Below are 54,047 nucleotides of genomic sequence, written 5' to 3' on the forward strand. Positions count from 1 at the left end.
CCTGACCCTAATTCACTTCTGAAATTATTACCCCCCCCCGCTTCACCAAGATGTCAACAATTGCGTCGACCCCTTTTTTGTGGCGAAGGGACGAGAACAAAAATGGCCGTCCTTTGCGCATTCTGGCTGCATCTCGTTCCATTATCTCCAGTGAAGCGCCAACATGCGGCGCCAGATCGGTTTTGTTTATGACCAGGATGTCGGATTTTGTTATTGCCGGTCCGCCTTTTCGTGGGATTTCCTCTCCAGCGGCGACGTCGATCACATAGATTGTAAGGTCTGCGAGTTCCGGACTGAAAGTAGCCGACAGGTTGTCGCCGCCGCTTTCGATCAGAACGACATCAAGATCGGGATGGCGTTCCTGCATTTCAGCAACCGCTGCAAGGTTTATCGATGCATCCTCGCGGATTGCTGTGTGTGGGCAACCGCCCGTTTCGACGCCGATAATCCTATCTTGGGGAAGGACCTGCATGCGCACCAGCGCTTCGGCATCCTCCTGCGTATAAATGTCATTGGTGATGACGCCCACTGAACAAACATCGCGCAGGGCTTCAGACAAGGCAGCGGTCAAAGTGGTCTTTCCGGCCCCAACCGGGCCACCAATGCCAACGCGAAGAGGGCCGTTCATACTGCTCATGTTCGGAATATCCTTGAATACTGTGTTTCGTGTCTCATCGACGCGATGTCCGTTAGGAACGCAGTCGAACTCAATTCTTCCAAGCCTGCCACTTGCGTACTTTCGGCGATATGAGCACATAGCGGTGTCAAATTACGGATTAGTTTCTGAGCGTCGGTTTGCCCCAGCGGCACAAGACGCGTTGCGCAAGCGACCAAGTTGCTTGCGAATGCTTGTAGATACATCTTCGTCGTCAGCAGTAGCGGGAGGTTCTGCAGACGCGCGGCGTGGCCTACTGAAACTGGGTAGGAAAGCTGTTGGATGTCTAAATCCCAGACATCTCCTGTGACAGTCCCGAACGCCTGTCCCAGCAGTTCGGTTTCCATTTTCCTTTCGGATGACGCGCAGATAGCCCGTGCTTTGGCATCGATGCTGTCAAGTTCATCTTTGTCCCGCGCGTTGTATGCGGACACTACGAGCAGAGCATCATTCCACCCAGATCCGTGTTCCAGCGCATCTGAAATCCAGGCTTCGGCGTCTTGGGAACTGGCGACCGCTCCTTCGTCAATTGCAGTTTCCAACCCATGAGAATAAACAAAGCCCCCCACAGGGTATGCTGGAGACAACCACTGGGTCAGCGTCAGGATATCGGCGTCAGTGGGCGTGGCCATGTGTCCTGCCATGGCCATAGGCTCCGCCTTCGGGGTTGAACGGTTCGTGCACCTCGCGCACTGTGGCTCCGATTTTCAATAGCATATCTCGGATCACATGATCGACCTGGATCAGCAGACGATCCTTTTCGATCTGGCAGGGCGTGTGGCGATTGCCGATATGCCACGCGATGCGTGTCAGGTCCGGAGCGGAAACCTCTAGCAGTGCTTCGGGCGCAGCCTGTATTTCCACTTCGCGACCGTCGTCCAGAACCAACGTGCCACCGTGGTTCAACGAGGTGGTTTGCGCCAGATCGACGAGGATTTGTTCGCCACTTTCACAGGTCAGAACCTTGCGACGCAAAAACCGATCGTCATAAGTCAGCGACAGGCAATCTGCCGGATCACTGTGCGCGTGATCCGAGTACCGGCGCGCGGTACAGAGCAGGGCGGTCATGCGATCACCCCCTCTGCAGCAGGAACGGTCAGAGCCAGATTGAATCCGCAAACACCCGGTGCACGATCCGTTCGCGTGATAGGCCGCGTTTTTTCAACTCTTCGTCGCTGAGCGATCGCAGGAATTCGACTTGCCGAACGCGGGATTGAGCTTCGGCCACACTGATCAGAGCCCCGTAGACTGATGCTGCGATGGACGCGATCAGACCGGGCAGCGAAAAGCGTGCGTGAGATTGTGTTGCTGCGTGTGCCATTTGGACCCTCGTAAACGTTGGTCCTCCCTTGGGCATTAATATCTGTCATATCGGCCTCACATTGAAGTGGGTGTTTGGTCATTTCTGCGTTGCGCGCGGTGCAATGCAGCATAATTTTTAATCAGAACATAAAGTATCGCTGTGCCATTGGCAGCACTTCGGCGGGTTGGCAGGTCAGCAATTCGCCATCTGCCCGGACTTCGTAGGTTTCTGGATCAACTTCGACATGAGGTGTCGCGTTGTTGAGCAGAAGATCCTGTTTGCCAATCTCTCGCGTGTTTTGGACAGCGACGGTCTGCTTTGCCAATCCTAGTGTATCACCGATCCCGTCCGCCAGCGCGGCTTGCGACACAAAGGTGATTGCTGAGTTTTCAACGGATCGACCATAGGCACCGAACATTGGCCGACTATAAACCGGCTGCGGGGTGGGTATCGAAGCATTGGGATCACCCATCTGTGCACAAACGATGGTGCCGCCTAGCAAAACCATCTCAGGCTTAACTCCAAAAAAGGCAGGGTCCCATAGGACAAGGTCGGCGCGTTTTCCTTCCTCGATACTGCCAATCTCGTGGCTGAGGCCATGGGCAACGGCAGGGTTAATCGTGTACTTGGCGATGTAACGGCGAACGCGCAGGTTGTCGTTGTCACCGGATTCCTCCGGCAGGCGGCCTCGCTGTTTCTTCATTTTATCAGCCGTTTGCCACGTACGGATCAACACCTCGCCAACGCGGCCCATAGCCTGACTGTCGGACGCGATGATGCTGAAGGCACCCATGTCGTGCAGGATATCTTCAGCCGCGATGGTTTCACGCCGGATGCGGCTTTCAGCAAAGGCCACGTCCTCGGGGATGGATTTGTCGAGGTGATGACAGACCATCAGCATGTCGAGATGTTCCTCTACCGTGTTAACCGTAAAGGGCCGCGTCGGGTTGGTAGAGGAGGGTAGGACATGGTCCTCACCGCAGATCTTGATGATGTCGGGGGCGTGGCCGCCGCCCGCGCCTTCGGTATGGAAAGCGTGGATAGTACGGCCCTTTATCGCGGCCACTGTATTTTCAACAAACCCGGATTCGTTGAGCGTGTCGGTGTGGATCATCACCTGAACGTCCATCGCATCAGCGACCGAAAGGCAGCAGTCGATGGCCGCAGGGGTCGTGCCCCAGTCCTCATGCAGTTTCAGGGCACAAGCTCCGGCTCTGACCTGTTCCTCCAGTGCAGCTGGAAGCGAAGCATTTCCCTTGCCCGCAAAAGCAAGATTCATGGGAAAAGCATCCGCCGCCTGCAACATCCGGCCGATATGCCATGGACCCGGGGTGCATGTGGTCGCCAGAGTGCCATGTGCCGGGCCGGTGCCACCACCAAGCATGGTCGTCAGGCCAGAATGCAGCGCGTCCTCTATCTGTTGAGGGCAGATGAAGTGAATATGGCTGTCGAATCCGCCAGCCGTCAGGATGCGACCCTCGCCCGCGATGGCCTCTGTGCCGGGGCCGATGATGATGTCTACGCCGGGCTGCGTATCCGGATTTCCGGCTTTACCAATCTTGGCGATGCGCCCGTCTTTTAGGCCGACATCCGCCTTGTAGATACCCAAGTGATCCACGATCAGAGCATTGGTGATCACTGTGTCCACGGCGCCTTCGGCACGCGTGGCCTGAGACTGCCCCATCCCATCGCGAATGACTTTGCCACCACCGAATTTAACCTCTTCACCATAGACATCTTCGCGGTGACCGGTCTCGCTGAAACGCGCAGTCGTTGCGCGCTCCACGATCAGGTCTTTTTCTACTTCGATGATCAGATCGGTATCTGCCAATCGTACTTTGTCGCCGACCGTGGGGCCGAACATGGAGGCATAGTCACTCCGGCTGATCTTGCCCGGCATCTTTCAAAGCCCCCATGATGTGCATATTGAAACCGTAGATGTGGCGGCGCCCCTCAAATGGCACCAGCATAACTTCGCGAGTTTGGCCTGGCTCAAATCGCACCGCAGTGCCCGCTGGGATGTCCAGCCGCATACCCAAAGCTGCATACCGATCCAAATCCAGAGCCGGGTTTGCTTCGGAAAAATGGTAGTGACTGCCGACCTGTATTGGTCGGTCGCCGGTATTGGCGACGATAACAAGACGGCTGCTGCGTCCTGCGTTCAGCGTCAGTGAGCCTTCGGCCGGAATAATCTCACCCGGGATCATTTCGGCTGCTTCAAAATCACGGTTATGGCGATGACCGCGATCAAAGCCAACCCAGCTGCGAGCGCGGCGTAATCACTGCCATGGGCGTGAACTTGGGTATCCGAATGGGCCATGGCCGGACCAGCCAGAATGAGAGCGGGAAACAGCATACGGTTCATGGGTGACTCCTTTGGAAATTAGCGAATGGGGTTGTGGACAGTCACAAGTTTTGTGCCATCCGGGAAAGTGGCTTCGACCTGCACCTCGTGGATCATCTCGGGCACGCCTTCCATGCATTGGTCCCGGGAGATCACTTCAGCCCCGGCTTGCATCATGTCGGCGACCGAACGGCCATCACGCGCGCCTTCGACCACGGCGTCGGTGATCAAGGCGATAGCCTCGGGGTGGTTCAGCCTAACGCCGCGGGCCAGCCGTTTGCGAGCAACCTCAGCGGCCATAGCGACCAGCAGTTTGTCTTTTTCACGAGGGGTCAGGTTCATGTCAGAGCATCCAGCATCGGGGCAATGTGTCTTTGTTCAGTCGGCGCAGAACTGGTATCAGCGTTCGGCGCAGAGCAAAGCTGTTGCTGGCCAGAATGCGAATGACCAATAGGTCTTTCCGGATCACGGTTGCCCCTGCGGTGTCCGGTAGCATTGCCCGGACAGGTTTCAGATGACCTTCGGCAGAACTCGACGCTAAGACGATTAGCGCCATCGCCCCTGCGCCATTTGTAATATGCGGCTTGGATACGTGCGTATGCCAATCACCAGAGAACCTAATCGCATCGAGAAACACTGGCGTCTCTTCGCGCCGAATCTCGATCCGATCGCGCAAGCGAATGTCCGTCAGCGTCTCGCCCATGGCAACGCGCCCAAAGACCAGCGGCTCGACCATCAGCATTTCAGCATCGAGCGCCAAGTCGATCCTAAGGCGTCGGTCCAAAGCGCTGCCGTTGTACAGGATGGTCTCCTGCGGCAGCCAGTTCAGCCGGGCGCCATCCTCAACCGTCAAATGGTTTGTAATCTGGCCCCATTCTTTGGGCTGGGCTTTGTAGGCGCGCTCGCAGGCTTGTGTCGTCAAGGTCAGCGCCGTGCATTTTGCTGCCTTGCAAGAAAACCGGAATGAATCGCCTCCGGTCACGCCGCCCGCCGTGTTCAGAAGAACCGCATCAAGATCAGGTGTGATCGTTCTGGGGAACAGGCATTTAAAGGACCCAGACTGGCGAAATCTGTCCAGCACAGTCCTGTTGCCCAATTGCTTGGTGCTTAAGCTTACGGTGCCTGCAGCACGTGGCGGTACCGCGCTGAGCGTGGGTAATATGGCTGCAACTTGTGTAATAGGGCACCTTTAGCGCGTCGTTTGGTGCCACCTGTTTCTCTGTTGAAGTGTCCGAACACTAATCTGCAGTGTCGGAATCTGCTTATTTCCACATCGTGTGTCTAAATTTTAGACAGCAACGCCCGACTTAGATGAAAAAATATGCGCTTCTCGCCGATTTCCCAAATTGGGCTAAAGGTAAGTTGCCAACCTTGCTGCAATGCAGAAACCGTATGGGTGCCACCGTGGAAATGACCCGGGGTGTGTGACGGCTGCGCGAAATGGACCTCGAACACAACCGCCACACGGAACGCAACAACAGTTGCGGGGATCAGGTAGAAGAAGAGTGTGCCTTTGCGCAAGCCCTCTCTCCCAGCCCCGCCAGGAGGATTACATGAAATCGCTCAAATCCACGCTCGCCGGATCGGTTGTCTTTGCTGCCATAGCCACCGCTGCCTTGTCTGCCGAAGACACGATCAAGGTCGGAGTGCTGCATTCGCTGTCGGGCACGATGGCAATCTCGGAGACTACTCTGAAAGACACCATGCTGATGCTGATCGACCAGCAAAACGCTAAAGGTGGTCTTTTGGGCAAGCAGCTTGAGGCCGTTGTTGTGGATCCTGCATCGGATTGGCCGCTGTTCGCGGAAAAAGCGCGTGAGCTGCTGACCGTCCACGAGGTGGATGTGATCTTTGGCAACTGGACTTCGGTCAGCCGCAAATCAGTACTGCCGGTGATCGAAGAGCTGAACGGTCTGCTGTTCTATCCGGTTCAGTATGAGGGTGAAGAAAGCTCTAAAAATGTCTTTTACACAGGTGCGTCCCCGAACCAGCAGGCGATCCCTGCGACCGATTATTTCCTGGAGGAACTGGGGGTCGAGAAATTCGCTCTGCTCGGCACGGACTATGTCTATCCCAGGACCACCAACAATATTTTGGAAAGCTACCTTAAGCAAAAGGGTATTGCGGACGCGGATATCTTCGTCAACTACACCCCCTTTGGCCATTCTGACTGGTCCAAGATCGTATCTGACGTTGTTGCACTGGGCGAAGATGGCAAAAAGGTTGGTGTGATCTCGACCATCAACGGAGACGCCAATATTGGTTTCTATAAAGAACTGGCCGCTGCTGGCGTTTCGGCAGATGACATTCCTGTCGTGGCCTTTTCGGTTGGTGAGGAAGAACTGTCCGGCCTGGATACCGCGAACCTCGTCGGCCATTTGGCGGCTTGGAACTATTTCCAGTCGGCGGATACTGATGTGAATGCCGAGTTTGTCGAAACTTGGAAAGCCACCATGGGTGACGAACGGGTGACCAACGATCCTATGGAGGCGCATTACATCGGCTTCAACATGTGGGTGAATGCCGCGACCGAAGCCGGCTCGACCGAAGTAGACGCTGTGCGCGCCGCCATGTACGGGCAGGAATTCCCGAACCTGACCGGCGGTACTGCTGTGATGTTGCCGAACCACCATCTGGCTAAGCCGGTTCTGATTGGTGAGATTCAGGAAGACGGCCAGTTCGACATCATCAGTGAAACGGACGTTGTGCCGGGCGATGCATGGACCGACTTCCTGCCTGAATCCGCAGTGCTGAAATCGGATTGGAAAGATCTCGGCTGCGGTATGTACAACACCGAGACCGAGAGCTGCGTTCAGACTTTGTCGAACTACTAAATCGTACGCAAGGCGGGTGTGATCGCCCGCCTTGCCCAAAGACACGCGGGTTTCACCACATGTTAAGACTATTCCTTGCGGGCCTGGCAATTCTCTTCGCCTGCCTGAACGCCAACGCGCAAGAGGGCGGCCTGCAGCCGATATTGCAGGATCATCAGGAGATCATTGTCAAAAGCTCGCGCAAGACGATCAAACCGGCGATAGATGCGCTTGCCGCCAGTGGGCTGCCGCAAGCGCAGGTGATGCTTGAGACATGGGCCGCCAAAGACATGTGGATGCGCAAGTCTGACGGTCTGTTCTTTGCCGGAACAAAGGCCGAAGGGCGGTTGTACGAACTGACCGATTTCGACACGGGCGAAGTGGTCGGTACCTTTGAGAAATCCGACCTGAAGCAATTGAAACCCAACAGCGGTGTCCGCGCTATGATCGGGACAGCACTGGTGCAGTTCCAGTTGACCGACCCGGACCGAAAGAAGCGCCTGGCCGCACTAAAATCCATTCAACGTGATCCCGAGGGCGCGCTGCTCGAACCTCTTCGTGCTTCGATTGAGGACGAGCCAGATGTGGATTTGAAGGTCCAGAAGCAACGGCTCGAACGGCTGCTGACTATTGGATACGACGAAGACGTTGTGGCCCGCGTGGCTGCAATTGAAGAAATGTCGAACGATCTGGGTGTCGACGTCCGCGCGGCGTTGAACCCGTTACTCGTGACCGCACGAAAGACCGCTGCGGACCTGCCATCGGATGTTAACGTCGCCATCGTTCTGGAACCCGGATCAGACGCCTTGTCCCGGGACGACGCATACCACCTGTTGGTCGCGAGTGACCTGGCTGCGTCCCTTGTGTTGCCTGACGACATTCGCTTGGCTTTGGCTGCGAACATTGATGGTGGCCGCGTAGGGGGCATCCCGGTCGCGCAACTGAACAACAATACTGCGCGCGCGCAAGCCTACAGCACTCTGGCCGAAGCCGGAATTGTGCCTGCGTTCGTAACTGAGGCCGATATCGACACGGCGCTGGGTGCACATGTGTTCTTTGAGACTTATGCCGAACCGTCCATCGAAGTAACCGCCGCTGCCGAAAAAGCGCTAAAGAAGATCGAACTGAAAGTTGGCCTGAACCAAACGCTCGACCTGACGTTGGACGCGGTCTCTCTGGCCTCGATTTATTTCCTAGCCGCAATTGGTTTGGCCATCACTTTCGGAGTGATGGGTGTAATCAACATGGCCCATGGCGAATTCATCATGATGGGCGCCTATACGGGCTATGTCGTTCAGCAGTACGTCCCCGACCATACGGTATCGATCATCGTTGCCATCCCAATGGCCTTTGCCGTCACGTTTGCCATGGGCGTCGCCATGGAGCGCCTGGTGATCCGTTGGCTTTATGCCCGCCCGTTGGAAACACTGCTGGCGACCTTTGGTATCTCGATTGCCTTGCAGCAACTGGCAAAGAACATCTTTGGTACACAGGCACGCCCTCTGACAGCTCCGGGTTGGCTGGACGGGGCCTGGGTGATGAACGATGTGGTCTCGATCAGCTATATCCGCATTGCGATCTTCGTTCTGGCGCTGATCTTTCTGGGGCTGTTCCTTTACATCATGAAACGGACAAGGCTGGGGCTTGAGATGCGTGCGGTTACGCAGAACCCGCGCATGGCAGGATCGATGGGGATCAATCCGGGGAGGGTGAACATGCTGACATTCGGTCTGGGTTCCGGCATTGCCGGGATTGCCGGGGTCGCCATTGGCCTGTTCGCCAAAGTCACATCGGATCTGGGCAACGACTACATTGTGCAAAGTTTCATGACCGTGGTTGTCGGTGGTGTTGGCAACATCTGGGGCGCGCTGGCAGGCGCGGGGATGATCGGGTTCCTGCAAAAGGGGATCGAGTGGATGAACCCTTCAAACACGCTCGCGGCGCAAACCTACATGATCATCTTCATCATCATTTTCATCCAATTCCGGCCACGAGGCATTATTGCCCTCAAAGGTCGCGCGGCGGGGGATTGAGCCATGGAACGTAGTTTTGTTGCTAAGAACCCATCTGTACTGGTCTTTCTGGCCATCCTGTCGCTGTTCACGCTGGGTGTAACTGTCCTGTCCGAAGGGTTCGGGATCGGTGTGATTTCAACCAGTTTCGTCAAAACGCTGGGCAAGACCCTGTGCCTTTGTTTGATCGCGGTCGCGATGGATCTTGTTTGGGGTTTCACCGGCATTCTATCACTAGGCCATTTCGCTTTCTTCGGGCTCGGTGGCTATATGATTGGCATGTGGCTGATGTACGAACGCACTCGGCTGATCGTGGTCGAGTCATTGTCACAAGCCGAAATCCCGCCAACGCCTGCCGAAGTTGTGGACGCCATTGGCACTCAGATTTTCGGCGTAGTCGGATCATCCGAATTCCCGCTGATCTGGGCGTTTTCGCACAGCTTGACGCTGCAGTTGATACTGGTCGTTGTGGTGCCTGGCCTGCTTGCACTGATCTTTGGCTGGCTTGCCTTCCGCAGTCGAGTAACGGGCGTCTATCTGTCGATCCTGACGCAAGCAATGACGCTGGCTCTGGCTTTGTATCTGTTTCAGAACGACAGCGGTTTGCGCGGCAACAATGGCTTGTCCGGCTTGCAGAACCTGCCCGGTGTCACTGTTTCTCAAGACGTTGTTTCGCTCTGGTTCTTATGGGCTTCGGCTTTGGCGTTGGGACTGGGTTACATGCTGGCGGCATGGATCGTGTCAGGCAAGTTCGGCTCAGTCCTGCGTGGCATTCGAGACAACGAGGCGCGGGTGCGGTTCCTCGGCTATTCGGTCGAGGTTTACAAGTTGGCTGTCTTCACCCTGACGGCTTGCATCGCCGCAATCGCGGGCGCGCTCTATTACCCCCAAGCGGGCATTATCAACCCCGAGGAAATGGCCCCCATCGCCTCAATATATCTGGCCGTCTGGGTCGCTATCGGCGGCCGGGGCCGCCTGTATGGTGCGGTCATCGGCGCGGCTTTTGTCAGCCTGCTGAGCACCTGGTTCACCGGCGGGCAGGCCCCGGATATCCCGCTTGGTTTTTACACGATCAAATGGGTCGACTGGTGGCAAGTGCTGCTGGGTGTGTCCTTTGTGCTGGTTACGCTGTTTGCTCCGCAAGGTATCGGAGGTTTGTTCGACTTGTATACCAACCAGCGTCATCCCGATCGGCATGGTGCCAATCTGGGACCGGATGAAGGCGCTTTGCGTGAGAAAGAGGCTAGCCTATGAGCACCTTGTTAGAGGTAAGTGGCGTATCGGTTACCTTCGACGGGTTCCGCGCCATCAACAACCTGTCCTTCCAGATTGGTGACGCGGAGCTACGTTCCGTGATTGGCCCGAATGGTGCCGGCAAGACTACGTTTATGGACATCATCACCGGCAAGACCCGACCAGATGAGGGGCGGGTCATATGGGGCGAAAAGTCAGTATCTTTATTGGATATGACCGAGGCAAAAATCGCGCAGGCGGGAATAGGGCGGAAGTTTCAGAAGCCTACGGTTTTTGAGGATCAGTCCGTGCGCGATAATCTACTAATGGCGCTAAAGAAAAATCGTGGCTGGGTTGGTGTGCTGCTTTACCGTCCGTCCACAAGTGATTTGCAGAAGGTCGAGGACCTGGCCACCGAAATTGGGCTGTATCAGGAACTGAGCCGGAAGTCAGGTGAACTGAGCCACGGGCAAAAGCAATGGTTGGAAATTGGCATGCTGCTTGCGCAGGACCCACGTCTGCTATTGGTTGATGAACCCGCCGCTGGCATGACCCTGCAAGAACGCGAACATACCACAGACTTGCTAGTTCAAGCTGCAAGGACCCGCGCGGTTGTGGTCGTTGAACATGACATGGAATTTGTCAGGCGCCTGAACTGCAAAGTCACGGTTTTGCATGAAGGATCCGTGTTAGCCGAGGGCAGTCTTGATCACGTGACATCAAATCAGGACGTCATCGACGTCTATCTGGGGCGCTAGAAAATGTTGAAGCTGACCGATCTGACTTTGTACTATGGGCACTCGCAAATCCTCAACGGGATTTCCATGGAAGCTTTACAGGGTGAAGTAACGTGCGTCATGGGGACCAACGGTGTCGGAAAAACCAGTCTGATGAAGGCAATCTCAGGGGCGCGTCCCCGTTCCGGTGGTGAACTGGAGCTTGACGGAAAGCCAATGGGTATCTTACCTGCTCATCAGATGGCCTGGAAAGGTGTGGCATATGTCCCCCAAGGCCGCGAAATTTTCCCATTGCTCACAGTTCGAGAAAATCTGGAAACAGGCTTCTCCTGTCTGCCTGCCAGCGAACATTTCGTCCCAGATGATATTTTTGATATGTTCCCGGTCCTCAAAAAAATGCAGAACCGGCGCGGGGGCGACCTTTCCGGCGGGCAGCAGCAACAGTTGGCCATCGCGCGTGCACTGATCACAAAACCGCGCCTGCTGCTGCTGGATGAGCCAACCGAAGGTATTCAGCCGAACATAATCCAACAGATTGGCGAAGTGATCCGGCACCTCAGAAAGACGAGCGGAATGGCAATTGTCTTAGTCGAGCAGTATTTCGACTTCGCATATGATCTTGCCGACAGGTTTGTTGTATTGCGACGTGGCGAAGTCATGGTCAAAGGCACACGAGATGACCTGACGCGTGATCAAGTGTTGCAGGCCGTAACAGTTTAGCACTGCTCGATGTAGTTGGCTTCGGTATGAGTGCATCAAACCCAAATCATGTCCTGCATTAAGGCTCGAGACATGGTTTGATCCTACAAAAACGTACAATTTGAGAATTGCTTTTTTTGAGATACGGCCCTTCGGAACCTCTTGCCGTGATATGTGAGTACTTTCGGACAGATCGACAGGCTTGGTGTTGTATCAAGGTTCGGCTTGAGCTCGAACCTTTCCGCAACGTTGCGCTCCACGATGGTCAGTGCTGACTGCAGTGAACGGGCGGTTTGGACTTTTCCGGTTTATGCCCGTGCAAACGCTCGCAAATAGGTGTCCGCTGCATTGCCGAAAACACATTGCTGCGGGCGCGAACGCTTTCTGCGTCACCAGCATGCGAAATCCCAAAAGTCCGCTTTGTCCGCATCTCGGACATTGCAAACTCGGTTTTGGAGGTCCGCTTTGGGCTGCCTCCCTTCATCTACACGGGAGGCAGCGAAGGTCGACTACGAGCCCAAATCGACTCTGATTTCCGACGTTTTCCGCTGATGAAACGTCCCAAAACATCCATTTCAAAACTCACCTGTGTCCTATGTTTTCGGAGGTTTAGAGGAAAATCGAATGGCGACGCGTGGGTATTGTCTGTGTAAGAAAACAAGTTGGGTCTATCGGGGTGATCAAACATGGGCATGCTATTGCCACTGCGATGACTGCCGTCGGAATTGTGCCGCACCGGTGGTTGCGTGGTTCGGTATGCCAATAGAGAACTTTGAGTGGACTGGTGATAAACCCTGTACTTTTGAAAGTTCCAAAGGCGTTTTCAGGCACTTTTGCGGGACGTGTGGGTCACCCATTGGATTTGAAGCCGATCACTATCCAGGTGGTATGCACCTCTACGCTGCGTCGCTCGAAAACCCGGAAGATTTCAAACCGACTTTTCACGTCAATAAGCAAAGCAAGTTGCCTTGGTTGCAAATGACTGATGATCTCGACGCGTTTGAAGGCACACTGCTACACACCCCTAACGACCCAGCCGGATATTAGTAGATGTGGAAGCGACCTGACTTTCACAATGGCAGCTTTGTTCGGATTGCGGTCCGCTGCATGTGCGAAATGCGGAATTGGGATCTAGGGCAGCTTAGGGCTCCGTACTGCTATAACAAAGCCAACTAAAAATACCTAGCTCGAACAACCCTAACTCTTGCTTCAGGCGTCTCCAAGTGACGGTATCGGCCCCCTGAGTACCGGCGGCAATCCAGCGCAAGTCCGGCACAGATTGAGGCCGCGTCAATGTCTTCCCCATCTACGTAGCAAACGCCCAATTAGCGGTCGTAGGTGCGTTCATCGTTCAGCTTGCACGTGACGGTTCCGCCGGGAAGGTGAAGTGTGCTTGAAGCTACTAGTCTCAGCTTCGGCTCACCTTTATTGTCGTCCTCTGTCGAATGCGGATAGAAGCATGCCCAAACTGCCCGTTAGCGAGTCTTCGACGCACTCCCGCTGGCTCTAGATGGCGATACTTACCACGAGAAAACTCCGGCAAATCTAAAGCCAGTCCTTGTTTAATTAACTCTGCACCAATGTCTCGACCCTCTGGTAGATAGCATGTTCCCACGAGTCGATCGTAAGATCTTTCACCATCAAGTTCTGCGGTAATGGTTTGCCCATTACAAATTTCGACCATCGCCCATTTGGACTTTTGGCCATAAGGCATGTCCAATTCCGGAGCATAGATTCCAGCCAAACGAATTTTTGTTCCATTTATTCTGATAGTGTCTCCATCTATCACATATGCACGCCCTTGCAGCATCATGCTCTTTGGCATTGCTGGTATTGGGTATGCTGGCTTGTGGATGCGGCGTCTATTGTTGGGTCGAACAACTGGCTTCAGAGTAGATCGCCGATTGTTAGGTCGAACTACCGGCTTTAGGGAGGTACTTCTCCGACGAGAGCGACCTACTGCACGGCCTATGGAGCGACCTATAGAGCGGCTTGAGCCAGTGACCTTAATTAAAAGTCCGCCAAAAACAACGGCCAAGACAACTAGTTCCATTATTCCCAAAACCCTTCCACGAAGCGGATGAAGTAGGTTGTTTAATTAGGGTGTTTTGGGGTGGAATTGCTTTCGATTCACGGCCAATAGTTTTTTAATTTCCGCCAAAACAAATAATATACAGATCAATTACTTAGCCGCTATCGGAAGTCTTAATCCGAATTGAGGTTTGTACCCTGATAAATCAACACCCAGGGTAATCAACCAAGTGATTGATACTGGCTTTGATGTTTGGTTCGTCTCGAGAACTGACACCAGCTGAACTGAGGCGGGGTACCGGCTATTGATCCAACCGGGGGTTATTGTCAAATCTGGTGTCCAGGCGGTCCTCATGCGGCGGCTTGATCCTGGTTTGATGGCTTGATGCCGTTGACGAAATCGACGCCCTGAATGACGTCGGCAAGATGGGCGAAGCCGCGCAGTTTGCGCCAGCTTTTTTCGGCGCATTGTTCGAGTTTGAACATCATGTGAAGCATCCCGTCGCGGCTCAGGCAGCCCTTGGATCGCTTGGTGCAATGGCGGATCGTGGCGAAGACGCTTTCTATTGGATTTGATGTGCGAATGCTCTGCCAATGCTGGGCGGGGAAATCGTAGAAGGTCAGCAGCTCCTCGCGGTCCTTGATCAAGCATTCGGTGGCTTTTGGGTACTTCGCTTCGAAGGTGTCGATGAACAAATCGAAGGCGGCCTGTGCGTCCTCGCGCGTTTCTGCCTACCAAATGTCATGCAGCATTTTCTTGGCTTTGGGCTGTGTTCGTTTGGGGAGGTAATTGAGCACGTTCCCGGTCTTATGCATCCAGCAGCGCTGTTGTCGCGTGCTGGGGAAGACTTCCTCCAGCGCCGCCCAAAACCCCATGGCCCCGTCGCCGGTAGCCAGTTTGGGCGCGTTTAGGCCCCGGTTTTTGAGACCAAGAAGCATTTCTCGCCAGCTTTGCGTGCTTTCCCGAACGCCGTCCTCGATGGTCAGAAAATGCTTTTCACCAAGGACATTGACCCCAATCACGACCAGCACGCAGAGCCGATCATCATTGCCGCGCAATCCGCTGTAGATACCATCAGCCCAGACATAGACCCATTCATCGCGGCTCAGATCAGCCTTGCGCCAATCATCGTATTCAGCAGCCCATTGGACTTTCAGCCGTGAAATGGTTTTGGCCGAGAACCCGGTGGCATCCGGGCCGAGAAGCATCTTCAACGCAGATCCCATTTCGCCCGTGGAAATGCCCTTCAGATACAGCCAGGGCAGCGCGGCCTCAATGGATTTAGCCTTGCGCACATAGGGTGGCACAAGCGCGGAGCGAAACGTCACCGGCTTGCCATCCTTCGCCCGTACCTTCGGCACTTTCACCGTGACCGGCCCGATCCCTGTCTGAATGGCGCGCTCCGGATGATACCCACCGCCCACAACCGCCGCGCGGCCATCTGAGGTGCGGCGTTCGGCAAACTCTGCGAGAAAGATATCTCGCTCGGCCTCAACGGCCGCTTGCAACAGTTCCCGAGCGCCTTTGCGTATGAGCTCCGTCAGCGGGTCAGCGACCGCGTCTCGACCGGAAAATGCGATGATGGTAGTGTCGTTCATGATGGTGGTGCTACTTTGGTCGGTGGCTTGTGTCGCAACAACAAACCAACCAGATGCACCGCCGTCATTCAAATCCCCCGGACACCAGATTCACTCATAGCTCTCTAACCGGCTTAAAGAGCCGTAACACACTTGCCCCATTTAGTCTGGGCAGTCCCATGACCAGACTAAATCCCCGCGTTGCCCATCATCCCAGATTAGGGCGGCGCGGGGTACTTTTGATCCAAAGTGCAATTAACGCCGTACACAATTTACCCCTAACTTTCTGCCCGCGTTGTTCACTTGGTTTCCCTCCGAACAACGCGGGTTTTTTGGGGGATGAGGGGGTAACGAGTGACCGCCCCGCCATAGTGCGGGGCTTTTTCTTGGTTAGACATGACGCGAAACTCTATCATATTGTGACTAAACGTCATTGCGGCACGGGTTTCGTCATGGACAACACTGTACTCTATTTTTTGGTTGGCATCTTTGTCGTCGGGCTACTGACGATGGGTTACTACTCAAGGGGCAGCGGTGCGTTAATCTCAATTGTGATTGTGGTCGGCGTTATAGGTGCAATAATAGCTTACCTGAGCGGCTATTTCGGTGAACTGCCACAGTAGGTGCATGCATCCGGTTAAGAGGCAATGGATGATGTGACTGATCGAATTTGGTCCAAGACGACGATTATGTAGGCAAGAAAAGAACCAGCTTCGCAGTTCCTGTGAGTGAGTTTTGCGAAGCTGGCTAATCCCTACAGCACTGGGATGGTGGCCGCAGGCGGGGTTCGCATAGGACTTTGCAACTTGTATTTACCACGAAATGACTGACACCGATAAGCGGGCATAAGAATAGGGGACTATCCAAAAGTATAGCTAACTGTGACCGACTGGCCCGCGTAGTTCCGGTTCGGTCGGCAAAGCGTGGTCTGGTGGTTCAATGCCGTGCTGGTTCAACCACTCAAAGACAGCGGCCCAATCGTCTTGTAGCGACGGTTTGCTGCGATACTCGCGCAAACATTCCAGCTTGCATTTCAGGTCATAAGGAATCGTCCGCGGCCATTTCTTCATGGCAAGATGTTCTAATTTTGTTCCGCACAGTGTCAATGCCGCTATGCACCCTTAAACAACAACCCTTCCCACTGGTTCATGATTTCCCGGCGTTGTCGCAGGCGTTGAGAACGATTGTAGGTTCGTGCAACCCCGGGCTAGGTTGCTGCGGCCTGATGGTTCAATATCCGGTCTACATCGTTTTCATCCGCGCCGTGTTCGCACAGATGCGTGGCGAACGACCGGCGTATGTCCCGAAGCTGGAACCTTTTGACCGGGATATATGCGTCAGTGAACCAGCGTTTTTTGACGTGCGCTGTTGTCTTGAAATCCTGAAACTGGTTCGGCTGCATCGCGGCCAGAACGAAAGCCCGACCGGCCAACGGTATGACGTGGCGGGTGCCATTCTTCGAAGACGGGATCACCATGCACTGATCGCGAACCAGAGCCGGGTTGAACTGCATCAGGTCCGACTCTCGTTGCCCGGTTAGAATGAGCAATTGCAGGAGCTGGCACCACGCCTTGCCCTGATACGGTGCGGCGTCGTACAGGGCGCGTAGCTGGTCCAGCGTCAGCACCTGGTCGCGTGGTGTTTCTCGGGCTGGCAGGATCGTCGGCGCCAGCGTCGTCCAATCATTGGCTCGACCGTACCGCCAGAAATGCGTCACCGCTGGCCGGTACCGATTCCTTGTGCTGGTCTTCCACCGGCTGAGTGCATCCGACAGATCAGAATTGGTGATCGTGTGCATGTGGGAACATGAGTTGGATTCAAGTACCCGTTCCAACTGCGTCAGGCGTTCGTCGCCATGTTTGAGTTGGTCCAGATGGTCGATCTTATATCGTGCGAGTGCATCGCGTATCAGCATAGGCGTACCCCTAAAATCCGTGTACATGCCCTGCTGACAATCGTCAGGGTGATTTTCCGAAGCCGTATCAACAGCTTGCGGTTTGGAGGCGAGTACCGGAATCGAACCGGTGTACACGGATTTGCAATCCGCTGCGTCACCACTCCGCCAACTCGCCTTTTCAAGTAAAATCAAATACTTGCCGTGGTGTGCGTGGGGTTTTAACAGCTTTCTTCTGGGGCGTCCAGAGGATTGCGTGCAATTTTGAAGGCTAGATTGAAATTTGCGATATCCCGTGAACATTTTTTGAGGCGTCGCAACCGGGTTGCGGCAACAGGGCCGTTGCTGCACGGATCAGGATGTGGCACAAGCCCGACATCTTTGGGAATGAGACGAGATATCCAATGACAGATTTCGCAGCCCGGCGCCGCACAATGGTTGATACACAGGTCCGACCCTCTGATGTCACCAAGTTCCCGATCATTGACGCGATGTTGCACGTCCCACGCGAGAACTTCGTGCCGGACGCGCAGCGCGAAGCGGCCTATGTCGACGATTTGATCGAAATGGGCAATGGTCGCGCGATGATCGAGCCTCGGACGCTGGCCAAGATCTTGGACGCGTTGAACATATCCAATGATGAGATGGTTCTCGATATCGCTCCGGCCATGGGGTATTCCACGGCGGTAGCCGCCCGGATGGCGCAGTTGGTTGTTGGTGTGGAAAGTGACGAGGCGCTGGCGGCTGAGGCGCAAAGCCTTCTGGCCGAGGCGGATGTGGACAACGCAATCATCCACGTGGGCCCGCTTGAGCAGGGCGTGGCTGAGCACGGCCCCTACGACGCGATTATGGTACAAGGCGGCGTCGAGCAAATTCCCCAAGCGTTGCTTGATCAGCTTAAAGAACACGGCCGGATCGCCTGTCTGTTTGTCGACGGGAACCTCGGCACCGTGCGGATCGGTCGGAAGTCCGGCGGTCAGGTCAGCTGGCGTGACGCGTTTAACGCCAGCGCACCTGTTCTGGAGAGTTTTTCGGCCGAGTGTGCATTTTCGCTATAGTCCGCCGATAGATTTTTCTTCCGCCTTGATTAGTTGAAAACAAGGCCGCAAACTGCCTGTAGGGCAGTGTAATTTCGTTTGAGAGGATTTCGGTATGCGTGGTACGGCGACAGGTAAGATCGTCAGGGCGTTTGCGGTGACCGCAGGACTTGCCATCAGCGTGATGCCAGGGCGTGTAGCGTGGGCAGATAACATAACAGACGCCTTTATCGGCGCGTATAACACAAGCGGCCTGTTGGAGCAGAACCGGGCGCTGTTGCGGGCTGCGGACGAAGATGTGGCCATCGCGCTTTCGGCGTTGCGGCCGATCATCAACTGGACGGTGCAGGTTAGCCAGGATTATACCCGCTCTCGGACCTCCAATGTGGTCACGACCAATGAACCATCGCGGTTCTTTACGGGTCTGACGCTGGGCCAACTTCTGTATGATGGTGGCGCTTCGCTTCTGGGCAAACAATCTGCGCAGGAAACTGTACTGTCGACCCGGCAAACCTTGATCGACATTGAACAACAAGTTCTGATCCGTGCGGCAAATGCCTATTTGGGCGTGTTACTGCAGGAAGAGACTGTAGAAATCCGTCAGAACAACGTCGAGGTTTCGGCCGAGGAACTTAGGGCATCGAATGACCGCTTTGAGGTTGGTGAAGTCACCCGCACGGACGTCGCCTTGTCCGAAGCGCAGTTGGCGAGCTCGCAGGCGGACCTCGCGGTTGCGCGCGGTGAACTGAGCATCGCGCAGGCCGAATATGTGAATGCTGTCGGTAAGGCGCCGGGGCGCACCGCAGGCCAACCGAGCCTGCCCAACCTGCCACGGTCCGAGGCCGAGGCAGTCGGCCTAGCGCAACGCAACCATCCGGCGATTCTGTCTGCGCAGCATCAGGTGCGCGCGTTCGACCTGATCGTGCAGCAACAGCGGGCCAATCTTGGTCCAAATGTCAGCCTGAACGCGGATGCAGGCGTGTCCGAAAGCTATGACAACGACGATTATATCAACGATGCAACTATCTCACTGAACTTCAATCAGCCCATCTATGCGGGTGGTCGTTTAGCCGCGAACGTGCGGCGCGCAATGGCGACACGGGATGCATCGCGTGCGAATCTGTTGAATGTGCAGAAAAACATCACGCAGGGCGTCACCGACCGTTATGCGGCGTTCCTGGCGGCCAGCGCCAGCCTTCGGGCCTCGACTGAGCGGGTTCGCGCATCACAGGTCGCCTTCGACGGCATTCGCGAAGAAGCGACATTGGGTGCCCGGACAACTCTGGATGTATTGAACGCTCAGCAGGACCTTTTGGATGCGCAGCTGGCCGAAGTTGCTTCGCGCACGGAACGCTCGCGCGCCGCTTATCAGTTGTTGCAGGCGCAGGGCTTGCTGACGGCAGAACGTCTGGGGTTGGCTGTACAGATCTATGACCCGACCTTGTACTACAACCTGGTTAAAAAAGCGCCGGCACAGGTCAGCAAACAGAGCAAAGATCTGGATCGCGTCCTCAAAGCATTGCGTCGCGACTGATCGGCCATACTATTTGTTGTGAGGTTGGGATTGTTTGGCTACACTCGATCCGAGGATAGAGCGGTAGAGAACAATGACTGATAACGTCGTAAAAGCAGGGATCGAAGATGTTCTGTCTTCGGTCAAACGTCTGGTAAGCGAAGACCACCGCGATAAATCCGTCTCGGATCAACAGCCTGTATCCAGAAAGCCGGGACGGCTGGTTCTGACGGATGCTTTGCGTATCGGCACCCCGACTCAGGTCGATGAGACTCCCGAGTTTGTTGGCACGGGCCTAAAAAGTTCCGACTCGGCTAAGCCGATGTTGTTGCGGGCTTGCGATATCGTCGAGGCGGGCAAACCGGCTAATGCCGTTGAGGATGAGGTAGAGGCAGACGCGCCGAATTCTGCCGCATCGACAGATGCGGCAACCAGCCTGAGCGCGAAGATCGAAGCGCTGGAAGCGGCCATTGCGCAAACAGAAGATCAGTGGGAGCCAGACGGTGACAGCGAAGACGCCTATTCCGGGACGCCGTCGCAGTCTTTGCCTTGGAATGTAGAAGAAGAGTTCGCCGCAGCCGCTTCTTTAGACTCTGTCGAAGTCGAGCAAACCGATGCGCCCGCAGAGGACGAAGACGTACACGTTCAGGCAGAGTTTATCCGGTCGCCTCGGGTTGAATCCGAGGTGATCGAAGAGGCTGCTGAAGACGAAATGACAATCGATATGGATGAAGAGGCGTTGCGCGCCCTGATTGCCGAAGTTGTCCGGCAAGAGTTGCAGGGCACAATGGGCGAACGGATCACACGGAATGTGCGCAAGATGGTCCGGCGCGAGATCGCACGTGCTCTGGCCGCAAAAGAGCTGGGCTAAAGCTCAGCCGCGCTGAGGTGACTGGGCAAGACTAAGCAACAGATCAAGATCCATGTGGTGCTCAAGATGGTCGGCCAGATCGTCCAGCGCCTGTTCTACGCCGTCCTCGTAAGCGACGTCCGAGGTCACGCCCAGTTTTGAAAGATAGTGCGTCCGGAACGTGTCGGACGAAAAGATACCGTGCAGGTAGCTTCCTTTGATCCGTCCATTGGCGCTGGCAGCACCTTCTGGCTTGCCTTCAACCTCCAGCCATGCGCGGGCGCGATCAGGGCCATCGGTATGACCCATGTGGATTTCGTACCCGCTGACCGGATTCCGGTCGGGCAGGGCATGGGCTGATCGCAGGATAACGTGTTTTTGCCCGCCCATGACGGTGTCAACGTCCAGTAAACCCAGCCCATCGACCTTACCCGGTCTGCCATCGACGCCGTCCGGATCTGAGATAGTTTTGCCCAGCATCTGGTACCCACCGCACAGCCCCAGAACATGCCCACCCCGGCGCAAATGGCCATAGAGGTCGATATCCCACCCCTGCGCCCTGAAATATGTCAGGTCTGCGATGGTGGATTTGCTGCCGGGCAGCAGAACCAGATCGGCGTCACCGGGCAGGGGACGTCCTGCGGGAATGATCTCGACACTTACGCCGGGCTCAGCCGACAGCGGGTCGAGGTCGTCGAAATTGGCCATGCGTTCAAGCTGAGGAACAACGACCTTGCACGCGCCACCGGTATGAGAGCGAATATCCATCATATCCTCGGCAGGCAATTTCCACGCGTCTTGAAACCATGGAACCACGCCCAGACAGGGCCAACCTGTGCGGGTGGCGATGTCATCGCGCCCCTCGTCGAACAAGGACACATCCCCCTTGAACCTGTTGACGGCAAAGCCCCGGATCTGTGCCAGATCGCCGTCTTCCAGCACAGCCTGAGTGCCGACGATCTGTGCGATCACACCGCCACGATGGATGTCGCCGACAAGAACCACCGGAACATCTGCGGCACAGGCAAAGCCCATGTTGGCGATATCACCTTTGCGCAGATTGGTTTCAGCCGGGCTTCCCGCGCCCTCGATCAAAACCAGGTCAGCATCCGCGCAAAGCCGGTCAAAGCTTTCCAGCGCAGCCCCCAGCAGCTTGGACTTGTCCTTGCGGTAATCCCCGGCCTTCATCGTGCCCGCACGTTGTCCCTGAACGATGATCTGGGCGCCGGTGTCCGTTTCGGGTTTCAGCAAAATGGGGTTCATGTCGGTATGGGTCGCCCGCCGCGCCGCCCGGGCCTGAAGCGCTTGCGCACGGCCGATCTCGCCCCCGTTTTCGGTGACAGCCGCATTGTTCGACATGTTCTGTGGCTTGAACGGAGCAACCCGCATACCCCGCCGTGTAAAGGCCCGCGCAAGCCCGGCCACCAGCACCGATTTTCCGACGTTGCTGCCGGTACCTTGAATCATGATGGCGCGAACCATGGTTTGTCTCCTATATGTCGGGGCGCAGATGACCTGATTTGAACCAAAAGGGAAAGCCCCGGATGAACACGCCAGCGCATCTTTTGATCGGGGCCGCTGCTTTTGCCCGGCCTCCGCAGGGGCGTATCCTGTTGGCGGCATTGCTGGGGGCGGTACTGCCGGATTTATCCCTGTATCTTATGGTAGGGGTTTCGCTGTTTGTTTTGGGCATTCCGGAACAGGTGGTCTTTGGGCAACTCTACTATTCACAGACCTGGCAGACCGTCTTTGCCATCGACAACTCCTTTATCCTTTGGGGAAGTGTGCTGTTATTGGCAGTGTGGCGCGGTTGGCATTTTGTTGCTGTCGGGGCTGCGGCAGGTCTGTTGCATTTGGCGACAGATTTTGTGCTGCACGCCGGGGACGGGCGACCCCAGTTCTGGCCGCTGAGCGATTGGGTATTTCACAGCCCTGTCAGCTATTGGGACAGCGGCCATCATGCCTTGTGGGTGGCACCGGTTTCTGCGTCAGTGTGTTTGGCGGCCTATGTTGTGCTGTGGCAGCGCGGCCTGTCAGTTTGGGGCAGGGTCCTGTTCGGCTCCATGCTGGCGGCTGAAATCTGGGTGGCGCGACAGTGGCTGTTGTTTTTCTAGGCGCGCGAATTGCATGACACGGCAAAGAAAAACGCGCTCTGACAGGCAGAGCGCGTTTTTTCTGGTGCGAAATCGCCTGGGATCAGGCGGCTTCAGCTTGCTGAGCGGCGTTACGACGCTCGCTTTCTTCGCGCGACAAAGCGACCGAGGTGCGCACGCCACGGCCAACGAACTCCATCAGTCCGCTGACAACCCGTTCATTCGGGTCAATACCTGCGCAGGACAGCACTTCGCGCCCATCGCGCGAACGCGCCCATCGCGCGATTTGTTCGGGGCCATTGCCGTACTTCTTGTCATCGGCGATGGCATCATCAAGTGCAGCCAACACAACGGCCGCGAAAAGTTTGCGCGCACGATTGCCTTGCTCATTGTTAAAGGCAGTGCCGTCAACGAAATCTCTCATCTCGTCTTCCTTGTTGTTCTTGCTCTTGCATTTTCGGCGTGAGGGTCCTTATGACCTATTAGGTGCGATTCGGATACAGATAAAATGCATAGTTGCGTTGCGTCACTTGCATAGCTTGCTGCAAGTGCAGCACTAGGTGTCGTTGTCTTGTCAGGTGTGGTCCCGCCAGATATAGGGGCCGCAACTGATGCATCAACCGTTTGTGAAGGATTTATGTAATGCCCAAGATAAATGGGAACGAAATTCGCCCCGGCAATGTGCTTGAGCATAACGACGGCCTGTGGGCAGCGGTCAAGGTAGACCACGTAAAGCCGGGCAAAGGCGGTGCGTTTGCCCAGGTCGAACTGCGCAACCTGCGCAATGGCTCGAAATTGAACGAACGCTTCCGGTCAGCGGACAAGGTCGAGCGCGTCCGCCTGGAACAGAAAGACCAGCAATTCCTTTACGAATCCGACGGGATGCTGGTGTTCATGGATACAGAGACCTACGAACAGATTGAATTGCCGGCAGATTTGCTGGGTGAACGTCGTCCGTTCCTGCAGGATGGCATGACCATCGTTGTTGAATTCTACGAAAGCGAGGCGCTGAACGCGACGCTGCCGCAGAAAGTGACCTGCAAGATTGTCGAGACCGAGCCTGTTGTCAAAGGTCAGACCGCGGCAAATTCGTTCAAGCCTGCGATTCTGGACAATGGCATGAAAGTTATGGTGCCGCCTTTCATCGGTCAGGATGAAATGATTATCGTGAACACGGAAACGATGGACTATTCCGAACGCGCGTGACGTTTGGAACTATTGGCAAGAGACCGTGCAGGCACCCGCTGCGCGGTCTTTTTTTTAAGCGGTGGGGCGGTAACGATAGCGTGTTGGATCGGGGCCAAACAGTTCCAGCATCAGTTCATATTTGATGCGATTGGCGCTGACCTGACGATAGAATGCGATCAGGAACGCGGTCGGGCCCTGAATTCGGCTGAGCCCACTGGTGGCCGCCACCACGGTGCCCACATCCGTTTTTCCCTGCAATACCAGATAACCGCCCAGCATCAGAATGCCGACGGTACCGGCGCCGTTGATTACGCTTAGCAGAAACTTGGCCGACAGCTTCCACAGGAACATCCTTCGCCGCGTGACATAGATGTCGTCAAACATGGTGTTGATGTCCCGCTCGACGGCTTCGATGTCCTCGGTCGTCAGCCGGTCCGTAGCGCTGCGCAGGATACGGACACGTTCTGCTACGAAAATGTTCACTTTGCGTTGCGAGACCAAAACGATGATGATCTGCGGCACGATCATCGAGAAGGCGATTAGCCCCAAACCGGGTTGCGTGGATGAGATATATCCGATCACGCTGATCAACGTACCGATCTGAACCACCGGATCCGAGAATGCGCCCCCTGCGAATTTCCCCAACTCTTCGGCCTCGGCGGAAATGGCCGTGGTCATGGTGCCTTTGCGTAGGTCCTCACCGGTTTCTTTCAGGTCGGTTGAACGCCACAGCAAACGCTGCCGGATAAGCCGGATCATGTCTTCACCCAAGGTGCCAGCCCGGTATCCAAGGATCCATTTCAGCACAAGGCTCAGCAGGATAACGGCCATCATGCCGATACCCAGCTGGATCAGCTTCTCAGTGCCCACATTCTTAGTTGTTAGGTGGTTGACGATGTCACGCTGAAACTCAAGGGGAACGGCGGCCAGGGCAGCAATGGCGATGGACAGCACGATAAGAACGATCTGCCGTCCGGAACTGGCGCGCCAGATCGCGGAATATAGTCGAAACATGGGTGTATCCAGTTTGTCCTGTTTCCCGCAGTTTGGCAGGGCTGGGGAACAGGTTCAAACTTGGCGATATGTGTCGTCAACGTGGTCGTGCTGATTAGGCAACAAGCGGCGCTTAGTCCGTCAATCGCACCGTGGCCTTGCCCGCCTGCATTTCACCGCCTGCGCGGTCAAAACGCAGGTAGGCAATCGCGTGGCCCCCGGATTGAGTGAACAGGGTGCCTATCGATTTGCCATTGGCCGTGATCTCGGTCCCCACAGGGGCTGTGCCATCAACAACGACACGGCGCAGACCTTTGCGCAGTTCGGTCTTGTGCTTCATGCGCGCGGTCACTTCCTGACCTACATAACAGCCCTTTTTGAAATCCACACCGTTCAGAATGTCAAAACCGGATTCAAGGATATAGCTGTCTTGGGACAGCTCAGTTCCGGCCTCTGGAATGCAATGTTGAACGCGCAGCGCATCCCAATCGGTGCCGTCATCTTCTTCCGGTGCTGTGGAATACATGCGCCAGCCCATGTCCGGGTGACGCGGGTCGGGCAGGGCGATCTCTGGCGCGGCACCCGTTCCGTACTGCAGATGCAGATCGGTGCCTTCGATCGCCACATCCGCACGCAGCTTGTACATGCTCAGACGCTTGATCAGATCTTCGGCGAGGTGCTCGGCCACATCCAGCAAAACGCCGTCGCCGTCACGCTTCAGGAAAAAGTCCGCCAGATACTTGCCTTGCGGCGTCAGCAGCGCTGCATAGACCAGCCCGTCATTCAAACCCTGAATGTCATTGGTGATCAGGTCCTGCAAAAATCTTTCGGTGTCCGAGCCGGTCAGGCGCAGGATGCGGCGGGTGGGCATGGCTTGGTCCTCGTCATTTCCTTTGGCCTCGTGATATAGGAAGATCCGCCACCAAGACCAGAGGGTATCAGACGTGCCAGCCCCGATCTCTGTTGTGATTCCGACCCTGAACGCCGCTGGTGCCTTGCCCGCATGTCTTGAGGCGTTGATGGAGGGTCTGCACGCCGGGCTGATCCGCGAGCTGATCATCAGCGATGGGGGGTCTACTGATCCAACACTGAAGATCGCGGAAGAGGCCGGTGCCCGGGTTGTGGCGGGTGCACCGTCGCGCGGCGGACAGTTGCGACGTGGCTGCGCAGAGGCCGGTGGGGACTGGATGCTGATCCTGCACGCGGACACCGTGCTGCAACATGGCTGGAGTGAGGCCGTAAGCGCCCACCTTTCCAGCGGCACACCTGCAGCGTTCCGGTTGGCATTTCGGGCGCACGGTATTGCGCCAAGATGGGTCTCGGGCTGGGCCAATCTGCGCAGCAGGGTATTTGGGTTACCCTACGGGGATCAGGGACTTTTGGTGCTGCGCGATGTCTACCAAGCCGCAGGCGGCTATCCGGACCAACCCTTGATGGAGGACGTAGAGCTGGTGCGTTGCTTGCCCCGAATGACACTGCTTGAGATCCGAGCCTTTACGAGCGCGGAGCGGTATGAGCGGGCGGGGTGGCTTCGGAGGGGTACTCGGAATCTGTGGACGCTATTGCGCTATTTTCTGGGGGCAGATCCGCAGGTGCTGGCGCAGGCGTATCGGCGATAAGTGCCGTACGCAGCTCGACCAGCGATTTTCCCAACCGGAACGGGGCTGCAAAGCTGACAAGGCACAGGGCCACGATTTGAAGAACCAGAATATGAGCGTTGGCCTGCAAATACTCCCACTCGTCTTTCAGTTTGCCAACCTGATCGATCAGATCATCATAGCTTTGGGCCAGGATCAGGTAGTCCCCTGCAATAGCAGGTACTTTCCGGCGCATGTTGTCGATGGCGGTTTGCGTTTCGTCGTCCAGAGAGGTGAAGACCAGAAACTGGTCGATATCGAAGGCATCAGCTTTCGCGGCGGCACTGCGCATTTCATCCATGTCATCCTTGGCTTGACCTCCGAAGAGGAAATGCAGGCCCTGAAGCGGGGCGACCTCATTGGTGACGGCTATGAACAACGGAAGTTCCGAATTGCTGGCGGTTGAGGCCGAGAGGAACTCGACCTTGTCGCATAAAACGGCCGTGTCCGGGTCGAAGGCCGGATCACAAAAGCGCAGGCGAAACCGAGCGGCGTCACGATCAAAGGCCAGTGTGGCCGCATAAGCCACATCGATCTGACGATCCAGCCGTGAGCTGTCCGAGGTGTAAAGCCCCGCCAGAACAGCGACCAACGCCCCGATACCGCCCAGTACGACCCAGACCAGATCGGCCAGCTTCCAGGCCCGATGACCGGCCGGTTTGCGGAACAGAAATGCCGTTCCGATACATCCCACTACAAAAAACAGAATCAGCAGGGGCAGTTGGTTGTCGGTCACAAAACTCATGAGCCCGATCTTAGGACCTGACCTGCGTCCTGCAACAGGGATCACGCGCAGTTGTAACATCTTACCGAATGTTCATACTGACCGAAGAGCCACGGGAGATTGTCGATGACAAAAGACATTGTTCTGATTCATGGGGCATTTGCCGGACCCTGGTGTATGCAGGATTATGCGACCTTCTTTCGTGATCGGGGGTGGACTGTACACACCCCCGCCTTGCGTCATCATGGCGATGATCCGAAAGCCGATCCTGACCCTGGGCTGACTAAGACCAGCGTGCTGGATTACACCGACGACATTGCGGAGTTTGTGCAGGGTCTGGACAGCAAGCCGGTTCTGCTTGGCCACGCCATTGCGGGTGTTGTTGCGCAGCAGGTGGCCGCGCGAGGTCTGGCCAGCGCCATTGTGCTGATCAACCCCAATGCGCCCTGGGGCACCTTGCCCGCAACCGATGATGAGCGCGCTGTGCCGCGTGCGCTGATGGAAGGTGGGGCCTTCTGGAAACAGCCCATGCGGGTCGAGTTCGACCTGATGGCGCCCTTTGCGCTCAATAAAATGGACGAGGCACAACAACACGCCGTGTTCGATCAACTGGGGGCCGAAAGCGGGCGCGTTATGTTCGAGATGTTCTTCTGGATGTTCGATGACCATCACGCGATCAAGGTTGAGTTCGACAAGGTCGACTGCCCAGTTCTGGTCGTTTCAGGCGCAGAAGACCGGGCGGTAAATCCAGACACATGCTGCGCCCTGGCAGAGCGTTACGGAGAACGCGGAACTTTTCTGCTGGTTCAGGACCACGCGCATTTTCTGTTTATGGAGCCAGGCTGGCAGGGGCCTGCTGAGCAAATCGAAAGCTGGTTGAATACACAGCCCATTTGAAACCGGGTTGACAATAATCAGGTTTTTGGTCGAGATCGCGCCAAGTGAATAGGGCCACAGACCCTTTTTGCGCATAGTATCTGCGGGAAAGGACCGGGCATGACCCTATTCGTCATCCTCATTATTCTGTCTGCAGCACTGCTTCATGCGGTCTGGAACGCCATCGTCAAGATCGCGGCGGATCGCACGACCATGTTGGGGCTCGTTGCATTTGGCCACGTGTTGCCAGCGACTGTTATGGTGATGGTCCTGCCATTGCCCAGTGCCGAGAGCTTTATCTACATCCTGCTCTCGACCGTTGTGCATTTCGGGTATTACTTCATGCTGGGCAAAGCCTATCAGCATGGGGATCTGAGTGTGGTTTACCCCATCGCCCGAGGCATCGTTCCAGCACTGGTTTCGCTTTGGGCGATGGTTCTGGTGGGTGAGGTGCTGCCATTGCAGGCGTGGGGTGGCATTGCCCTTATCGCATTTGGCATTCAGCTGAGCAGTTGGAAGGAGCTGCGCTCGGGTGTGGGGCGCAGTGCGCTGGGCTTTGCAGTAGGCACCGGTTTTTGCATTTCGATCTACTCGGTTGTGGATGGGATCGGCGTTCGGCTGTCGGGCAACACACTCAGCTATTGGGCCTGGGGTGCTTTCCTGCACCTGTTCATTGCCGGCTTTGTCGGGGTCAAAAAGCGCTCGAGCCTGAAGTACATACCTGCCAAGGTTTGGATGACGGGCATTCTTGGCGGGCTGGTCTCGATGACCGCGTATGGTCTGGTGCTTTATGCCAAGAATTTTGCCCCGCTGGGCGCCGTTTCGGCGCTGCGAGAAACCTCGGTCATCTTTGCCGCGCTGATCGGGTTCATCTTCCTCAAGGAAGGCAATTGGATACGACGGTTGGGGGCCGCCGCACTTATGGCCATCGGTGTTGCCTTGATCGGGCTGGCCGTCTGATCACGGATGCAGGGCTCAGTTATTGGTCGAGAATGTGCTCTGTGGTTTCCATTTCAGGGTGCCGTCGTTATCGCGGTGGCAACGCAACAGGCGTTCCTGAACCGTGCTGACTGTATTGGTAACCGTGTTGTCGCCGACCATCAGAACAAAGGCGTCCTCGGAATAGGCCATGCCGTCGTAATAGCAAAACCGGCTTTCGGCCCCGTCCGGAATGGGGGATGCGGTGCTGAGCATCTGCTGCGCAAGGGCTTGTGAGGCCAGCAGCGCCAGGGCCAGTCCAAAGGTAATAGTTTTCATGTCGTCCTCCCGTCTAAAAGCGGTGTTGGTAAAAGATACTGGACGCCCGGACCTCAAGCCATTGTTGTTATGATGCGGTAAGTGTGAACGGGATCAAAGGTTTAGGCAACGAGAAATTGCCATCGTTCCTTCGTGCCACGCGATTGAAGCCCAGACGTAGGCCTGTGCAATCCTGTTTCCATGGGGGAAAGCCGTCCCTTGTTCAGTGGGACGCAGCTTCTGATTGTAGCTCTCTGAAATAGCTGATGGTGGACGCCAACCCTTCCTTCAGCTGCACCTTGGGTTCCCAGTTCAGCAGGGTCCGCGCCAGAGTGATATCCGGTTGACGCTGTTTCGGGTCGTCCTGCGGCAGTGCCTTAAAACTGATGGGGGTTTCGGCCCCCACAAGCGCCTGTATTTCACCGGCCAGTTCGTTCATCGAGAATTCATTGGGATTGCCCAGATTGACTGGGCCGGTGACGTCTGGGCCAGTTTCCATCAGGCGGATGAACCCTTCGATCAGATCATCCACGTAACAGAATGACCGGGTTTGCGTACCGTCGCCAAAGATCGTGATCGCCTCACCGGTCAGGGCCTGCATGATGAAGTTCGACACGACGCGCCCATCGGCAGGGTGCATTCTGGGCCCGTACGTGTTGAAGATGCGGGCCACCTTGATCTCAAGCCCCATCTGCCGGTGATAATCGAAGAACAAGGTCTCGGCGCAGCGCTTGCCCTCGTCATAGCACGAGCGCGGACCAACCGGGTTGACGTTACCCCAATAATCTTCGGTCTGCGGATGGATGGTCGGGTCGCCATAGACTTCGGAGGTCGAGGCCTGAAATATCTTGCATTTCAGCCGCTTCGCCAGCCCCAGCATGTTGATCGCGCCATGCACGCTGGTCTTGGTCGTCTGCACCGGATCGTGCTGATAATGCACGGGTGAGGCCGGGCAGGCGAGGTTGTAGATCTCGTCGACCTCCACAAACAACGGAAAGGTCACATCATGGCGCATGAACTCGAACCGTGGGTTGTTGTGCAGGTGGTCAATGTTGCGCTTGGTGCCGGTGAACAGGTTGTCGACGCACAAAACCTCATGCCCCTCATCCAGAAGCCGGTCGCACAGATGCGAGCCCAGAAACCCGGCCCCACCGGTTACGAGAACACGTTTTCGACTGTCATAAAGGCGGGCCATTGCAAATCCTTAATCGTTAAATCCAAGCCAGCTTGTCACAGGGAAGCCGGGTCTTGGTTTGATTAGTAAACCGAAGATGTTTGAATTGCAGTAGATTTTGGTATTTTGAGGGCGCGTGTGGGGTTGGTGCGTCTTCTGCCCATCCAATGCTTGATGCAAAGCATCAAGCACGCGCCCGACCCGCTCCCGTTTTGTCAGAGGCAATCCTTCACTTTGACACCGGGCGCATTTCGCAACTACCTTCGGTCTGGGCGCGAACTGAGTGTTTCAATCGGACGTCGAACCAACTTTCTCATGTAAGGTTCTTTTAATTGTGTAGCGTGGCCACTGGCTTTCGGACGCAATGTAAACAACATCATATCTGCTCAAGAACCGATCACCCTCACTATCATCAAACCTTACAACAGCGCTCAGTACTTCAGTAATCGGTGCACAAAGTTCAACGGCTTGATCTTCAGCGGAGTCCTCGAATTTTAGAAGTTCTTTGCTTACCTGCAGAAGAGTCTGACCATCTAAGGTGTATTCGATCGAGAAGTTGGAGACAGTATGTCCAATGTTGGTGATCTTGGTGAAGTAGCGATAATTGTCCAACCCTTGCCGGGAGTCTGCTCCAAATTTGATGTCCAGCTTAGGTTGTAGACTTTCTTTTTTAGATAATGCCTGAATGTTGAGGACTTCTCGCTCGTGTTCCAGAGTTTCTCGAGTGACTTTTACCATTTCTTTTTGCTGTTCAACGGAATGGGCAAGTTCCTTGGCTTGTAGGTTCAGTGCATCCACGCTGTTTTGAAGCTCTCGGCTTTGCTGAAAGAACCCGAGGACTAGCCAAAAGATTGCAAGAGGGCCAAAAACTCCTGCAAGGAAATCACCCAGTTGGTTGATCTCCAACGGTTCTAATTTGATAGCTCCGAGGAGCATTGCAATTGGAAGGCATCCAACCAATAGCACAACATAGATTTTAGTGATGGTTAGGCCCAGAGACGCCAGATGTAGGGAGTTTGGTTTTACTTTTTTCGAAGAAGGATTCGAACCTTTAGTCAAACATCCAACTCCTCCACAAACCGCGCGTTCTCCTGAATGTACTGGAACCGCAGTTCGGGTTTTTTACCCATCAGGCGCTCGACCAAGTCGCCGGTCTCGCCGGGTTCGTCCTCGTCGATGGTGACCCGGATCAATTTCCGGGACGCGGGGTCCATCGTGGTTTCTTTCAGATCCTTGGCGTCCATCTCACCCAGACCCTTGAAGCGGGACACGTCGATCTTGCCCTTGCCGCCCAGACCTTTCTCAAGCCATTCATCCCGCTCGGCCTCGTCCAGGCAGTAGACGCGTTTGGCACCTTGAGTCAGGCGATACAAAGGCGGGCAGGCCAGATACAGGTGGCCCGCGTCGATCATCGGACGCATCTGGGTGAAGAAGAACGTCATCAGCAGCGCCGCGATATGCGCCCCGTCCACATCCGCGTCGGTCATGATGATGATCTTGTCATAGCGCAGGTCATCGACGTTGAACTTGGTGCCAAGCCCCACACCCAACGCCTGCGTTAGGTCACTGATTTCGGCGTTGGTGCCCAGTTTCGAACTGGCCGCGCCCAGCACGTTCAGGATCTTGCCGCGCAAGGGCAACAGGGCCTGTGTTTTGCGGTTTCGGCCCATCTTGGCCGAGCCGCCCGCAGAATCGCCCTCGACGATGAATAATTCCGTGCCATCCCGTGTTGAACTAGAACAGTCCACCAACTTGCCGGGGAGACGAAGTTTCTTAGTGGCGGACTTGCGTTGTGTTTCCTTCTCGGCCCGTCGGCGCAGGCGTTCCTCTGACCTCAGGATGAGGAAGTCCAGGATCGCACCTGCCGATTTATTGTCCGCGGCCAGCCAGTTGTCGAAATGGTCGCGGACAGAGTTCTCGACCAGTCGCTGCGCTTCGACCGTGGCAAGGCGGTCTTTGGTTTGGCCCACGAATTCCGGTTCAGAGATAAAGCACGACACCAGCGCGCAACCACCGGTGATCAGGTCGTCGCGGTTAATCTGCGCGGCCTTCTTGTTGTTGATCAGCTCGCCATAAGCCTTGATCCCTTTGAGGACCGCGGCCCAGAAGCCCGCCACATGTGTGCCGCCTTCGGGCGTGGGGACGGTGTTACAGTAGGACTGGATGAACCCGTCGCGCGAAGGGGTCCAGTTGATCGCCCATTCCACCTTGCCGGGGGCGCCGAATTTTTCGTTGAAATCCACGGTGCCGGCAAAGGGCTGCTCGGCATAGGTGGACGATCCGTTCATCGTCTCTTTCAGGTAATCCGACAGGCCGCCGGGGAAATGAAACGTAGCCTCGGTCGGGGTTTCACCGTCGTCGATGGCGGATTTCCAGCGGATTTCGACGCCCGAGAACAGGTAAGCCTTGGACCGGATCGATTTGAACAGCCGCGCCGGTTTGAAACGATGGTGGCCGAAGATGTCCGCATCTGCGTGGAAGGTCACTGTTGTACCGCGCCGATTGGGGGCCGCGCCGACCTTTTCCACAGGACCCAGCGGAACGCCGCGCGAGAACCGCTGTTCGAACAATTGCTTGTCGCGTGCCACCTGCACGACCATCGAATCCGACAGAGCATTCACCACGGACGCACCCACACCGTGCAGACCGCCCGAGGTCTGATAGGCTTTGCCCGAGAACTTGCCGCCCGCGTGCAAGGTGCACAGGATCACCTCAAGCGCCGATTTGCCCGGAAACTTCGGGTGCGGATCGATTGGAATACCCCGTCCGTTGTCGCGCACCGTAAGGGCATAATCGGCGTGCAGCTCAACCTCGATCCGGTTGGCATGGCCCGCGACGGCCTCATCCATCGAGTTGTCGAGGATTTCGGCCACCATGTGGTGCAACGCCCGCTCGTCCGTGCCGCCAATATACATGCCGGGACGTTTGCGGACCGGTTCCAGCCCTTCCAGCACCTCGATCGAGGAGGCGTCATAGGTATTGGTCGCTTCGGGCGTCAACAGATCGTCGGGCATGGGTGCTGCTCTTGTTTTTGAGTTTCTCCCATTATGGCAGGTGATGTGGTCCGGGGAAAGAGGGGCGCGAGGTGTTGTAGGTGTTTGAGAGGTGAAGAATGGGGTGGAGGCCCGCTGTGCGGACAAAGTGGACAATTGTTTCGCCCCTCTTATGCGTACGTTTTGCTTCAATAAACTAAATGACATAGGCGATGGGCTGCTCCAAAGTGCTCTTTAAGGAGAACTTTATGCCGGATGTTTTCGACCGAATTTCAGATTGGTTGCAGAAATTAGCCTTCTTCGAAGGCGAGGTAGGTGGTCTCGTCGAGCATCTGAGCCACAGGCTGATCGACGGCGGCGTGCCAGTTGCCCGTGTCTCTCTGGGTCGCCTCATGATGCACCCCGTCATCGGTTTGGTCGATGCTACTTGGGATGTATCAACCGACCGTATTGAATGGACTGTCATGCCTCGCAGTTCCATCACGGATGAGCTTTTTGACAGTGCACCCTTTGGCGAGAACACAAAACTGTCAGATCAAGTGGCCAGCAGGTTTTTTCACCGAGAAATCTGGGATCTTGCCGATGGCCTTGTTGGCGAATTGGAAATGGTGCCGCTTCTGCGTGCCAACCTGACGAACCCATCAATCCGGGATAAATACCCGATATACCAAAAACTGGCCGCATCAGGTTTCACCGACTACCTCGTATTGTCCGTTCCGTTTGGGACACGCACCGTATCGTTCGAAAATGGATCGGAGTGGGTGCTTGGTGCTTCTGTATCCTTTGCAACAAAGAGGCGCTCTGGTTTTACGAAACGAGAAATCGATGGTCTTGCGCGTCTGTCCATTCCGCTTTTTGGCACGGTTCGTGTTTATACTGAGCAGTTTTTGGCAGCAGAATTGATGGAAGCCTATCTGGGCAGGATTTCCGGTCAATCGGTCTTGAGCGGTCAGATATCGCGTGGCGATGTTCAGGAAATCGATTGTGCCCTTCTATTCAGCGACATGCACGGGTCAACGGCTCTGAGCCAACGCCTGTCGCCGGAAGACTATGTTGCTGCCGTCAACCGTTACTTTGAATGCGTCGCCGGAGCGGTTCACGACCACGGCGGAGAAGTGTTGAAATTTGTAGGTGATGGCTTACTGGCGATTTTCCCGTTTGATGGTCACCGACGTTTGCCGGAAGACATGTGCGAGGCAGCCCTGTCAGCTGCTCGAGAAGCGTTTCAAAGGCGCGCAGAAATTGCGCCTGAAGACCAAACCGATTTTGGAATTGGCTTACACATGGGTTCAGCGATCTATGGCAACGTGGGAACCGAAAAACGAATGGACTTCACGGTGACAGGTACGTCCGTTGCTTTGGTCAGCAGATTGGAAAACCTAACTCGGTCGCTTGATGCGCCTTTGCTGGCAACGAGTGAATTTGAAAAGCTTGTAACCGAAACGTCTCTCACACTTGGGTCGCAAACCCTGCGTGGGTTTGAAGAAGCCGTAGAAATCTATGCTTTCGAACATTTGGACTGAGGTACGAACGCTCCACCATGCGGCGCACAAACAACTAAACACTGAGGTCCGCTCTGGGCTCGGACCTGCCGTTCATTGCCTGCTGCATCACCTCGTTGCGTCATAGCTCGAGGTTTGCCTCGTAAGCGGTTCGAATTGTTACTAGGCTGCGCCAGACGTTCAATCGAGAGGAAAGACAGGTGCCGCATGAGCTGGATCAGAACAGTGCCGTTGGAAGAGGCGACCGGAAAGCTGAAGAAACTTTACGAACGGGTGACCGGCCCGGACAATAATGTGGACAACATCATGATGGCGCATTCTTTGCGGCCGCATTCGATGGAAGGCCATATGGCGATGTACAAGGCGGTGCTGCATCACTCGGGCAACAAGATACCGAAGTGGTTTCTTGAGGTGCTGGGCGTGTGGGTCAGTTCTCTGAATCGGTGCGGGTATTGCGTCGAACATCACTTCGCCGGTTTGCAGCGGTTGCTTGGCGACAAAGCGCGAGGCAATGCGATCCGGGCGGCGATTGAGGCACGTGATCCAGCTGCTGCTCCGTTGGATCCAGCGCAGGTCGCCGCCATGATCTATGCCTGTAAACTGACCGAAAGTCCGGGGGACCTGGTCGAGGCGGATGTGATCACCCTGCGTGAGGCGGGTTGGGACGATGGAGAAGTCCTTGAGATCAATCAGGTCTGTTCGTACTTCTCTTATGCAAATCGAACGGTGCTGGGGTTGGGATGTTCGACTGTCGGGGACGAGCTAGGTTTGTCGCCGAACAATTCTGACAACCCTGACGATTGGGGGCATCGGTAAAAGATCACACAGATCAGGCAATGCGGACCCATTCCAGTATGGCGTTTGCAACGTCCTGCGGTTTTTGATGGTGCAGCCAGTGGTCGGTGCCGGGGATCGTGACGCGGGTCAAGTCCGCGGCAAAAGCCTCTAGCCCCTCGGTGGTTTCGGGCAAGAGCGCCTTGTCATCAGGGCCCCAAAGCAACAGGTGCGGGCATCGGACATGCAGCCGGTCGTGCGGCAGGTCCGGCAGGTCTGTTGCCGGAAGTCCGGGTTCAGCCACAACCAGTGGAGAGGCGCGATACCAGTTCAGCATTGCCTTCAGCCTCCCGGGGCGAGCCCATTCGGTGCGATATTCGACCATGCGGCTTTCGGTCAGCCAATCCAGTCCCATGCCATGGCGAAAGAACCTTTCGAGCACCGCAAAACTGTTTTCGGACAGTTTCCGGGCCGCATCTGGTGCCCGCAGTTGGTTGATGTACTGCGAGGCTTCCGATTGCGCACCGCCTGTGGCCATGGCGCGTTGAAACGGAACCGGGTGCACGCCGTTTGCGATGACAAGCCGGTTAACCAAATCAGGACGGAACATAGCAAGGCCATAGGCCACCGATGCGCCCCAGTCGTGACCCAGCACGGTAAAAGGCGCTCCGTGGGTCTCAATCAAGGTGGCCATGTCGGACACCAGTTGCGATAGGGCATAGTTCTGCACCCCTTCGGGGCACCAGCTTTGACCATAGCCGCGCTGATCTGGGGCGATGCAATAGAAGTGATCCATCAGATGCGGGGCGAGATCCGCCCAGGCGCCGCCGTATTCCGGGAAGCCGTGCAGCATCAACAGCGGTGGCGCATCGGAGTTGCCCCAGAATCGGACACAGAAGGACTGGCCATTCAGGTCGGCAAAAGACGTGCGCATGGGAACCTCTGATCCGGAGTGGAATTTATGGGTTTTTGAGGCATCAATTTGACACCAATCAAAGCGCATTCAAGACGTTTCTGCTAGCCCTCATTCAGGACAGTAGAAAAAGGAAAAGATGTATGGAAGCCATTGCTCCGGTCGAAGCAAAATCCCCTCAGATCAAATCCGTACCAGCCAATACAGCCGAGCCCGTCGCGCCCAGTCCCGAGAAAATCCGGCAGGCGTTCGAAAGTGGGAAATACCCCTACGGCCGCAAGATGGCACGGGCGACTTATGAGACGCAGAAAGCCAAGTTGCAGGCCGAGCTTTTGAAGGTTCAGCTGTGGGCGCAAGACACGGGGCAGCGGTTCGTTCTGCTGTTCGAAGGTCGCGATGCCGCTGGCAAGGGCGGCACGATCAAACGGTTCATGGAGCATTTGAATCCGCGTCAGGCTCGAGTGGTCGCTTTGAACAAACCCACCTGGGAAGAGAAAGGGCAGTGGTATTATCAGCGCTACCTTCAGGAGCTGCCAACCGTTGGTGAAATGGTGTTCTATGACCGGTCCTGGTACAACCGCGCGGGTGTTGAGCGGGTGATGGGCTTCTGCTCGCCCAATGAGTATCTGGAGTTCATGCGTCAGACGCCGGAACTGGAACAGATGCTGGTCCGCTCGGGCATCCAACTGTACAAATACTGGTTCTCGGTCACGCAGGAGGAACAACAACGTCGGTTCAAAAGCCGCGAGACCGATCCGCTGAAACAGTGGAAACTTTCACCCATCGACAAGGCCAGCCTCAGCAAATGGGATGATTATACCGAGGCGAAAGAAGCGATGTTCTTTTACACCGATACCGCGGACGCGCCCTGGACGATCATCAAGTCGAACGACAAGAAACGGGCTCGGTTGAACTGTATGCGTCACTTCCTGTCGACGCTGGATTACCCCGGCAAGGATCATGACGTTGTCGGTGATCCTGATCCGTTGATCGTGGGGCAGGCGCATCACGTCATTCATCGGTCTGAACATATTCTGGGTGCAACATTGCATCCGGACGCCCGTTAAACACCAAGGTGCCCGTTCTCATGCCAGGAGCGGGCACCAAAGTCTCACAATGAAATTTTAGTGATCCACTCTTGTCCCGCGCCAAGCCCGCGCATATGGCTGGTGCTATGACAAAAGTGATGACATATCCCGCTCATTTTCGGGCGATTGCCGTGCTGGGCCTGCCCCTGGTCGGAGGGCATCTGGCGCAGTATGCGATCAGCTTGACAGATACCATCATGTTGGGTTGGTACGGGGTCGAGGCGTTGGCTGCGGTGACATTGGCCAGCAGCTATTACTTTGTGCTGTTTTTGTTCGGTGCGGGGTTTGGCTGGGCCGTCATGCCAATGGTTGCCACAGCGGCAGCAGAAGGGGACGAAACCAGCATTCGCCGCTCAACCCGAATGGGGCTTTGGCTGTCGCTGCTGTACGCAGTGGTGGTTATGCCATTGCTGTGGTGGTCTTATCCGATCCTAATCGCCATGAAGCAGGAACCGCAAATTGCTGAAACCGCATCCGAGTATTTGCGCGTTGCAGGTTGGGGGTTGTTTCCGGCCCTGCTTGTGATGGTGCTGAAGTCCTACCTTGCGGCATTGGAACGGACGCAGATCGTGCTGTGGATCACGGTCGCGGCGGCATTTGTGAACGCGGTGACCAACTATGCGCTGATCTTCGGCAATTGGGGGGCACCGGAACTGGGCGTGACGGGGGCGGCCATCGCCTCAATCGCAACCCAGGTCGTTTCGCTGGTCGCTGTTGTTATCTACGTGGTTCGGACGCTGCCCGAACACAGCCTTTTTCAACGGTTTTGGCGGCCGGATTGGGAGATGTTCGCCAGCGTATGGAAGCTGGGTGTGCCCATTGGTCTGACCACTCTGGCCGAAGTTTCGCTGTTTGCAACATCAGCGGTGATGATGGGGTGGCTGGGTCAGGTCCCTCTGGCCGCGCATGGGATCGCGCTGAACCTCGCTTCGGCTACCTTTATGGTGCATTTGGGGTTGTCAAACGCCGCCACCATCAGGGCAGGTAACGCGCTGGGCCGTCGGGACAGGGCACATCTGGAAAAAGGTGCAATTGCCGTAACGGGCATGTCACTGATCATGTCCGTTCTGACAATTGTCCTGTTTCTGACCTGTGCCGAACCGCTGATTTCATTGTTCATGGAGACTGATGATCCGCAACGCGGGCAAATCCTGGCTATTGGGACAGGGTTGCTTGCCATGGCGGCATTGTTTCAACTGGTCGATGGGGCGCAGGTCATTGCACTGGGTCTGCTGCGCGGATTGCAAGACGCCAAAATTCCCATGGTCATGGCCGCACTCAGCTATTGGGTCGTTGGAATCCCGGCGTCGTACTATTTTGGTTTTGTTCGCGAAATGGACGGCATCGGTGTCTGGCTGGGGCTGGTGCTTGGTTTGGCATTCGCAGCCGTGCTGTTGATGGCCCGGTTCTGGATGCATTCGGTCCGGCAGATGCCGACAGCAGCAGAACCCGCCTAATTCTTGCTCAGCCGGTCTGCTTTTTTCCGAACCAGAACCGTGCGCAGGTCGTGCATCGCCATCAGCAACCGGTCGGTTACGTCTTCTAGCTGTTCGTCACTTGCCTTGGACTGCGCCCATTGCGTGGTCAGGTTCAGGTAGTCGACAGCGCGATGGATATCGTCGATGTCGCGCTGGGCCAACAAGGCCCGGCGTTCTTGCATCCAGCGGTCGATTTCGGCGTGATCTCGCTCAGAAAGCGTCCGCTGCCCTTGCGGTTTGACTTCGCCATTGCGGATATTGATGACCGCGATCTGGTCCATCTCAATACGGCGTTGGCGGTTTTCTGTATCGACCCGAAACACCGCAGCCCCGTTTTCACGGATACGAAAGTAGTACTCGGGAAGTTCGGCGGACATGTTTACCTCAGAGATGTACAGAAACGCTGTATACGGCTGCAGGCCTCGGTCAGGGCCGCATCGGACGTAGCGTAGCTGACCCGGAAATTCGGCGAAAGCCCAAAGGCTGCACCAAACACAACGGCTACATCCGCCTCTTCCAGCAAAGAAGTGGCAAATGCTTCGTCAGTGTCGATGACCGTACCGGCAGGCGTCGTTTTGCCAATCAGTCCTGCAATCGAAGGATAAACATAAAACGCGCCTTCGGGCGTGGGGCAGGTGATGCCGTCGATTTCGTTCAGCATCCGAACCACCAGATCGCGACGACGATTGAACGTCTCGTTGTTCGGGGCCAGAAAGCCCTGTGTGCCGTTCAACGCCTCAACCGCGGCCCATTGGCTGACCGAGCAGGGGTTCGACGTGGATTGCGACTGAACCTTACGCATCGCCGCGATGATCTCGACCGGACCCGCTGCATAGCCGATGCGCCACCCAGTCATGGCGTATGCTTTAGAGACACCATTGCAGGTAAGCGTCCGGTCATAGAGACCGGGCTCTACTTCGGCCGGCGTGCAGAATTCAAACCCGTCATAAGCCAGGTGTTCATACATGTCGTCGGACATGATCCAGACATGCGGATGGCGCATCAGCACATCGGTCAGAGCCTTCAGCTCATCCCTGCTGTACCCTGCACCCGTTGGGTTAGAGGGCGAGTTGAAGATGAACCATTTTGTTTTGGGGGTGATTGCGGTTTCCAATTGTTCCGCAGTCAGCTTGAAACTGTTCTCGAGTGTCGTCTCAACGACAACCGGTGTTCCACCGGCAAGCAAAACCATGTCGGGGTAACTTACCCAATAAGGCGCGGGGATGATCACCTCGTCGCCGTCATTCATCGTCGCCGTCAGAGCGTTGTACAGCGTTTGCTTGCCGCCGGTTCCGACCGAGATTTGAGCGGGTGTATACTCAAGCCCATGATCGCGCTTCATCTTAGCGCAGGCCGCTTGTTTCAGCTCGGGAATGCCGTCTGGTGCGGTGTATTTGGTTTTACCCGCCGCAATTGCCGCAACAGCGGCGTCTTTGATGTTCTGAGGCGTGTCGAAATCCGGCTCACCCGCGCTCAGCCCGATAACATCGCGCCCGGCGGCCTTAAGCTCGGCTGCCTTAGCTGTCATAGCGATGGTAGGCGAAGGTTTAACGCGTGACAGTGTCGCAGACAGGAAACTCATGAGTGGCCTCGGTTTGTATGTTCAACCTGACTGTCATAGGGTGCACCGGAATGACGATCAAGCCGTATGGATAATGTGAATCGGAGACCCGAATGAATGATGAACAAGACTGGTATGGTCCGGAGTCTGCAACATTTGGGGATCGTTTGGCGGGCGCTCGCGAAGCCGCCGGAATGACGCAAGCAGAATTGGCACGCCGTCTTGGGGTCAAGAAAGCGACAATTGCTGATTGGGAAAACGATTTATCCGAGCCGCGTGCGAACCGATTGTCGATGATGGCGGGTATGATCAATGTCTCGATCATGTGGCTGCTGACCGGTGAGGGCGACGGCATGGATGCACCGGTGGAAGAGGGTGAAGGCGGTATGGAACTGTCAGTCGCCGTAGCCGAACTGCGTGCCATTCGCGGCGAGATGCGCGCGAGCGCCGAACGCGCGGCGCGGCTGGAAAAGAAAATGCGCCTGATGCTGGAGCAGAAGAATTGAGCGAGCCCCGGGATGTGCGCATCAAACGCATGAAAATGCGGTCCATGCGGCGTGGGATCAAAGAAATGGACATTATCCTGTCCGCCTACGCAGATCGCAATCTGGCCGACATGGATGAGGCCGGGCTGGATGATTATGACGCGCTGCTGAATGAAAATGACCAGGATCTATATCAGTGGGTCACCGGGCAGGTACAATCGCCTGCACAGTTTTCCCGCTTGATATCGGACATCGCTCAAACGTTTCAAAAGTAACGAAAATTTCCGCTTAACCGATTTTTTGGATTTTTGGTTCATCGTGTCTCAAACCGCGCGACTGAATCGGAGGGTCGGATGAGTATGGAAATGCAGGTCTCGGGATCGGGAACCAAGGGGTTCATGACCAGCTACCTTGAGGCGCTGGCCCTTGTGGAAAGATTGCACCGCTTGCTGCTGGACGTCATCAAGGACGAGTTTGAGCGCATTGGCGTGTTGGAAATCAATGCTGTGCAGGCGCTGCTTCTGTTCAATATCGGTGATCACGAAGTCACGGCAGGTGAACTGAAAAGCCGTGGCTACTATCAAGGCAGCAATGTCAGTTACAACCTCAAGAAACTGGTCGAGATGGGGTACATGCACCATCAGCGCTGCGAGATCGACCGTCGCTCGGTGCGCGTACGCCTGACGCCGCTGGGCAGAGAGATCCGCGACATCGTTTCCGACCTGTTTGCACGTCACGCTGAGGGCCTGCAAGGCAGGGGAGTGCTGGCACTTGAGGGCATAGAAGACATCACCACGTCGTTGCGCCGCGTCGAACGGTATTGGACCGACCAGATCAGGTATATCTACTGATCAAGGACGGGCTTCGGACAGCACGAGGCTGTCCAACTCTCGGATCAGTTTACGGATCATGGCATCTTCATAGGCCTCAAACCCCAACGCGACCTCGACGAAGGCGTTTGGCCCTGAAATGACCCAGGCCGTGTAATAGGCGGAAAGCTCGCCCACCTGAACAAAGCGCTGATCTCCGGCCTTAGGGTCATCCGCACCGATGACCAGACCGTTGATTGTTATTCCGCTGTTACGCAGTGTAGCTCGAACTTCGCGGGGATGGGTCCCAAGATTATGCTTGCCATCTCCAGACAGATCCAGCGTACGCCGCCAGCATGAATTTTGCTGCCGTAGCAAATCGGCGCCAAACGCCATCGCGGATCCAACCGCAGTGCCTTGCGGTGTCGAGCTGCGTGAAGTTTCGATCAAAAGGGTGTTGATTGCGTTTAGATCGACCTGGGTTTGAATCTCGGTCCAGTTCAGCAGCATTCGTTCGTGCCCGGGCTCGTTCCATTCAAAAACTGCCAGTCTTATGGATGTCGCGTCATCGGCCAGCATCAGCTGGCGCACTTCAGGGTGTTGCAGCGCAGCGGCCACGCCCTCTAACTGCAACCTGTATTCCCCGTTGTCGACTGACCCCGACACGTCCAGACCCAAAGCCAATGCGTGCCGGCACTGCGCATGAACAGGCCCGGATATCAGGCAGAACAACACGACAAGCAGACGCGCAATCATTGGCCAACACGTCCAATCGCGCCGATCTGCAGTCCGCTCAGTTCCCTCTTAAGCTTCTTGCGCATGGCGCGTTCGAAATCTTCAAACCCCTGTGCCACTTCAAGAAAGGCACCGGGGCCATGCAGGACGTTGTTCTCAAAGAAGGGAACCAGAAACAGTTCACCTTCAAAATCGGCGGCGTTGATAACCAGGCCATTGACCACAACGTCACGGGTAAAGAACCGTTGATACGCGATCTGCGGCCCATACCCGTCATTGTTGGACCCGTCACCGGACAGGTCTATCGTATGAAACAGGCAAGAGGGCGCGCTTTGCAGCAATTTGGCCCCAAACCGCAGCGCGTGCCCCATAGCTGTGGCCGAGCCTTGATTGGACCGGATCGACTGGCTGATTTGCGTTGCCGCGGCGATCAAATTTCCTTTATTTTCAATAATTTGCCAGTTCAGAATGACGTGTTGTGTAGATTGCCCGCTCCACTCGTAGACCGCCAAGGCAACGGGCAGGGGTGAGGAAAAGAAAGCCTCTTGTACTTCAGGGGCTAAAAGCGCTGCGGCCAATCCCTGCCTCTGCAAAAGATCTTCTGCATCGTCGACCGAGACTGAAATATCCATCGCCAGAGCTAGGGCCAAACGGCATTGTTCGGCCTTGATAGGGCCGGCCAAAATGGCCAGCCCCATTGCTATGATCCACCGGATCACCAGCGGCCGGTGTTCTCCATGCTGGCCCAGGGTTCGGCAGGTTCCAGCGCGTCGCCATTCTGCAGCAACTCAACCGAGATGTTGTCGGGAGAACGGATAAAGGCCATGCGACCGTCGCGTGGCGGGCGGTTGATGGTGACGCCGTTGTTCTGAAGGTGTTGGCAGACCTCGTAGATGTTGTCGACGCCGTACGCCAAGTGGCCGAAATGTCGGCTGTCGCTGGGCAGCTCATCATCGCCATCCCAGTTGTATGTCAGTTCGATCGGAGCGTCCTCCTGCCCCGGAGGAGCCATGAAAATCAGCGAGAATCGCCCGGCCTCGCTGTCATATCGGCGTGTTTCCTTGAGGCCGAGAAGCTCATAAAACGCCATGGACTTTTCCAGGTCCCCCACGCGGACCATAGTGTGCAGATATGTCAGCGCCATTTTGACTTTCCTTCTTCGATTTATTTTGCCAGCAACTTAGCGCACTGGTTTGACGTGTCGAGTGCACCGTGGTGTCCAAATCGAAAATAGCGCGGGTTGCGGCATATATCGCGGTTCCGGTGGCGGGATTGGCGAGATATAGTAGGAGGCGACTCATTACCAGAAAGGAAGATTTGATGCCGCTGTCCGCTGACCAACAGGCCGAGATCGAAGCGCAACGCGCGCAATCGCATCCCACACGTCGCGCCGTTTCAGCCGGAATGGAAGACCATTTGTACACCGCGCATCAGGTCCTGGATCACGGCTTTGTTCGTGTGATCGACTATATGGGCGATGATGCCGCGATCTGTCAGGCGGCCCGTGTATCTTATGGTAAAGGCACAAAATCGGTTCAGAACGACGAAGGGCTGATCCGATATCTGATGCGGCACTGGCACTCGACCCCGTTCGAGATGTGCGAGGTCAAACTGCATGTAAAGCTGCCCGTTTTTGTGGCGCGCCAGTGGATTCGGCACCGAACAGCAAATGTAAACGAATACTCGGCGCGGTATTCTATTCTGGATCGTGAGTTTTATATCCCCGCGCCAGAGCATGTAGCGGCCCAGTCAGAGGTGAACAACCAGGGGCGCGGATCAGCACTGGAAGGTGAAGAAGCGGCTCGTGTGCTGGAAATCCTGAAAGCCGACAGCACCCGCTGCTATGACAATTACGAGGCCATGATCAACCAGGATGGACAACAGGGCCTGGCGCGTGAACTGGCTCGGATGAACCTGCCTGCGAACATCTACACGCAGTGGTATTGGAAGGTCGATCTGCACAACCTGTTCCATTTCCTGCGTTTGCGCGCAGACCCTCATGCGCAGTACGAAATCCGCGTATACGCCGACGCGATGTGCAAGATCGTCGCCGACTGGGTGCCGTTTGCCTACAAAGCGTTCGAGGACTACCGTTTGGGTGCGGTCAACCTGTCCGCCCAGATGGCGGAGAGTCTTCGGAACATGTTGGCGGGTGAGACCGTCACGCAGGAAAGCTCAGGCATGACCGCCCGTGAATGGCGTGAGTTTGAAGCGATCATCCGCAAGTAATTCTCACTAACGCCTAGCGTTTGTCTATACATTCTGTCATGGAATCGATACAATGGTTCCATGATCCACGTTTATAAAACTGCTGCTTTGTGCTTGCTCTTTAGCCATACTTTGCCAGCGCAGGCTCAGTCTCCTATCGCAGAAATTCTGTGTGAGCCGACGCACCGGTTACACCAAAAGCTAGAAGGGCAGTTTGGGTCGGAACGTGTGGCCACTGGTGTTCGCGGACCTGAACAAATCATGGAAGTTTGGTCAAACCAGCGCGGCGACTGGACGATGGTCGTGACCTATGCGACCGGAACGTCCTGCATCGTTGCCATGGGCGACAACTGGATTGCTCATGACAGGCCAAAGCCCGCACGAGGGTAATGGAACATGTCCGGTGGGGGGCGGGTGACGGCCGGAAATTGGCCGTCATCCTCAAATGTATCACTCCGCGTTGGGCGGGGGTGTCGCTACAACGGCTTCAATTCAGATGCCATTTGGCGTCCGTCGCGTCCGTCCTGCAACTCGTATGAGACTTTTTGGTTGTCTGCGAGTCCGGTGAGGCCGGACCGTTCTACGGCCGAGATATGAACAAACACATCTTTGCCCCCTTCATCAGGGGCAATAAATCCATAGCCTTTGGTGGTATTGAACCATTTCACGGTGCCGGTTGGCATGTCCCGTGTCTCCTTCTACTTACGCATTGTCCCACAAATTGGTGGGGGCTGTGGTCGGCGTCATCGTAAATCCCACTGTTTCGCGATTGCAGAACAGTCCAATTTACATGTTTCGCCTTTTTCAACATTGCACGGTGAAGTAAAAAATCAAGAATAACTGCCAAAAACAGGCGTGATTGCCTAAAATGAAAGCACGAGCAGGAGTACCACAGTGATGAAACTTTATGGCTTGAAGGCTTGCGATACCTGTCGCAAGGCATTGAAATCTTTGCCAGATGCGGAATTTCTTGATGTTCGGAAAGACGGTGTGCCGGATTCTGTTCTGTCGCAAGGTTTTGCCGAATTCGGCAATGCTCTGCTCAATACAAGATCAACAACGTGGCGTGGGCTAGATGAAGGCCAGCGCGCAAAAGCACCACTGGAGCTTTTGAAAGAACACCCGACCCTGATGAAACGCCCCTTGATTGAGGATAACGGTAAGCTGCTGTTGGGATGGACCGCTGAAACCCGGGCGCAGCTTGGTGTTTCCTGAATGGGTGCTTATCTGCCCAAGATCAAAAGTGAGGATTTTCTATGCGTAATGCCGCAATGACTTTGGGCGTTATTGCCGGACTGATCGGTATGATCGTCGGGTTTTTCGGATATGCCAAAGTGGTCGTTGTCGACCATGTCGGCGAAATTGACGGGGTTCTGAGCCAAGTCGATAACCCCGGCCTGATCCAGGCCCTTTCGATTATCGCGCCTTTGCTGGCAATTGCCGGAGGGGCGATGGCACCTGCGCGAGCTCTGATCGGCGGGGTTTTGCTGCTGATTTCAGCCGGTGCGATGTACTATGCGTTTGGGTTTGGCGTCTTCACCATGTTCCCGATCGCCTTTGCCGGTGTGGCCGGCGTGCTTGGGCTGGCGGCAGGAAAACCGGACCAGCCCAAAGCGCATTTCTAGATCATTTCAGGCGCAGGATACGGTCCAGCGAGAGCGGGCCTGCGCCGTTGATCACAATGACCAGCATCAGGAAAGTCCACATCGTGCGCTGATCCAGGATGGAAGGCGCGGCGTCAAACAGGCTGCCAAGTTTCACGCCGTGGCCGGTGACGTCGACCAGCGTTTGCACCCAGATGAACCCAATCAATCCCAGCGCCGCCAGACGCGTGAACAAGCCAACCAGCAACAAGGCAGGCAGGACAAACTCGGCGACCGTTCCGAAGAAGATGACGATGCGCTGGAAGAATGTCATTTGGGACACGTCATATAAAACGGCCTCGGCCGCCTTGGGGAAGATCTGACCAAATGCACCAGCCGACGGTGAAAAGATCGAACCGTCGATCTTCAGCATGGCCGAGTTCCAGTAGTAAACCAGCAGAACGGCAATGAAGACCAGCCGCGCAAGTGTTGGAGTCAACCAGTTGGACGCGTGGTCCACCTTCTCAAGAGCAGAATTGTGAATTGAGATCAGGGCAGTCATGTCTCCAGCCTTTCGATAGTCACAGAAGTTAATGCACCGCCCTGTAAAAGCAGTGCCAGAGTGGTTCCAAGGTCAAATTCCGGCTGTTCCGCAGCGGTTTTCTCGAATGCTTCGCCAATTGTGTCGCCATTTTTCATATGGGCGATCCAGTCGGCTCCACCAACGGGCAGCAGTTGGGGAATGGGGTCGAATTCCGGGCGTGTGATCAACACATCCTCAGCACGTGCATCCGGTTTCGGGGCATCAGCCTCGGTGTTGAAGCGCCAGATCGCGTGGACGGGCCAATCTGAGCGGATCACCTGCATGGCCGGGGCAAAGTGTAGCCGGGCTTGCATGACCTGCTCGGGATCTACAGCCAGCGCTTCCGCCGGAGCAGGTTGGCTGTCGGCGGCGTGGTAAGAATTGCGCAGTGCAAGTTCCAGCCGCGCGACATCCGGTAGGTAACCAATATGCGAAAGCTGCTGCATTCCAGCCAGGAAATCGGGAAATGCTTCACCGTAGAACATCATCAGCGGCGATGACGGTGGATGCTGACGGAGGAATATCCCGGCCAGCCCGTCCATGTTCTGAGGCCCCAACAGCTTGGTGATGACGGGAAACGCCTGATGCATGGCCTCAGTCAATGAGACGGCAACATTGTTGCGATAGACGCTGAACCGGCGACCGGCTGGTTGCGCCTCGGCATCCAGCAAACCCTCGGGTACGGGGGCCGAGGCATCCATCATGGCTGCGCGGAATTCGGACTGCGAAACGCTCATGCCGGAATCCGCTCGAGTGCGGCCTGCGCACGAACCGCTTCTTCCCGCAGAACGGGAAAATCGGGGACATCGGTGTCCCATTCGATCAGAACGGGTTTCGGTCCCGAACGCTCCAGCACATAATCCAACAAGGCCCAGACCGGATCGACGACTTCGCGCCCATGGCTGTCAATCAACAACGGATGGCCATGGTCGTCTTCGTCTTCATCATGGCCGCCAAGATGAATTTCGCCCACATTCTCAAGGGGGTAAGCGTCAATGTAACCCTGAGGTGAAAAGTCCAGATTGGTCGCTGAAACAAAGACGTTGTTCACGTCCAGCAGCAGACCACAGCCGGTGCGTGTGGCGATCTCTCTCAGGAAATCGGGCTCTGACCATGTGCTTTCTTCAAAAGCCAGATAGCTGGAGGGGTTTTCCAACAGCATCTGCCGCCCAACAGTTTCCTGTACCTGATCGATATGTTCGCATACGCGCGTCAAAGTCGCGTCGGTATAGGGCAGGGGCAGCAGGTCGTTGTAGAAATGCGTGTCATGGGTGGACCATGCCAGATGCTCGGAAAAGCTGGCAGGGTTCAGCCAACCGACCAGGTGTTTCAGCCGGGCCAGATGATCGGGGTCAAGGGGGCCTTCGCCGCCGATGGACAGGCCAACGCCGTGAACCGAGATCGGGAATTGTTCGGACAGGTGGCGCAGCTGCGCCAAGGGGCGCCCACCGTCGCCCATATAGTTTTCCGCATGGATTTCCAGCCATGCGACAGGCCTTGCGTGTTCGAGTATCTGAGCAAAATGTTGCGGTTTGTAGCCAACGCCCGGTGCTGCGGGCAGGCGGTTCGACCGGTGTGCATCATCCAACATGGGTCAGTTCCTTGATCACGAAAGGGAAAGGGCGGGCGATCTGGCCCGCCCCTCTGAATTCGTATGATCGACCTTATGCCGGCAAATCGCGTTCCTGGGCTTCCAACGAACCTTTGCGCGGTGTGCCGTCTGCCTCTGCAGGCAGTTCGATGTCCGCGCAGGTGCCAGCGTCAACCAGGGTCCATGCGTTGCCCTGATAGTCAACGGTCGAGGTGCCCGCGCAGGTGGTGCCGGGGCCTGCGGCGCAGTCGTTCTGACCGGCCAGCGATACTCCATAGCATTTTTCTTTTGCCTGTGCGGTTGCAGTGGTTGCTGCGCCCGATACGGCGGCTGCGACTGCGGTTGCAATAACCAGGGACTTAGCTGTGTTCGACATCACGGTAATCCTCTTGATGACTGGGTATGTCTGCTTGTGACACTGACAAAGGTAGTGGCTTGATGGCCAGAGTTGAATTCACGAGCCCGTGTCTCACAAGCACGTCAGGGGGCGGCATGCCCTCTTGCAGCGTAATACATTGTTTTTGATGAAAAAAGGATGAAATGTTTCAATCTGGCCCCAAATCGGAGGCCAGATTTCCAGCGATATGCGGCCGAATGTTACAGCAGATCCGGTGGAGTGGCTGCCTGCGACAGCTCATTTGTTACAACGTCAAGCGGTTGAACATGTGTTTGTTTTTCACCCAGACGGCGGACACTTACAGTGCGGTCTTCGACTTCGCGGTGACCAACGGCCAGAATCACCGGCACTTTGCCGACCGAATGCTCGCGGACCTTGTAGTTGATCTTTTCATTGCGAGTGTCGGCCTCGGCACGCACACCTGAAGCGCGCAGGGTTTCAACAACCTCGGCAACATAGGCGTCGGCCTCGGACGTGATCGAGGCGACCACGACCTGACGCGGGGCGAGCCAGAAAGGCAGCTTGCCTGCGTGTTCTTCGATCAGGATACCGATAAAGCGTTCGAAAGATCCCAGTGTCGCGCGATGCAGCATAACGGGGCGGTGTTTACCGCCGTCAGCGCCGACATAGGTGGCGTCCAGACGCTCTGGCAGAACGAAATCGACCTGGTGCGTGCCGCATTGCCAGTCACGACCAATTGCGTCGGTCAGGACAAACTCCAACTTGGGACCATAAAAGGCACCTTCACCGGGGTTGAGCTCTGGCTCGATCCCCGCAGCACGTGTTGCACTGAGCAAAGCGGCTTCAGCTTTGTCCCAAACCTCGTCAGAGCCCGATCGTTTTTCAGGACGATCCGAGAATTTGACCGAGAAGTTTTCGAATCCGAGGTCCTTGTAGATCTCGGACAGGAAGCGAATGAACTCGGCAGTCTCGGATTCGATCTGATCTTCGGTGCAGAAGATGTGACCATCATCCTGCGTGAAGCCGCGCACGCGCATGATACCGTGCAAGGCGCCTGACGGCTCATAACGGTTGCACGATCCGAATTCCGCCATTCGAAGAGGCAGATCGCGATAGGATTTCAGACCTTGGTTGAAGATCTGCACGTGGCACGGACAGTTCATCGGCTTCAGGGCATTGATCGCCTTTTCGCGGGCATGTTCTTCGTCCACTTCGACGATGAACATGTTTTCCTGATACTTGTCCCAGTGGCCTGAAGCCTCCCACAGTTTGCGGTCCACAACCTGCGGAGTGTTGACTTCGACATACCCGCCCTTGCGTTGCTGGCGGCGCATGTAGTCCTGCAATTGCGTGTAGATGGTCCAACCGTTGGGGTGCCAAAAGATCTGACCGGGGGCCTCTTCCTGCATGTGGAACAGGTCCATTTCGCGGCCCAGCTTGCGGTGGTCGCGTTTGGCGGCCTCTTCCAGCATATGCAGGTGAGCTTTGAGCTTTTCCTTGCCTGTGAAAGCCACGCCATAGATGCGTTGCAGCATCGCGCGGTCACTGTCGCCGCGCCAATAGGCACCAGCAATGGACATCAGTTTGAACGCGTCGCCCGGCACCTGACCGGTGTGTTGCAGGTGCGGACCACGGCAAAGATCCTGCCAGTGGCCGTGCCAATACATGCGGAGCGGCTCGTCGCCCGGAATGGCTTCGATCAGCTCGACCTTATAGGGCTCGTTATTGGCCTCGTAAAACTCGATCGCGCGCTCACGGTCCCAGACCTCAGTGGTAACAGGATCGCGCTTGTTGATGATTTCCTTCATCTTTTTCTCGATCAGGCCGAGGTCTTCGGGCGTGAACGGTTCCGCGCGGTCAAAGTCATAATACCAGCCGTTTTCGATCACGGGGCCGATCGTAACCTTGGTGGCGGGCCAGATTTCCTGAACGGCACGCGCCATGATGTGCGCCAGATCGTGACGGATCAGCTCATTGGCCTGCTCTTCATCTTTCATGGTGTGGATGGCGATCTGCGCATCGGCTTCGATGGGCCATTGCAAGTCCCAATGCTGGCCGTCTACCGTGGCCGAGATGGCCTTTTTGGCCAGCGAGGTTGAGATATCGGCAGCCACCTGCGCGGGCGTGACGCCTGCGTCATAGATACGTGCATTGCCATCGGGAAAGGTGAGAGAGACGGATTGAGAATCCAGGGCCATATCGGCTCTCCTCGTCGGTTTGGCGCCCACTGAACGCCCGGTTGCGGGTTATGTGTGTTTGGCTGATTTGGCAGGTAGGGGTGCTGGTGTCAAGGGCGGGAGCGAGGGGCCAGCCCCTCGCGCACCCCGGGATATTTAGAGCCAGATGATGAAGGATCCGGGAATTGCACTTGGGCACGTGGCGTGCATGATGCTGCAAAAGGATAGAGGGTTTCATGGCAGCGACAAGTTTTCTCGAGACGGCGCAGGGGCGGCGGCTGGCTTATCACAAGAGCGCAGGGACAGGACCGACCGTCGTTTTTCTGGGCGGGCTGAAGTCGGATATGGAAGGCACCAAGGCCGTGCATCTGGAGGCCTGGGCGCAGGCGCGGGGGCAGGCGTTTTTGCGGTTCGATTACTCCGGGCACGGTGAAAGTTCGGGGGCATTTACCGATGGCTGCATCGGTGATTGGCATGAAGACACCGTCGCGGCGGTGACAGCGCTGACTGATGGGCCTTTGATCGTTGTGGGGTCGTCCATGGGAGGATGGCAGGCGTTGTTGCTGGCCAAGACGATGCGAGATCGAATTGCGGGCATGGTTACAATTGCTGCTGCGCCGGATTTTACCGAAGATGGTTATTGGGCGGCATTCAGCGATGAACAAAAGGCTGCGCTGGACAGCGTTGGTCATGTAGAACTGCCCTCTGACTACATGGAGCCCTATATCATCACCAAGCAAATGATCGAGGACGGGCGGCAGCGATTGGTTCTGCGAGACCCGCTTCATCTGCCCTTTCCAGTGCGTTTCTTACAGGGAACGGCCGACACGGCGGTGTCCACGGAAACTGCTGTGCGGTTGCTGGATCACGCGACCGGGCCAGATATGCGCCTGTTGCTGGTCAAGGACGCAGACCACCGGTTCTCGGACGGGCCTTGTCTGAGGATGATCGAAGACGCGGTTTTAGACGTGTTGGGAGCGGTCTGATGCGGCGTTTTGGTTGGCTGCTTGGGCGGATTTTTCTGGCGCTGATCGTCGCCTGCGGCGTGATCTACTGGTTCGGACCTCGAGAGGAGGTCGATCTGCATCCAAGCTTTGATTCCCGTAAGTTTGGCGAAGGGGTGCAGGTCTATTTTGAAAGCACCGAAGCCGCGTTCGACGATATTGTTCCAGGTGTCGAAAAGCGTGTGGTCTGGCGGGAGGGATTCAAGGAACAGCGCACGCCCTATTCCGTTCTGTACATCCACGGCTTTTCAGCAAGTTCCGAGGAAATTCGACCCGTTCCAGATCTGGTGGCAGACGCGCTGGGGGCAAATCTTGTCTACACACGCTTGCAGGGCCATGGCCGGGTTGGACCTGCGATGGCGGAAGGCACAGCCTCGGGCTGGATGCAGGACGCTGCCGAAGGCTTGGCTGCGGCGCGCGCGGTTGGGGACAAGGTGATCGTGATTTCAACCTCGACCGGAGGGACGCTTGCCGCTGCTGCCGCGTTGGATGCCGATCTCAGCGCGGATGTCGTCGGCATGGTTTTTGTGTCTCCAAACTTCGGCGTAAATACCGTCGCTGCGTGGGTGCCTTCCTTGCCTTGGGCGAGGCGTTGGTTGCCGATCCTGATGGGGCCAGAGCGTGACGTGTCAGGACCGGACCCTGAGAAAAACAAATACTGGTCAGCAGTTTACCCATGGGAAGCAGTCGTGCCGATGTCTGTTCTGGTGGATACGGTGTATGCGCTGGATTTTTCGCAGGCTTCGGTGCCGGCGTTGTTTTGGTTTTCGGACGATGATCAGGTCGTGCGCCCCGACAGAACACATAAGGTCGCCGAGGCCTGGCGCGCGCCCGCAACGGTCGAGTTGGTCACGATGGGGTCCGGGGACGATCCCGCGTCACATGTCATTGCAGGACGGCTGATGTCACCGGGACAGACCGATGCCGCTGTTGCGGGTATTCTAGAGTGGCTGAAACAGCTGGGCGTCGAGTGAAGCCCGAGCGGAGTTGAGGAGACGGAATGAAAAAACCGGGGAGCATGTGGAGCCTGGAGACTTTGGGTCGCGTCCGCCTGTCCCGGCACTTTTTCATGCGTGACTTCCTTTATTCCGAGATTGGCAATTTCCACAAGAAACAGAATATCCCAGACAATCCGAATCTGGCGATTGAGACAGGGTGCGCATTTTGCGAAACCCTGCTGGACCCATTGGAGGAAACCTTTGGTCGGATCGCTGTGCGATCAGGGTACAGGTCGCCGTCGTTAAACCAGTTCGGCAATGAAAATCGACTAAACTGCGCCCGCAATGACAACCCGCTGGAATGCCATATCTGGGATCGAGGCGAAGGCGATGCGCGGATCGCCGGTGCGTCAATCGTCATCCCCTGGTTTGCGGATCAATACGCGCAGGGGCGCGACTGGCGTGATCTGGCGTGGTGGATGCACGATCATCTTGACTATTCTGAGATCTGGTTCTTTCCGAAGCTCTGCGCGTTCAATCTTGTGTGGCGGCCCAAACCATTGCGCAGGATTGACAGCTATATCGCCCCGCGCGGATGCCTGTTGAAGCCTGGCGCGGAACCGGTTGAAAACAGATCCGAGCGACAA

General features: G+C 56.1%; 61 protein-coding genes, 1 tRNA gene and 1 pseudogene (1 of these 63 running past the window's edge). 28 read left to right on the plus strand and 35 right to left on the minus strand.

Features of this window, described 5'->3' with window-relative positions:
* Nucleotides 1-7: 7 nt before the first annotated feature.
* From ureG to ALB80_RS00045, 10 genes are all read right to left on the minus strand, one after another.
* Nucleotides 8-637: an urease accessory protein UreG gene (ureG, locus tag ALB80_RS00005; protein ID WP_050601980.1), complete on the minus strand. Its 630-nt coding sequence runs from the start codon at nucleotides 635-637 to the stop codon at nucleotides 8-10.
* The gene (locus ALB80_RS00010) at nucleotides 634-1,299 is read right to left on the minus strand and encodes an urease accessory protein UreF (protein ID WP_253276786.1); all 666 of its coding nucleotides are present in this window, start codon (nucleotides 1,297-1,299) and stop codon (nucleotides 634-636) included. Before ALB80_RS00010 ends, ureG begins: the two co-directional genes overlap by 4 nt.
* Complete coding sequence (ureE, locus tag ALB80_RS00015) at nucleotides 1,271-1,723, minus strand: urease accessory protein UreE (protein WP_050601982.1); 453 nt, start codon at nucleotides 1,721-1,723, stop codon at nucleotides 1,271-1,273. The genes ALB80_RS00010 and ureE overlap by 29 nt, the downstream gene beginning before the upstream one ends.
* Nucleotides 1,724-1,751: 28 nt before the next feature.
* A complete protein-coding gene (locus ALB80_RS00020; protein ID WP_050601983.1) occupies nucleotides 1,752-1,976 on the minus strand; it encodes a hypothetical protein in 225 nt (74 codons plus the stop codon).
* A 121-nt stretch (nucleotides 1,977-2,097) separates the two neighbouring features.
* Nucleotides 2,098-3,858, minus strand: coding sequence for an urease subunit alpha (gene ureC / locus ALB80_RS00025; RefSeq protein ID WP_050601984.1), 1,761 nt, complete (start codon nucleotides 3,856-3,858; stop codon nucleotides 2,098-2,100).
* Complete coding sequence (locus ALB80_RS00030) at nucleotides 3,833-4,165, minus strand: urease subunit beta (protein ID WP_050601985.1); 333 nt, start codon at nucleotides 4,163-4,165, stop codon at nucleotides 3,833-3,835. The genes ureC and ALB80_RS00030 overlap by 26 nt, the downstream gene beginning before the upstream one ends.
* Complete coding sequence (locus ALB80_RS22085) at nucleotides 4,162-4,323, minus strand: hypothetical protein (RefSeq protein ID WP_157054112.1); 162 nt, start codon at nucleotides 4,321-4,323, stop codon at nucleotides 4,162-4,164. Before ALB80_RS22085 ends, ALB80_RS00030 begins: the two co-directional genes overlap by 4 nt.
* Nucleotides 4,324-4,341: 18 nt before the next feature.
* Nucleotides 4,342-4,644, minus strand: a complete 303-nt coding sequence (locus ALB80_RS00035) for an urease subunit gamma (protein ID WP_050601986.1) — start codon at nucleotides 4,642-4,644, stop codon at nucleotides 4,342-4,344.
* Between the two features lies 1 nt (nucleotide 4,645).
* Nucleotides 4,646-5,383: an urease accessory protein UreD gene (locus tag ALB80_RS00040; protein WP_253276787.1), complete on the minus strand. Its 738-nt coding sequence runs from the start codon at nucleotides 5,381-5,383 to the stop codon at nucleotides 4,646-4,648.
* A gap of 200 nt (nucleotides 5,384-5,583) precedes the next feature.
* Nucleotides 5,584-5,823 carry a hypothetical protein gene (locus ALB80_RS00045; RefSeq protein ID WP_050601988.1) on the minus strand — a complete coding sequence of 80 codons (240 nt, stop codon included), beginning with the start codon at nucleotides 5,821-5,823 and terminating at the stop codon, nucleotides 5,584-5,586.
* A 32-nt stretch (nucleotides 5,824-5,855) separates the two neighbouring features.
* Between ALB80_RS00045 and urtA the strand changes: the two genes are divergently transcribed.
* The 6 genes from urtA (at nucleotide 5,856) to ALB80_RS21695 (ending at nucleotide 12,843) form a co-directional block, all read left to right on the plus strand.
* Nucleotides 5,856-7,136 (plus strand): urea ABC transporter substrate-binding protein, encoded by a 1,281-nt coding sequence (urtA, locus tag ALB80_RS00050; protein ID WP_050601989.1) that lies wholly within the window; start codon nucleotides 5,856-5,858, stop codon nucleotides 7,134-7,136.
* Between the two features lie 59 nt (nucleotides 7,137-7,195).
* Nucleotides 7,196-9,148 carry an urea ABC transporter permease subunit UrtB gene (gene urtB, locus ALB80_RS00055; RefSeq protein WP_050601990.1) on the plus strand — a complete coding sequence of 651 codons (1,953 nt, stop codon included), beginning with the start codon at nucleotides 7,196-7,198 and terminating at the stop codon, nucleotides 9,146-9,148.
* 3 nt (nucleotides 9,149-9,151) lie between these two features.
* Nucleotides 9,152-10,381 (plus strand): urea ABC transporter permease subunit UrtC, encoded by a 1,230-nt coding sequence (gene urtC, locus ALB80_RS00060; protein ID WP_050601991.1) that lies wholly within the window; start codon nucleotides 9,152-9,154, stop codon nucleotides 10,379-10,381.
* A complete protein-coding gene (urtD, locus tag ALB80_RS00065) occupies nucleotides 10,378-11,118 on the plus strand; it encodes an urea ABC transporter ATP-binding protein UrtD (RefSeq protein ID WP_050601992.1) in 741 nt (246 codons plus the stop codon). Before urtC ends, urtD begins: the two co-directional genes overlap by 4 nt.
* Nucleotides 11,119-11,121: 3 nt before the next feature.
* Entirely contained in the window at nucleotides 11,122-11,817 is a 696-nt protein-coding gene (urtE, locus tag ALB80_RS00070; protein ID WP_050601993.1) for an urea ABC transporter ATP-binding subunit UrtE, read from the plus strand.
* A gap of 603 nt (nucleotides 11,818-12,420) precedes the next feature.
* Nucleotides 12,421-12,843, plus strand: coding sequence for a GFA family protein (locus ALB80_RS21695; protein WP_216597654.1), 423 nt, complete (start codon nucleotides 12,421-12,423; stop codon nucleotides 12,841-12,843).
* 361 nt (nucleotides 12,844-13,204) lie between these two features.
* Here ALB80_RS21695 and ALB80_RS22855 read toward each other — a convergent pair whose 3' ends face one another.
* The 5 genes and pseudogenes from ALB80_RS22855 to ALB80_RS00100 form a co-directional block, all read right to left on the minus strand.
* Complete coding sequence (locus ALB80_RS22855; RefSeq protein WP_083445144.1) at nucleotides 13,205-13,849, minus strand: thermonuclease family protein; 645 nt, start codon at nucleotides 13,847-13,849, stop codon at nucleotides 13,205-13,207.
* Between the two features lie 329 nt (nucleotides 13,850-14,178).
* Nucleotides 14,179-15,426 (minus strand): annotated as a pseudogene (locus ALB80_RS00080) (IS256 family transposase).
* 854 nt (nucleotides 15,427-16,280) lie between these two features.
* Entirely contained in the window at nucleotides 16,281-16,475 is a 195-nt protein-coding gene (locus tag ALB80_RS00090; protein ID WP_050601996.1) for a hypothetical protein, read from the minus strand.
* A gap of 137 nt (nucleotides 16,476-16,612) precedes the next feature.
* The gene (locus ALB80_RS00095) at nucleotides 16,613-17,320 is read right to left on the minus strand and encodes a tyrosine-type recombinase/integrase (protein ID WP_050601997.1); all 708 of its coding nucleotides are present in this window, start codon (nucleotides 17,318-17,320) and stop codon (nucleotides 16,613-16,615) included.
* Between the two features lie 83 nt (nucleotides 17,321-17,403).
* Nucleotides 17,404-17,477, minus strand: a tRNA-Cys gene (locus tag ALB80_RS00100).
* 226 nt (nucleotides 17,478-17,703) lie between these two features.
* Between ALB80_RS00100 and ALB80_RS00105 the strand changes: the two genes are divergently transcribed.
* The 3 genes from ALB80_RS00105 to ALB80_RS00115 all read left to right on the plus strand — a co-directional run bounded on the left by ALB80_RS00105 (nucleotide 17,704) and on the right by ALB80_RS00115 (nucleotide 20,720).
* The gene (locus tag ALB80_RS00105) at nucleotides 17,704-18,357 is read left to right on the plus strand and encodes a protein-L-isoaspartate O-methyltransferase (protein WP_050601998.1); all 654 of its coding nucleotides are present in this window, start codon (nucleotides 17,704-17,706) and stop codon (nucleotides 18,355-18,357) included.
* A gap of 94 nt (nucleotides 18,358-18,451) precedes the next feature.
* Nucleotides 18,452-19,870 (plus strand): TolC family outer membrane protein, encoded by a 1,419-nt coding sequence (locus ALB80_RS00110; protein WP_050601999.1) that lies wholly within the window; start codon nucleotides 18,452-18,454, stop codon nucleotides 19,868-19,870.
* Between the two features lie 73 nt (nucleotides 19,871-19,943).
* Nucleotides 19,944-20,720 carry a hypothetical protein gene (locus ALB80_RS00115; RefSeq protein ID WP_050602000.1) on the plus strand — a complete coding sequence of 259 codons (777 nt, stop codon included), beginning with the start codon at nucleotides 19,944-19,946 and terminating at the stop codon, nucleotides 20,718-20,720.
* A 3-nt stretch (nucleotides 20,721-20,723) separates the two neighbouring features.
* Here the strand turns inward: ALB80_RS00115 and ALB80_RS00120 are convergent, their stop codons facing one another.
* The gene (locus ALB80_RS00120; protein WP_050602001.1) at nucleotides 20,724-22,181 is read right to left on the minus strand and encodes a cobyric acid synthase; all 1,458 of its coding nucleotides are present in this window, start codon (nucleotides 22,179-22,181) and stop codon (nucleotides 20,724-20,726) included.
* A 62-nt stretch (nucleotides 22,182-22,243) separates the two neighbouring features.
* Between ALB80_RS00120 and ALB80_RS00125 the strand changes: the two genes are divergently transcribed.
* Nucleotides 22,244-22,813 carry a hypothetical protein gene (locus tag ALB80_RS00125; RefSeq protein WP_050602002.1) on the plus strand — a complete coding sequence of 190 codons (570 nt, stop codon included), beginning with the start codon at nucleotides 22,244-22,246 and terminating at the stop codon, nucleotides 22,811-22,813.
* 82 nt (nucleotides 22,814-22,895) lie between these two features.
* Here ALB80_RS00125 and ALB80_RS00130 read toward each other — a convergent pair whose 3' ends face one another.
* Nucleotides 22,896-23,216 (minus strand): DUF6280 family protein, encoded by a 321-nt coding sequence (locus ALB80_RS00130; protein WP_037310273.1) that lies wholly within the window; start codon nucleotides 23,214-23,216, stop codon nucleotides 22,896-22,898.
* A gap of 218 nt (nucleotides 23,217-23,434) precedes the next feature.
* Between ALB80_RS00130 and efp the strand changes: the two genes are divergently transcribed.
* A complete protein-coding gene (gene efp / locus ALB80_RS00135) occupies nucleotides 23,435-23,998 on the plus strand; it encodes an elongation factor P (RefSeq protein ID WP_050602003.1) in 564 nt (187 codons plus the stop codon).
* Nucleotides 23,999-24,052: 54 nt separating this feature from the next.
* On the opposite strand, the gene ALB80_RS00140 is transcribed toward efp, so the two are convergent.
* Nucleotides 24,053-24,994 carry an ABC transporter transmembrane domain-containing protein gene (locus tag ALB80_RS00140; protein WP_050602004.1) on the minus strand — a complete coding sequence of 314 codons (942 nt, stop codon included), beginning with the start codon at nucleotides 24,992-24,994 and terminating at the stop codon, nucleotides 24,053-24,055.
* 112 nt (nucleotides 24,995-25,106) lie between these two features.
* Nucleotides 25,107-25,844: a folate-binding protein YgfZ gene (locus ALB80_RS00145; protein ID WP_050602005.1), complete on the minus strand. Its 738-nt coding sequence runs from the start codon at nucleotides 25,842-25,844 to the stop codon at nucleotides 25,107-25,109.
* 73 nt (nucleotides 25,845-25,917) lie between these two features.
* Here ALB80_RS00145 and ALB80_RS21705 point away from each other — a divergent pair, with 73 nt between their 5' ends.
* The 3 genes from ALB80_RS21705 (at nucleotide 25,918) to ALB80_RS00160 (ending at nucleotide 29,170) form a co-directional block, all read left to right on the plus strand.
* Nucleotides 25,918-26,592, plus strand: a complete 675-nt coding sequence (locus ALB80_RS21705; protein WP_083445146.1) for a TIGR04283 family arsenosugar biosynthesis glycosyltransferase — start codon at nucleotides 25,918-25,920, stop codon at nucleotides 26,590-26,592.
* Between the two features lie 868 nt (nucleotides 26,593-27,460).
* A complete protein-coding gene (locus ALB80_RS00155; RefSeq protein ID WP_050602007.1) occupies nucleotides 27,461-28,231 on the plus strand; it encodes an alpha/beta hydrolase in 771 nt (256 codons plus the stop codon).
* A gap of 99 nt (nucleotides 28,232-28,330) precedes the next feature.
* A complete protein-coding gene (locus ALB80_RS00160) occupies nucleotides 28,331-29,170 on the plus strand; it encodes a DMT family transporter (RefSeq protein ID WP_050602008.1) in 840 nt (279 codons plus the stop codon).
* A gap of 15 nt (nucleotides 29,171-29,185) precedes the next feature.
* On the opposite strand, the gene ALB80_RS00165 is transcribed toward ALB80_RS00160, so the two are convergent.
* From ALB80_RS00165 to parE, 4 genes are all read right to left on the minus strand, one after another.
* Complete coding sequence (locus tag ALB80_RS00165; protein WP_050602009.1) at nucleotides 29,186-29,467, minus strand: hypothetical protein; 282 nt, start codon at nucleotides 29,465-29,467, stop codon at nucleotides 29,186-29,188.
* 202 nt (nucleotides 29,468-29,669) lie between these two features.
* Nucleotides 29,670-30,641, minus strand: a complete 972-nt coding sequence (locus ALB80_RS00170; RefSeq protein WP_050602010.1) for a UDP-glucuronic acid decarboxylase family protein — start codon at nucleotides 30,639-30,641, stop codon at nucleotides 29,670-29,672.
* Between the two features lie 267 nt (nucleotides 30,642-30,908).
* The gene (locus ALB80_RS00175) at nucleotides 30,909-31,679 is read right to left on the minus strand and encodes a hypothetical protein (protein WP_157054114.1); all 771 of its coding nucleotides are present in this window, start codon (nucleotides 31,677-31,679) and stop codon (nucleotides 30,909-30,911) included.
* Nucleotides 31,676-33,634 carry a DNA topoisomerase IV subunit B gene (parE, locus tag ALB80_RS00180; protein ID WP_050602012.1) on the minus strand — a complete coding sequence of 653 codons (1,959 nt, stop codon included), beginning with the start codon at nucleotides 33,632-33,634 and terminating at the stop codon, nucleotides 31,676-31,678. The genes ALB80_RS00175 and parE overlap by 4 nt, the downstream gene beginning before the upstream one ends.
* Nucleotides 33,635-33,861: 227 nt before the next feature.
* Here parE and ALB80_RS00185 point away from each other — a divergent pair, with 227 nt between their 5' ends.
* Nucleotides 33,862-35,136, plus strand: a complete 1,275-nt coding sequence (locus tag ALB80_RS00185) for an adenylate/guanylate cyclase domain-containing protein (RefSeq protein ID WP_050602013.1) — start codon at nucleotides 33,862-33,864, stop codon at nucleotides 35,134-35,136.
* Between the two features lie 186 nt (nucleotides 35,137-35,322).
* Complete coding sequence (locus ALB80_RS00190; RefSeq protein WP_050602014.1) at nucleotides 35,323-35,931, plus strand: carboxymuconolactone decarboxylase family protein; 609 nt, start codon at nucleotides 35,323-35,325, stop codon at nucleotides 35,929-35,931.
* A 13-nt stretch (nucleotides 35,932-35,944) separates the two neighbouring features.
* Here the strand turns inward: ALB80_RS00190 and ALB80_RS00195 are convergent, their stop codons facing one another.
* The gene (locus ALB80_RS00195) at nucleotides 35,945-36,823 is read right to left on the minus strand and encodes an alpha/beta fold hydrolase (protein ID WP_050602534.1); all 879 of its coding nucleotides are present in this window, start codon (nucleotides 36,821-36,823) and stop codon (nucleotides 35,945-35,947) included.
* A gap of 122 nt (nucleotides 36,824-36,945) precedes the next feature.
* On the opposite strand from ALB80_RS00195, the gene ppk2 reads away from it, so the two are divergent.
* Both ppk2 and ALB80_RS00205 read left to right on the plus strand, forming a co-directional pair.
* A complete protein-coding gene (gene ppk2 / locus ALB80_RS00200; protein WP_050602015.1) occupies nucleotides 36,946-37,869 on the plus strand; it encodes a polyphosphate kinase 2 in 924 nt (307 codons plus the stop codon).
* 119 nt (nucleotides 37,870-37,988) lie between these two features.
* Nucleotides 37,989-39,347 (plus strand): MATE family efflux transporter, encoded by a 1,359-nt coding sequence (locus tag ALB80_RS00205; RefSeq protein WP_371255939.1) that lies wholly within the window; start codon nucleotides 37,989-37,991, stop codon nucleotides 39,345-39,347.
* Here the strand turns inward: ALB80_RS00205 and ALB80_RS00210 are convergent.
* Both ALB80_RS00210 and ALB80_RS00215 read right to left on the minus strand, forming a co-directional pair.
* On the minus strand, nucleotides 39,344-39,745 hold the full coding sequence (locus ALB80_RS00210) for a hypothetical protein (protein ID WP_050602016.1): 402 nt from the start codon (nucleotides 39,743-39,745) through the stop codon (nucleotides 39,344-39,346). The two genes, ALB80_RS00205 and ALB80_RS00210, sit on opposite strands and share 4 nt — an antisense overlap.
* A 2-nt stretch (nucleotides 39,746-39,747) precedes the next feature.
* Entirely contained in the window at nucleotides 39,748-40,950 is a 1,203-nt protein-coding gene (locus ALB80_RS00215; protein ID WP_050602017.1) for a pyridoxal phosphate-dependent aminotransferase, read from the minus strand.
* A gap of 92 nt (nucleotides 40,951-41,042) precedes the next feature.
* On the opposite strand from ALB80_RS00215, the gene ALB80_RS00220 reads away from it, so the two are divergent.
* From ALB80_RS00220 to ALB80_RS00230, 3 genes are all read left to right on the plus strand, one after another.
* Nucleotides 41,043-41,435: a helix-turn-helix domain-containing protein gene (locus ALB80_RS00220; RefSeq protein WP_050602018.1), complete on the plus strand. Its 393-nt coding sequence runs from the start codon at nucleotides 41,043-41,045 to the stop codon at nucleotides 41,433-41,435.
* 29 nt (nucleotides 41,436-41,464) lie between these two features.
* Complete coding sequence (locus tag ALB80_RS00225; RefSeq protein WP_157054130.1) at nucleotides 41,465-41,689, plus strand: succinate dehydrogenase assembly factor 2; 225 nt, start codon at nucleotides 41,465-41,467, stop codon at nucleotides 41,687-41,689.
* A 78-nt stretch (nucleotides 41,690-41,767) separates the two neighbouring features.
* Nucleotides 41,768-42,265, plus strand: a complete 498-nt coding sequence (locus ALB80_RS00230) for a MarR family winged helix-turn-helix transcriptional regulator (protein ID WP_172677841.1) — start codon at nucleotides 41,768-41,770, stop codon at nucleotides 42,263-42,265.
* On the opposite strand, the gene ALB80_RS00235 is transcribed toward ALB80_RS00230, so the two are convergent.
* From ALB80_RS00235 to ALB80_RS00245, 3 genes are read right to left on the minus strand one after another with little or no spacing between them, the layout of a single operon-like run.
* Nucleotides 42,266-42,979, minus strand: coding sequence for a DUF1194 domain-containing protein (locus ALB80_RS00235; protein ID WP_050602021.1), 714 nt, complete (start codon nucleotides 42,977-42,979; stop codon nucleotides 42,266-42,268). It lies immediately after the preceding gene.
* Entirely contained in the window at nucleotides 42,976-43,677 is a 702-nt protein-coding gene (locus tag ALB80_RS00240; RefSeq protein ID WP_253276789.1) for a DUF1194 domain-containing protein, read from the minus strand. Before ALB80_RS00240 ends, ALB80_RS00235 begins: the two co-directional genes overlap by 4 nt.
* Nucleotides 43,674-44,102 carry a VOC family protein gene (locus ALB80_RS00245; protein WP_050602023.1) on the minus strand — a complete coding sequence of 143 codons (429 nt, stop codon included), beginning with the start codon at nucleotides 44,100-44,102 and terminating at the stop codon, nucleotides 43,674-43,676. Before ALB80_RS00245 ends, ALB80_RS00240 begins: the two co-directional genes overlap by 4 nt.
* A 176-nt stretch (nucleotides 44,103-44,278) precedes the next feature.
* Here ALB80_RS00245 and thyX point away from each other — a divergent pair, with 176 nt between their 5' ends.
* Both thyX and ALB80_RS22790 read left to right on the plus strand, forming a co-directional pair.
* Complete coding sequence (thyX, locus tag ALB80_RS00250) at nucleotides 44,279-45,187, plus strand: FAD-dependent thymidylate synthase (protein ID WP_050602024.1); 909 nt, start codon at nucleotides 44,279-44,281, stop codon at nucleotides 45,185-45,187.
* A gap of 240 nt (nucleotides 45,188-45,427) precedes the next feature.
* The gene (locus ALB80_RS22790) at nucleotides 45,428-45,556 is read left to right on the plus strand and encodes a hypothetical protein (RefSeq protein ID WP_256364005.1); all 129 of its coding nucleotides are present in this window, start codon (nucleotides 45,428-45,430) and stop codon (nucleotides 45,554-45,556) included.
* Nucleotides 45,557-45,642: 86 nt separating this feature from the next.
* On the opposite strand, the gene ALB80_RS00260 is transcribed toward ALB80_RS22790, so the two are convergent.
* Nucleotides 45,643-45,849, minus strand: a complete 207-nt coding sequence (locus ALB80_RS00260; protein ID WP_050602026.1) for a cold-shock protein — start codon at nucleotides 45,847-45,849, stop codon at nucleotides 45,643-45,645.
* 214 nt (nucleotides 45,850-46,063) lie between these two features.
* Here ALB80_RS00260 and ALB80_RS00265 point away from each other — a divergent pair, with 214 nt between their 5' ends.
* On the plus strand, nucleotides 46,064-46,381 hold the full coding sequence (locus ALB80_RS00265; protein ID WP_050602027.1) for an ArsC/Spx/MgsR family protein: 318 nt from the start codon (nucleotides 46,064-46,066) through the stop codon (nucleotides 46,379-46,381).
* Nucleotides 46,382-46,422: 41 nt separating this feature from the next.
* Nucleotides 46,423-46,791 (plus strand): hypothetical protein, encoded by a 369-nt coding sequence (locus ALB80_RS00270; protein ID WP_050602028.1) that lies wholly within the window; start codon nucleotides 46,423-46,425, stop codon nucleotides 46,789-46,791.
* Nucleotide 46,792: 1 nt separating this feature from the next.
* Here the strand turns inward: ALB80_RS00270 and ALB80_RS00275 are convergent, their stop codons facing one another.
* The 5 genes from ALB80_RS00275 to thrS form a co-directional block, all read right to left on the minus strand.
* Complete coding sequence (locus ALB80_RS00275) at nucleotides 46,793-47,311, minus strand: DoxX family protein (protein ID WP_050602029.1); 519 nt, start codon at nucleotides 47,309-47,311, stop codon at nucleotides 46,793-46,795.
* Nucleotides 47,308-48,069, minus strand: coding sequence for a DNA-binding domain-containing protein (locus ALB80_RS00280; protein ID WP_050602030.1), 762 nt, complete (start codon nucleotides 48,067-48,069; stop codon nucleotides 47,308-47,310). The genes ALB80_RS00275 and ALB80_RS00280 overlap by 4 nt, the downstream gene beginning before the upstream one ends.
* On the minus strand, nucleotides 48,066-48,923 hold the full coding sequence (locus ALB80_RS00285) for a DUF692 family multinuclear iron-containing protein (protein WP_050602031.1): 858 nt from the start codon (nucleotides 48,921-48,923) through the stop codon (nucleotides 48,066-48,068). The genes ALB80_RS00280 and ALB80_RS00285 overlap by 4 nt, the downstream gene beginning before the upstream one ends.
* A gap of 73 nt (nucleotides 48,924-48,996) precedes the next feature.
* Nucleotides 48,997-49,299: a DUF2282 domain-containing protein gene (locus ALB80_RS00290; protein ID WP_050602032.1), complete on the minus strand. Its 303-nt coding sequence runs from the start codon at nucleotides 49,297-49,299 to the stop codon at nucleotides 48,997-48,999.
* A gap of 221 nt (nucleotides 49,300-49,520) precedes the next feature.
* Nucleotides 49,521-51,479, minus strand: coding sequence for a threonine--tRNA ligase (gene thrS / locus ALB80_RS00295; RefSeq protein WP_050602033.1), 1,959 nt, complete (start codon nucleotides 51,477-51,479; stop codon nucleotides 49,521-49,523).
* Between the two features lie 215 nt (nucleotides 51,480-51,694).
* Here thrS and ALB80_RS00300 point away from each other — a divergent pair, with 215 nt between their 5' ends.
* The 3 genes in view from ALB80_RS00300 to ALB80_RS00310 are tightly spaced (at most 44 nt apart) and all read left to right on the plus strand, a layout consistent with a single transcriptional unit that may run on beyond the window.
* On the plus strand, nucleotides 51,695-52,444 hold the full coding sequence (locus ALB80_RS00300) for a carboxylesterase (protein ID WP_050602034.1): 750 nt from the start codon (nucleotides 51,695-51,697) through the stop codon (nucleotides 52,442-52,444).
* Nucleotides 52,444-53,436, plus strand: a complete 993-nt coding sequence (locus ALB80_RS00305; RefSeq protein WP_050602035.1) for a carboxylesterase — start codon at nucleotides 52,444-52,446, stop codon at nucleotides 53,434-53,436. The genes ALB80_RS00300 and ALB80_RS00305 overlap by 1 nt, the downstream gene beginning before the upstream one ends.
* A 44-nt stretch (nucleotides 53,437-53,480) precedes the next feature.
* On the plus strand, nucleotides 53,481-54,047 hold the 5' portion of the coding sequence (locus ALB80_RS00310; RefSeq protein WP_050602036.1) for a hypothetical protein. Its footprint extends 48 nt past the window's final position; the window shows 567 of its 615 coding nt (coding positions 1-567); its start codon is at nucleotides 53,481-53,483; its stop codon lies beyond the right edge, outside the window.

Source organism: Ruegeria sp. 6PALISEP08 (genome assembly GCF_001238295.1).
Taxonomy (GTDB): Bacteria; Pseudomonadota; Alphaproteobacteria; order Rhodobacterales; family Rhodobacteraceae; genus Ruegeria.

What these genes read in the sequence shown, in the direction of transcription:
- ureG (WP_050601980.1), bottom strand. Translation starts at nt 637, where the DNA reads ATGAGCAGTATGAACGGCCCTCTTCGCGTTGGCATTGGTGGCCCGGTT.
- ALB80_RS00010 (WP_253276786.1), bottom strand. Translation starts at nt 1,299, where the DNA reads ATGGCAGGACACATGGCCACGCCCACTGACGCCGATATCCTGACGCTG.
- ureE (WP_050601982.1), bottom strand. Translation starts at nt 1,723, where the DNA reads ATGACCGCCCTGCTCTGTACCGCGCGCCGGTACTCGGATCACGCGCAC.
- ALB80_RS00020 (WP_050601983.1), bottom strand. Translation starts at nt 1,976, where the DNA reads ATGGCACACGCAGCAACACAATCTCACGCACGCTTTTCGCTGCCCGGT.
- ureC (WP_050601984.1), bottom strand. Translation starts at nt 3,858, where the DNA reads ATGCCGGGCAAGATCAGCCGGAGTGACTATGCCTCCATGTTCGGCCCC.
- ALB80_RS00030 (WP_050601985.1), bottom strand. Translation starts at nt 4,165, where the DNA reads ATGATCCCGGGTGAGATTATTCCGGCCGAAGGCTCACTGACGCTGAAC.
- ALB80_RS22085 (WP_157054112.1), bottom strand. Translation starts at nt 4,323, where the DNA reads ATGAACCGTATGCTGTTTCCCGCTCTCATTCTGGCTGGTCCGGCCATG.
- ALB80_RS00035 (WP_050601986.1), bottom strand. Translation starts at nt 4,644, where the DNA reads ATGAACCTGACCCCTCGTGAAAAAGACAAACTGCTGGTCGCTATGGCC.
- urtA (WP_050601989.1), top strand. Translation starts at nt 5,856, where the DNA reads ATGAAATCGCTCAAATCCACGCTCGCCGGATCGGTTGTCTTTGCTGCC.
- urtB (WP_050601990.1), top strand. Translation starts at nt 7,196, where the DNA reads ATGTTAAGACTATTCCTTGCGGGCCTGGCAATTCTCTTCGCCTGCCTG.
- urtC (WP_050601991.1), top strand. Translation starts at nt 9,152, where the DNA reads ATGGAACGTAGTTTTGTTGCTAAGAACCCATCTGTACTGGTCTTTCTG.
- urtD (WP_050601992.1), top strand. Translation starts at nt 10,378, where the DNA reads ATGAGCACCTTGTTAGAGGTAAGTGGCGTATCGGTTACCTTCGACGGG.
- urtE (WP_050601993.1), top strand. Translation starts at nt 11,122, where the DNA reads ATGTTGAAGCTGACCGATCTGACTTTGTACTATGGGCACTCGCAAATC.
- ALB80_RS21695 (WP_216597654.1), top strand. Translation starts at nt 12,421, where the DNA reads ATGGCGACGCGTGGGTATTGTCTGTGTAAGAAAACAAGTTGGGTCTAT.
- ALB80_RS22855 (WP_083445144.1), bottom strand. Translation starts at nt 13,849, where the DNA reads ATGGAACTAGTTGTCTTGGCCGTTGTTTTTGGCGGACTTTTAATTAAG.
- ALB80_RS00090 (WP_050601996.1), bottom strand. Translation starts at nt 16,475, where the DNA reads ATGAAGAAATGGCCGCGGACGATTCCTTATGACCTGAAATGCAAGCTG.
- ALB80_RS00095 (WP_050601997.1), bottom strand. Translation starts at nt 17,320, where the DNA reads ATGCTGATACGCGATGCACTCGCACGATATAAGATCGACCATCTGGAC.
- ALB80_RS00105 (WP_050601998.1), top strand. Translation starts at nt 17,704, where the DNA reads ATGACAGATTTCGCAGCCCGGCGCCGCACAATGGTTGATACACAGGTC.
- ALB80_RS00110 (WP_050601999.1), top strand. Translation starts at nt 18,452, where the DNA reads ATGCGTGGTACGGCGACAGGTAAGATCGTCAGGGCGTTTGCGGTGACC.
- ALB80_RS00115 (WP_050602000.1), top strand. Translation starts at nt 19,944, where the DNA reads ATGACTGATAACGTCGTAAAAGCAGGGATCGAAGATGTTCTGTCTTCG.
- ALB80_RS00120 (WP_050602001.1), bottom strand. Translation starts at nt 22,181, where the DNA reads ATGGTTCGCGCCATCATGATTCAAGGTACCGGCAGCAACGTCGGAAAA.
- ALB80_RS00125 (WP_050602002.1), top strand. Translation starts at nt 22,244, where the DNA reads ATGAACACGCCAGCGCATCTTTTGATCGGGGCCGCTGCTTTTGCCCGG.
- ALB80_RS00130 (WP_037310273.1), bottom strand. Translation starts at nt 23,216, where the DNA reads ATGAGAGATTTCGTTGACGGCACTGCCTTTAACAATGAGCAAGGCAAT.
- efp (WP_050602003.1), top strand. Translation starts at nt 23,435, where the DNA reads ATGCCCAAGATAAATGGGAACGAAATTCGCCCCGGCAATGTGCTTGAG.
- ALB80_RS00140 (WP_050602004.1), bottom strand. Translation starts at nt 24,994, where the DNA reads ATGTTTCGACTATATTCCGCGATCTGGCGCGCCAGTTCCGGACGGCAG.
- ALB80_RS00145 (WP_050602005.1), bottom strand. Translation starts at nt 25,844, where the DNA reads ATGCCCACCCGCCGCATCCTGCGCCTGACCGGCTCGGACACCGAAAGA.
- ALB80_RS00155 (WP_050602007.1), top strand. Translation starts at nt 27,461, where the DNA reads ATGACAAAAGACATTGTTCTGATTCATGGGGCATTTGCCGGACCCTGG.
- ALB80_RS00160 (WP_050602008.1), top strand. Translation starts at nt 28,331, where the DNA reads ATGACCCTATTCGTCATCCTCATTATTCTGTCTGCAGCACTGCTTCAT.
- ALB80_RS00165 (WP_050602009.1), bottom strand. Translation starts at nt 29,467, where the DNA reads ATGAAAACTATTACCTTTGGACTGGCCCTGGCGCTGCTGGCCTCACAA.
- ALB80_RS00170 (WP_050602010.1), bottom strand. Translation starts at nt 30,641, where the DNA reads ATGGCCCGCCTTTATGACAGTCGAAAACGTGTTCTCGTAACCGGTGGG.
- parE (WP_050602012.1), bottom strand. Translation starts at nt 33,634, where the DNA reads ATGCCCGACGATCTGTTGACGCCCGAAGCGACCAATACCTATGACGCC.
- ALB80_RS00185 (WP_050602013.1), top strand. Translation starts at nt 33,862, where the DNA reads ATGCCGGATGTTTTCGACCGAATTTCAGATTGGTTGCAGAAATTAGCC.
- ALB80_RS00190 (WP_050602014.1), top strand. Translation starts at nt 35,323, where the DNA reads ATGAGCTGGATCAGAACAGTGCCGTTGGAAGAGGCGACCGGAAAGCTG.
- ALB80_RS00195 (WP_050602534.1), bottom strand. Translation starts at nt 36,823, where the DNA reads ATGCGCACGTCTTTTGCCGACCTGAATGGCCAGTCCTTCTGTGTCCGA.
- ppk2 (WP_050602015.1), top strand. Translation starts at nt 36,946, where the DNA reads ATGGAAGCCATTGCTCCGGTCGAAGCAAAATCCCCTCAGATCAAATCC.
- ALB80_RS00205 (WP_371255939.1), top strand. Translation starts at nt 37,989, where the DNA reads ATGACATATCCCGCTCATTTTCGGGCGATTGCCGTGCTGGGCCTGCCC.
- ALB80_RS00210 (WP_050602016.1), bottom strand. Translation starts at nt 39,745, where the DNA reads ATGTCCGCCGAACTTCCCGAGTACTACTTTCGTATCCGTGAAAACGGG.
- ALB80_RS00215 (WP_050602017.1), bottom strand. Translation starts at nt 40,950, where the DNA reads ATGAGTTTCCTGTCTGCGACACTGTCACGCGTTAAACCTTCGCCTACC.
- ALB80_RS00220 (WP_050602018.1), top strand. Translation starts at nt 41,043, where the DNA reads ATGAATGATGAACAAGACTGGTATGGTCCGGAGTCTGCAACATTTGGG.
- ALB80_RS00225 (WP_157054130.1), top strand. Translation starts at nt 41,465, where the DNA reads ATGAAAATGCGGTCCATGCGGCGTGGGATCAAAGAAATGGACATTATC.
- ALB80_RS00230 (WP_172677841.1), top strand. Translation starts at nt 41,768, where the DNA reads ATGAGTATGGAAATGCAGGTCTCGGGATCGGGAACCAAGGGGTTCATG.
- ALB80_RS00235 (WP_050602021.1), bottom strand. Translation starts at nt 42,979, where the DNA reads ATGATTGCGCGTCTGCTTGTCGTGTTGTTCTGCCTGATATCCGGGCCT.
- ALB80_RS00245 (WP_050602023.1), bottom strand. Translation starts at nt 44,102, where the DNA reads ATGGCGCTGACATATCTGCACACTATGGTCCGCGTGGGGGACCTGGAA.
- thyX (WP_050602024.1), top strand. Translation starts at nt 44,279, where the DNA reads ATGCCGCTGTCCGCTGACCAACAGGCCGAGATCGAAGCGCAACGCGCG.
- ALB80_RS22790 (WP_256364005.1), top strand. Translation starts at nt 45,428, where the DNA reads ATGGAAGTTTGGTCAAACCAGCGCGGCGACTGGACGATGGTCGTGACC.
- ALB80_RS00260 (WP_050602026.1), bottom strand. Translation starts at nt 45,849, where the DNA reads ATGCCAACCGGCACCGTGAAATGGTTCAATACCACCAAAGGCTATGGA.
- ALB80_RS00265 (WP_050602027.1), top strand. Translation starts at nt 46,064, where the DNA reads ATGAAACTTTATGGCTTGAAGGCTTGCGATACCTGTCGCAAGGCATTG.
- ALB80_RS00270 (WP_050602028.1), top strand. Translation starts at nt 46,423, where the DNA reads ATGCGTAATGCCGCAATGACTTTGGGCGTTATTGCCGGACTGATCGGT.
- ALB80_RS00275 (WP_050602029.1), bottom strand. Translation starts at nt 47,311, where the DNA reads ATGACTGCCCTGATCTCAATTCACAATTCTGCTCTTGAGAAGGTGGAC.
- ALB80_RS00280 (WP_050602030.1), bottom strand. Translation starts at nt 48,069, where the DNA reads ATGAGCGTTTCGCAGTCCGAATTCCGCGCAGCCATGATGGATGCCTCG.
- ALB80_RS00285 (WP_050602031.1), bottom strand. Translation starts at nt 48,923, where the DNA reads ATGTTGGATGATGCACACCGGTCGAACCGCCTGCCCGCAGCACCGGGC.
- ALB80_RS00290 (WP_050602032.1), bottom strand. Translation starts at nt 49,299, where the DNA reads ATGTCGAACACAGCTAAGTCCCTGGTTATTGCAACCGCAGTCGCAGCC.
- thrS (WP_050602033.1), bottom strand. Translation starts at nt 51,479, where the DNA reads ATGGCCCTGGATTCTCAATCCGTCTCTCTCACCTTTCCCGATGGCAAT.
- ALB80_RS00300 (WP_050602034.1), top strand. Translation starts at nt 51,695, where the DNA reads ATGGCAGCGACAAGTTTTCTCGAGACGGCGCAGGGGCGGCGGCTGGCT.
- ALB80_RS00305 (WP_050602035.1), top strand. Translation starts at nt 52,444, where the DNA reads ATGCGGCGTTTTGGTTGGCTGCTTGGGCGGATTTTTCTGGCGCTGATC.